Source organism: Haloferax massiliensis (genome assembly GCF_001368915.1).
Lineage (GTDB): Archaea > Halobacteriota > Halobacteria > Halobacteriales > Haloferacaceae > Haloferax > Haloferax massiliensis.
Genome location: NZ_CSTE01000002.1, coordinates 1470615 through 1528285 on the forward strand (window position 1 = coordinate 1470615; position 57671 = coordinate 1528285).

Below are 57671 nucleotides of genomic sequence, written 5' to 3' on the forward strand. Positions count from 1 at the left end.
GTAGACGACGGCCGCGCCGACCGCGAGCACGACGAGCGTCGCCGCCGCGTGGACGAGTTCGAGCCGGCGCGTGTCGGTCTCGCGGCCGAGGTGTTCGCCGACGGAGCGCGCGTTGTCGGCGAGGTCCCACGCGAGTATCGACCCGACCGCGGCGAGTAAGAGCGCCTCCGTCCCGGCCCCGCTCGCGCCCGCGAAGAGGAGCGAAAGGAAGAACAGCCCGCCCGCGGCGTCGACGATGCGCCGCGAGCCCCGAACTAGTCCGGCGGCGAGCGCGACCGTCGCGGTGAGGCCGCCGACCGCCGCCGTCGACGTGGTAAAGCCGAGCGCGAGGACGGTGAGTCCGGCCGCCGACAGCGCCATCGCGGTCCCGGTCCGCGTCGGCTTGCGGGTGATTTCGCTCACCGCGACCACCCCGCTTCGGCCCGCGCGAGCGCGACGCCGAGCGGTTCGTCACCCCAGTCGACGACGCGGACGCCGCTCCGCCGGAGTTCGCGGAGCCGCAGGTCGCGCTCGATGCGCGCGAGTCGCGCGCCGACGGTCGATGTCGCCGTCGGGTCGGGCGAGACGACCGTCACGGCGTGGCCGTAGGCCTCCAACCGGCGGGCGACCGAGACCGCGTAGTCGTCCACGAGCGGCGAGCAGAAGATGACCTGCGCGTCGCTGGCGAGGCGACGTCGGAGCCGTCGGACGACGACGGAGCCGAAAAAGGCCCCGTCCGGCGGCGTCGGCGCGAACGCCGGATGGGTGGCGAACAGTCGCCGGGCGCGGGCGCGGTGGTCGACGCCCGACGAGGGGGCGAGCCAGCACTCGTCGGGGCCGAACGCCGCGATGCCGACGCTGTCGCCGCTGTCGAGGAGCGCCGAAAATGCGACGCTCGCGGCGTCGACGGAGCGCTCGACCGCGGTCTCCGCCTCGTCGTCGGGGGCGACGTGCGCCTCCGCGCGGGTGTCGACGACGAGCACGACTGCCGCGGCCCGTTCCTCGCGGAACTCCACGGTGGCGAGTTCGCCCGTGCGGGCGCGGCGGTTCCAGTCGATGCGGCGAATCGGGTCGCCGTGGCGGTACTCGCGGATGGACGCGAACTCCAGTCCCGACCCCGGCACGTCGGTCTCGACGCGCCCGGCGTACTTCGAGGTGAGGCCCCGAAGCGGCAGGTCGGCGGTCGCGGCGAGTTCGGGCTCACACCGGAGCGTCGTCTCGGCGCCGAACGTCTCGCGGGACTCGACGGCCCCGCTCGGGTCGCGGACGACGACGACCGTCTCGCCCCACGCGTGCTCGCCGCGGACGGCCGTGACGGTGTACGTCGCGGTCGCGGTCGCTCCCGGTCTGAGCGCAGTCCCCAGTCGGGCGGGGCCGTCGGCCACGCCGAGCGCCGGCGGCACGCCGTCGACGACGCGGAGGTCGAACAGCGTCCGAGGCCCCTCGTTGGTGACGCGGAGCGTGACTTCGACCTCGTCGTCGGGGTCGGGCGTCGCGTCCGAGAGGTCGCGCTCGACGCGGAGCGACACCTCGGGGATCGCCGCGACCCGGACGTAGGCGAGGACGACGACGCCGAGGCCGGCCGCGAGGAGGAGCGACGGCTCGCGGGTGAACACGCCGGCGGCGGCCGCGACGAGGACGAGACCGTCGAGGCCGGTCCAGCGGTCGGTGTCGAAGCCGCGACTCATCGGCGCTCACCCGCGGGGTCGTCGGCGGTGCCGACTCGCTCTATCGCGGCGACGGTCCGTTCGGCGCGGTCGGAAAGCGACGACTGACCGGACAGCAGGAGTCGGACGCGCTGTCGAAGCGGAACCGAGACAGACGCGCCGAGAAATCGCGCGGCGACCGGGTCGTCGGTCCACCCGCCGGTTTTGAGGAGCGCGGCCGCTTCCTCGGGAGCGTGACCGCCGCGGGCGACGAGCGCCCCCTTGGCCCGGGTTTCGAGGCGGTCGACGACCCGCTCGCGGGCGGCCCAGCGGGTTCGCCGACCCGCCGCCGACACGAGGTCGTCGTCGAAGTCGGAACCGGGAACCGGGACCGAAATCCGCGCTTCCGGGTCGCCGGTGACCGTGGTGTTCGGGGTCGTGTCGCGGCGGTGTTGGACGTACCGAAGGCCCTGCAACGCCGCGAGCGCCGCGACGAGGCCGAGGAAGACGTCCGTCAGTTCGAGGCCGAGCGAGACGCCGGCGATGACCGCGAACCCGGCGACCGTGGCGACGACGCCGACGAACACGAACAGCCGGCGTGCGAGCGTCATCGGTCGCCCTCCGCCGACTCGGCGTAGGCGTCTTCGATGTTCCTGAGCGCGTCGACCGCCCGGCGTTCTCGCTCCGGCGTCGCCTCGAAGCCGCCGTAGCGAACTTCCTCGAACAACGTCGTCAGGGCGCTCACGTCGTCGCGGTCCATGCCGGCGTCGACGGCCGAGTCGGCGAACTCGGCGGGCGTCGCGGCGCGGCGGTTCGGCACGTCGAGGAGCGCGGTCATCTCGCCCCACGCGCGGAACACCTCGTTTTCCACGTCCGCGTCGCCGTCCTCGATGCGCTGGGCCGCGGCCCCGGCGGCCCGCCCGACCGCGGCGACGTCCGGCCCTTCGTCCTCGTCGACGGGGGCGGCTTCGCCGTCGGCCTCGGGCGAGTCGCCGGTCCCCGTCACGAGCATGAAAACCGCGACGACGAGTGCGACCGCGAGGAGGAGGCCGAACAGCACCGTCGGCGGTGAAACGCTCTGGGCCGCGCCACCGCCGCCGAGACTGCCACCGCCACCGGCGGGGAGAAACGAGACGTTCCGCGCGGCGGCCGCGGCGCGAGACGAAAACGAGGACTCGCGGCGACACGCCGTGAGGAGGGCGAAAAGCAGGACGACCGGCGGCCCGACCGCCGCGTAGATGGCGAGCGGCGGGAGCAGAGAACCGGTCTCGCGGTAGACGTACGCGCCGAGGAGGGCGAAGACGAGGGCGACGGCCGCGAGGATTCCGGGCGAGAGCAACCACGGGAGACACGGCGTCGGGATGCTGAGACTGCCGGACGAACCGCCGGTCGGTTGGACGCCGGTCCGGTCTGTGTCTCCGGTGACTGCGCCGCCGGTCTCGCCGCCACCGAAGCCTATCGGGCCGCCGCTGGTGACGACGGTCGAGTCGATGGTGGCGGCGACGACCGAGAGGGCGACGACCGCGAGGAGGGCGAGCGCGAGCGCGCGGAGGGCGGAACGGTCCACGGGAGTAGGTAACAGTAACCGAGGTAAAGACATTTCGAGGGACGGAGCGGTCGTCGGAGGGACGACTGTCATCCCGCCGACCAGCCGAGTCGAGCGGAGCGTCGGTCGCGCTGTGTCGGTGGTGCCACACGAAGGCCCGCAGACGACGCGGCCGGACAGACCACTCCGACAAGTGAACTACTCGTCCGTGCGGCGGACGAAAGTCGAGGCTCGACACCCACACACCACGTTTGCAAGTGAATTGGCGGTGGAGCGAGGTGTCGGGGCGCACCCACAGACACCACCGTTGCGCGTGAAGCGCGGCGACGCCGTGGGGGGGTGGCATCGGCGACTGCGCGGGGAGAGCACCGGTGCAAGTGAACCGCGAACGGGACCCGCCCCGCACCACCCACCACCGTTGCAGGTGATTCTTCCTGTTTCAGGTCGCCTACGCGCCGCTCGCCGCAGACTCGTCTGGCCGGGACTCGCATCGTGAGCGCCGATTCATGTCAACGCTTTAGTTGAACGCATGCTCTGTTGTTCTACTAGTCACTCTCACGTACTCTCGTTCACTTGCAATAGTGGTGTGTGTCTGTTCAAACGAGTTCACACGGACCACAACACTCGGTAGCAAGAGACATTCAGGAGACGACGATTCGAGACGAGAACACGCCGCCCATCACCCACCGATACCACCGCCGCAATTCACATGAATCAGATGAAATCGGGGTTTTAAATAAGGGGACGCTACAACGGACCGACGCTAATGCGCCGGTTCGAGCGAAAACAAAACGTCTTCACCAACAAGGACGCCCTCGGGGAGTCCTACAAGCCCGAGCGCATCGAGGAGCGCGACGACGAGATTTCGGAGTACATGGACGCGCTCCAACCGGTCGTCGACGGCTGGGAGCCGAACAACGTCTTCCTGTACGGCAACACCGGCGTGGGAAAGACCGCGGTCACCGAGTTCCTCCTCGAAATGCTCCTCGAAGACGTCTCGCAGTACGACGACGTGGACCTCAGCGTCATCTCCATCAACTGCAAGACGCTCAACTCCTCGTACCAGGTGGCGGTCGAACTCGTCAACGAGCTTCGACCGCCGGGCGCGGAGATTAGCTCGACCGGCTACCCCCAACAGACCGTCTTCAAGAAGCTGTTTCAGGAGCTGGACGACGTGGGCGGGACGGTGCTCATCGTCCTCGACGAAGTCGACTCCATCGGCGACCGCGACGAACTCCTCTACGAACTCCCGCGGGCGCGGTCGAACGGGAAACTCGAAGACGCCAAGGTCGGCCTCATCGGCATCTCGAACGACTTCAAGTTCCACGACCAGCTCGACCCGCGCGTGCAGGACACCCTCTGCGAGCGCGAACTCCACTTCCCGCCGTACCAAGCGCCCGAGCTCCAGAACATCCTCGAATCGCGCGCGGAGGTCGCCATCGCCGAGGACGCCTGCGAGGAGGGCGTGCTCAACCTCTGTGCGGCGCTCGCCGCCCGCGACAGCGGGAGCGCGCGACAGGCGCTGGACCTCCTGCGGCTGGCGGGCGAACACGCCGAGAACAAAGACGACGAGCGAATCACGCTCGACCACGTCGACATCGCCCGGCAGAAACTCGAACAGGAGCGCGTCGTCGAAGGGATGCGCGAACTCACCGAAAACGGCCACTTCGCGCTCCTCGCGGTCGTCTCGAAGGCCGCCCACGACGAGACGCCGTGTCGGATGCGCGACCTCTATCAGGAGTACCTCCGGCTGTGTAACTCCGCCGGCATCGACCCGCTCGCCCAGCGGTCGGTCCACAACCACCTCTCGGACCTCCGGATGCTCGGCATCCTCTCGGCCGAGGAGAACCGCACCGGTTCGCGCGGGAACTACTACAGCTACGCGCTCGACGTCCCCTTCTCCAGTGCGATGGAGGCGCTGTCCGACGTGCTCGCTCTCGACTCCGTCCTCGACGAGATTCGAAAGACCGCGACGCAGGCCGAGGCCGCCTGAGTTTCGTCGGACGTCACCACTCACCGGCCGAACACCACGGCTCCCCGAACGCACGCTCTCGTTCCGACGCCCCACTGAGGCGTGCTGTTCCGGGGCGTGGCAGTTCGAGACGGTGGTAGTTTCTTGGTCCGTCGGACAGATGTGTAGAGCATGACGAATCTCCCCCCGCGGCTCTCCACGGGAATATCCGGGCTCGACGCGGTACTGGACGGCGGGCTGGTGCCGAACCGGACGTACATGGTCCGCGGGGAATCGGGGGCGGGAAAGACCATCGTCGGCTACCACTTCCTGACCGCCGGACGCGAAAACGACGAGGACGTGCTTTTCATCTCCTTCGAGGAGTCGGACGCCGACCTCCGGGCGAACGCCGAGACGCTCGGATTCGACCTCTCGGAGGTTCCGATTCTCGACTTGGGGCCGTCGCCCGAGGCGTTCCTCGACGACGAGGCCTACACGATGCTGTCGCCGGGCGAGGTCGAAGGGAAGTCGACGGCGAACGAACTCCGGGAGGCAATCGAGGAACACGACCCCGACAGAGTCGTCATCGACCCGCTGAGCCAACTCGGTCGCCTCTCGTCGGACAGATACCAGTTCCGCCGGCTCGTCTCGTCGCTCCTGAGCTACCTCAAGCGGTCGGGTGCGACGACGCTGTTCACGAGCCAGCCGTCGAGCGGCGACACCGACGAGACGCTCGCGTACCTCTGTGACAGCTCGATATCGCTGTCTCGGTCCGATTCGGGGCGGTCGGTCCGCATCGAGAAGTTCCGCGGGTCGGACTCTCAGGCGGGGCCGCACGGCATGCGAATCGACGGCGGTCACGGGATGCGCGTCTTCCCGCGTCTCGTCCCCGACTCGCACCACCGCGAGTTCACTATCGAGCCGCTCTCGTCGGGCATCGACGACCTCGACGCCCTGCTCGGCGGCGGCATCGAGCGGGGGAGCATCACGCTCGTCAGCGGCCCGAGCGGCGTCGGCAAGTCCACCACCGGGGCCGCGTTCGCGCGGGCGACGGCCGAACGCGGCGAGCGCGCCGCAATCTACCTCTTCGAGGAAAGCAAACGGAGCTTCCGACACCGCTCTGAGTCCATCGGCATCCCGATAGACGACCTCGTCGAGGCGGGTGACCTCCGGGTCGACGCGGTCGAACCACTCTCGCTTTCGACCGACGAGTTCGCCCAGCGGGTTCGCGCCGAGGTCGAGGCCAACGACACGAAATTCGTGCTGATAGACGGCACCGCCGGCTACCAACTCAGCCTCACCGACGAGCGAAGCGACATCCGCCGCGAACTCCACGCGCTGGCGCGGTACCTCAAGAACATGGGCGTCACGGTCGTGTTGACCGAGGAGGTACAGCAGGTCACCGGCGCGTTCCACGCCTCGGACAACCACGTGAGCTACCTCGCGGACAACATCCTGTTCATTCGCTACATCGAGGTTCGCGGCGAGATTCGCAAGGCCGTCGGCGTCCTCAAAAAGCGGTTCGGGGGCTTCGAGCCGACGCTCCGGTCGTTCGAAATCGGGACGGACGGCATCACCGTCGGCGAACCGCTCGACGGGCTTCGAGGCATCCTCACGGGGACGCCGACGTGGAACGAGGCTGAGTGACCGTGAACGAAGACGCGTCCCGGAACGGAGCACGTTCCGCGCGTGACGCGTCCGGCGAGGAACGGATACTCCTCGCAGTTCGCGGCGCTCGCGACCGCGAGCTACTGGCGGACCTCCTCGACGCGTACGAGGTCGTCGTCTGGGAGCGCGGCCGCGAGGACGGACCCCCACTCCCGGAGTTCGACCTCTGTATCGTCGACATGGCGACCTACCCCGCCGTCACCGCCGACCTCGAAGCGCGCAAATCGGACGCGGGCGACCGCTTCGTGCCAGTCGTGTTGACGGTCGAACAAGACGAACAGCGCGTCGCCGCGCGACGCCTCAGCGACGTCCCAGACGACGTGCTTGCGGTGCCCGCGCCGAGCGCGGTCATCCGGTCGCGGGTCGAGTCGCTCCTCCAGACCCGACGGCAGTCGCTCCAACTCGCGCTGTACCGCCGCGCGATGGACGGCGCGACCGTCGGCATCACCATCACCGAGGCCGACGGCGACCAACCGCTCACGTACGTCAACGACGCCTTCGAGGAGATGACCGGCTACGACCGACAGGAGGCCATCGGCCGGAACTGCCGGTTCCTGCAGGGGGCCGAAACCGACTCCGAGCCGGTCGAGACGCTTCGCGAGGCGGTCGAAAACGGTGAGAGCGCCACGGTCAGCCTCACCAACTACCGGAAGGACGGGACGCCGTTCTGGAACGAACTGAAGATATCGCCGGTGTACGACGACGGCGAACTCACCCACTTCGTCGGGTTCCAGACCGACGCGACCGTCCGCCACGCGCTCAGGAACCAACTCGTCCACGAGACGCAGACGCTCAAACAGCTCTTCGAGACGAGCCCGGTCGGCATCGCGGTCCTCAACGAAGACGAGGTCGTCGTGCGCGCCAACGAGGCGGCCCAGGGGATTCTCGGTCTGCGGCGGTCGGTCGTACTCGGACAGCCGTACGACGCGCCCGAGTGGGACCTCGTCGACGAGCGGGGGGACCCGCTCGGCCGCGAGGACCTCCCCTTCGACCGGGTGAGAGAGACCGGCGAGATAGTCAGTGGCTACGAACACGGCATCGACGTCGCCGACGAGCGCCGATGGCTCGTCGTCAACGCCGCCCCCCTGACCGGAAGCGACGGGGAGCGAATCGGCGTGATCGCCGCCATCGAGGACGTGACAGCACAGAAGCGACAGGTGCGCGAGCGCGAGCGATTGCTCGACCTGTTCGACCAGAGCCAGAGAATCGCCTCGGTCGGTGCGTGGGAGGTCAACACACGGACCGGAGACGTCCTGTTCACGAGCGGGCTCGCCGAACTCGTCGGCGTCGACTCGGGCGAGACGTTCGACCTCGAAGAGGCGTTTTCGTTCTACCATTCCGAAGACGAACCCGAGGCTAGAGCGGCGTTCGAGCGCCTCGTTGCGACCGGCGAAGAGCAGTCGGTCGAGTGCCGGCTGGTGACGACGGACGGCGAGGTGCGTTGGGTGAACGTCCGCGGCGTCACGACGCCGGAAACCGACGGCCCCGTCTTCCGGGGAACCGTCCAAGACATCACCGAGCGAAAGGCCCGGTCGAGAGAACTCGAACGCTACGAGCGCATCGTCGAGACGACCGCGGACCCGATTTACACGCTGGACGACAACCTCCGGTTCGTCCTCGCGAACAGTGCGACCGCCGATCTGCTGGGCCGCGACCCCGACGACCTCGTCGGCGAACACGTCTCGACGGTGTTCGGCGAGCACCACTCGCAAGCGCTGTTGGAGTCCATCGCGTCGCTTCTCGCGGGCGACAGCGACAAAGAGACCATGGAGACGGTCGTCGTCGACCGAGACGGCGCGGAGCGACGGTTTCAGACGACTATCGCGGCGAAGTCTTCGGAGGACGAGTTCGAGGGCATCGTCTGCGTCGGCCGCGACGTGACCGAACTCCAAGAGCACGAACGCCGGCTCTCGGTCCTCGATCGCGTCATCAGACACAACCTCCGGAACAAGATGAACATCGCGCAGGCGCACGCGACGATGGTGCTGGAGCGGACCGACGACGGCGACGTGCGCGAGTCGGCGGCGGCGATCGAGCGGGCGACGAGCGAACTGCTCTCGCTCGCCGAGACGGCCCGGAAGTTCAGCTCCGCGCTCGACCCCGACGTGACAGAGCGAGTGCGACCGCAGAACGTCGCCGACTGCGTCCGCAACGTGGTCGAGGGCGCTCGGCTCAGCTACCCCGACGCGACCATCACCGTCGACTCGCCGGCGGACACGCGAGCGTGCGCCCACGAGACGTTCGAACTCGCGGTGAACGAACTCATCGACAACGCGGTCGTCTACGGCGGCGACGAGGTCCAAATCGAGCTCTCGGTCAGCGAGGACGACGGCCCGGAGCAGGTCGTCATCCGCGTCGCCGACGACGGACCGGGGATTCCGTCGCTCGAACGCGAATCGCTCAACTCCGGTCGGGAGTCGCCGCTTCGGCACACGAACGGGCTCGGGCTCTGGTTCGTCCGCTGGGCCGTGACGAACAGCAACGGCTCGATGGAAATCGTGGACAACGAGCCGCACGGGACGGTTATCGAGCTTCGACTGCCGAAGGCCTGACGCCGAGTCTTCGTTCGGCCGACTCAGGCGGCGGCGACGAACACAGCGACGGCGGAACCGACCGCCGTCGCCCCGAGCATCACGCCGAGTCCGAACCCGAGAATCCGGGCCATCGCCCGCCGAGCGTCCGCTTCCGTCCAGCCCGTTCCGGTGTCGAGGTGCGCCTGCATCGACTCGATGCCGCGGCCGAGTGCGACCGCCCCGGACCACCCGAGGAGGCCGAACCCGAACGCGAGCGAGCCGAGCGCGAACGTCGTCTCGACGCTCGCCGAGAAGTCACCGACGACCAGCCGAGCGGCCAGCCAGACGGCGGCGACGAGCGCGCCCGCGAGGGCCGCGGTGCCGACGAGGCGGAACCGAACCGCCGCCCGTTCGAGCGCGGGACGCGCGTCTGCGTCCCCCGGCTCCGGTGGCGCTGACACGGGCGGTCAGTCGACCGCTTCGCGCATTCGCGGGTCGAGCGCGTCGCGCATGCCGTCGCCGAGGAGGTTGAACCCCAGCACGGTGAGCGCGAGGAAGAACCCGGGGAAGAACGACCACCACCAGACGCCCGTGAGCAGGCCCTGACTCACGCCGTTCGAGAGCATGAGGCCCCACGAGGGCGTGCCGGCCTCGGCACCGAAGCCGAGGAACGACAGCGCCGCGAGGTCGATGATGGCCAGCCCGAAGTTGAGCGTGCTCTGGACCGTGATGGGCGCGAGGCAGTTCGGCAGGACGTGCCGAACCAGCACCCGCGGGTCGGCCGCGCCGAGCGCGACCGTCGCGTCGATGTACTCGTTTTCGAGCACGGTCAGCGCGGCCCCGCGGACGACGCGGGCGAACCGCGGCGTGTAGACGAGCGTCAGCGCGGCGACCGCCCGCCACAGCCCGAGGTCGTCGGGGAAGATGGCGACGAGCGCCAGCGCCAACAACAGCGACGGGAACGCGAGCAGCACGTCCATCGTCCGCATGATGACGTTGTCGGTCACGTCGCCGTAGTAGGCCGCGACGATGCCGAGACCGACGCCGAGGACGGTCGAGGCGGCGACCGTGACGGTTCCGAACAGCATCGCGTACCACGCGCCGTACGCCACTCGCGGCAGGAGGCTCCGGGCCTGTCCGTCGGTGCCGAACGGGAAGTCGAGACTCGGCGCGGCGCGGTTCGGGTTCGTTCCGAGCTGCGACTGCGTGATGACGTCGAGGTCCAAGAACAGCCGCGCGTACAGCGCGATGACCACCATCGCCACGATGATGGCGATGCCGGCGAGTGCGAGGCGGTTCGACAGCAGTCGAGAGACGAACTGCGACGCGGTCAGGCGGTCGATGAGCCCGCGCTGGTCGACGTCCGCCGCTGTCTCGTTCGTGGTCGTGGTTTCCGTGCTCATTGTTCGATCCTCGGGTCAAGGATGGAGTAGGTGATGTCGACGCCGAGGTTGACAAGCGTGAACAGGAACGCGAACGTCAGGACCGTCCCCTGCACGATGGGATAGTCGCCGACCTTGATGGCCTCGACCAGGAGCGTCCCGATGCCGCCGATGGCGAACACCGTCTCCGTCAGCACTGCGCCGCCGAGCAGGCCACCGAACTGGATACCGATGACCGTGATGACGGGAATCATCGCGTTGCGGAAGCCGTGTTTCAGGACCGTTATCTTCGAGCCTTGGCCCTTCGCGCGGGCGGTGCGCATGTAGTCCTGCCGGATGACCTCCAGCATCGACGAGCGCATCATCCGGGAGATGAGCGCCATCGAGTAGACGCCGATGACCGACGCCGGGAGAATCATGTGGCGGACCGCGGAGACGAACATGTCCCAGTTGCCCGCGATGAGGGTGTCGACCGTGACGAGCCCCGTCACCCGGATGGCCTCGACGTTGTACAGCACCGAGATACGGCCGCTCGTCGGGAGCCAGCCGAGCATCTGTGCGAACAGCAAGATGAGAAGCGGACCGCTCCAGAAGATGGGCACGCTGATGCCGGCGAGCGCGCCGATGCGGGTCAGGTGGTCCGTGATGCTGTCCTGCTTGACGGCGCTCAGGATACCGAGCGGGATGCCCAGCGAGATGCCGATAAGCTGGCCGTAGATGGCGAGTTCGAGCGTGACCGGCAGCTTGTTGGCGAGCACCTCGCGGACCGCGGTGTTCCGCTGGATGATGAAGGACTCGCCGAACTGGAACTGCGCGGCGTCGGCGAGGAACCGCCCGTACTGCACCCAGATGGGGTCGTTCAGGCCGAGGCTCTCTTCGATCTGCCGGACGAACTCCTCGCTGGCGCGCTCGCCCGCGATGGTGAGCGCCGGGTCGCCCGGGGAGAGATGCAGGATGGAGAAGACGAGCGACGCCACTCCCACCAGTACGGGGACGAGCAACAGCAGCCGCTTGAGTACGAATCGTGTGGAAATCATGAAAGTCGAAGCGCGGTCAGTGCCTCAGTTCAGGCTGACGAGGTTGAGGTACGGACCGCTGATGGCGGCGATCTGGAACCCGCTGACGCGGTTGGAGACACCGCGAAGCTCGTCCGCGTAGTCGAGGTAGACCCACGGGGCCTCGTCGTGTGCAATCTGGTTCGCCTCGTTGTACAGCGACTCGCGTTCGGCCTCGTCGTAGGTGCTCTGGCCCTGCTCGACGAGGTCCATGTACTCGCGGTTCGCCCACGCCGAGCGGTTACTGGTGTTGTAGCCTTCGGCTTCGAAGCTGACCCAGTCCTGTCCCTCCGTGAGTTCGCCCTCCTCTACCTGCGGGTGCAGGAGGACGTACATGAAGTTGTCCGGGTCGGCGTTGTCGGTGTACCAGCCGAGGAAACACGCGTCGTGGCGGCCCTGGGCGGTGTATTCGAGGAACGGCCCGAACGACTGCTGGTTGATGTCGACTTCGATGCCGACGTCGCCGAGGTTGGACGCGACGGTCTCGGCGGTCTGAATCGGCGACGGGTTGTAGCCGCGGGGGTTCTGGAACGTCGCCAGTTCGAAGGAGAAGCCGTCGCCGTAGCCGGCCTCTTCGAGGAGGCGCTGGGCCTCCTCGGGGTCGTACGGGTACGGGTCGATGTCGTCGTTGTGACCGAGGACGTTCGGCGGGAGCGGCTGGCTCGCCTGCGTCGCGAAGCCCGAGTAGATCTCGTTGACGATGGCCTCGGTGTTGATGGCGTGGCTGACGGCCTGCCGGACGCGGCGGTCGCGGAACTCCTCGCGGCTCGCCATGTTGAACGCCATGTAGCCGATGTTGATGCCCTCGGTCCGGACGAGGCTCGCGTTGCTGGCGTTTTCGACCTGGACGGACGACTGCGCGCCGAGCCCGTCGATGATGTCGAGTTCGCCCGACGCGAGCGACTGGGCGCGCGTCGAGTTCTGGCCGATGGTGACGAAGACGACCTCGTCCACCTTCGGCACCTCGCCCCAGTAGTCGGGGTTGGCTTCGAGGCGGATGAGTTCGTTCGCGTCGTCGAGGTTGCTCAGTTGGAACGGACCCGTGCCGACGGGGTTCGAACTGAGGTCAGTGCCGTACTCCTCGATCGCGGCGAGGGAGTGGACCGCCGCCGCGAACATCGCCAGGTTACGCAGGAACGGCGCGTACGACTGGGTCAGCTGAATCGTCATCGAGTAGTCGCCGTCGACCTGAATCTCGTCGATCCACGAGCCGAGGGTGAACGGCCCGTACGCCGAGACGTAGTCGTCGCCGGCGTAGTACTCGTAGTCGCTGTCGACGAAGCGGCGATAGGTCGCCACGAAGTCCTCCGCCGTGAACTCCTCGCCGTTGTGGAACGTCACGCCCTCGCGGAGCGTGATGGACGCCGACTGGCCCTCCAGCGAGTACTCGGTGGCGAGTCCCTGCGTCAGCGTGGACTGGCCCGGCTCGAAGTTGATGAGCGTGTCGTAGAGCTGCTCGGTCACCTTGGCGACCTCACCGCTCGTGCTGTTCTGGAAGTCGAGCGTCGGCGAGTGGCTGCCGCGGCCGTAGCGAAGGACCTGCGCCGAACCGTCGTCTTCGGTCTGCTCGGTCTGGTCCGTCTCGCCCTCTCCGGTCGTCTCGCCGGATTCGGTGGTGGTGTCCTCGCCGCCGCCGGAACAACCCGCGAGCGCGGCCGTCGCCGCGGCGGTCCCCGCGGCCGTCAGGAACCGACGCCGCGGGACGTTATTGCCATCTTGTGACATACGTGTACCTATCGATGTACCCCTATAAAAATAACGAAGGTCTATTCGCGGGAACGAGTGACACAACCGACCTGTTCCGGTAAAAATACGAGACAATCAAAAAACGTCTGACAGGTGACGAGACCCCGTATCGGGGCCTGATTGCCGTCTATTCGTCGATAAGGTGACACGCCGCGGGGTGCGTCTGTTCACCCAGCGTGGGCGCGTCCCGCTCGCAGACGCTCTCGAACCGCTCGCGGAGAATCTCGGCCGCTTCTTCCCAGTCGTCGGCGACGACGCGTTCGAGCGCGCGGTCGACGACGCCCCGGAGTTCGGGCGACAGCGAATGCGACAGATGCGACTCGCGGAGCTCGTCCACGACGGCGCCGGCGTCGGCGGTGCCGCCGTCGGCGCTCACCGTCGCCTCGGCGCTCGGATCGCCCGCATCGAGCGCCGCGTCGCGGGCGCTCTCGACGTCCAGCGCCTCGCGTTCGACGCGCTGGCGGAGGTCCATCACCTCGCGGTAGGCCGCCTGCTCGATGTCGAGGTCCGCCGGCGGGATGACCTGCGGACACCGCGTCCGGAAGTGACAGCCCGACGGCGGGTTGATGGGGCTCGGCACGTCGCCTTCGAGGATGATGCGGTCGCCGGTCTCGGCGGCCGGGTCGGGCTCCGGAATCGCCGACAGCAACGCCTGCGTGTAGGGGTGTCGCGGGTCGTCGAACAGCTCGTCGGTCTGCGCGACCTCGACGATTTCGCCGAGGTACATCACGGCCACGCGGTCGGAGATGTGCCGGACGACCGAGAGGTCGTGGGCGATAAACAGGTACGTCAGCCCGAAGCGCTCCTGGAGGTCTTCGAGCAGGTTGAGAATCTGCGCCTGCACGGACACGTCGAGCGCGGAGACGGGCTCGTCGGCGACGATGAAGTCCGGGTCGACCGCGAGCGCGCGGGCGATGCCGACGCGCTGGCGCTGGCCGCCGGAGAGTTCGTGGGGGTAGCGGTCGTACTGGCCGACTTCGAGTCCGACCGCGTCGAGCAGTTGGTGGACCCGGCGACGGCGGCGCTCGCTGGTCGAGTCACCCGGCGTGACGCGGACGGTGACGCCCGAGACGACGTCTCCCTCGCGCTCGACTTCGACCTCGGCGCGGAGGCGCTCTTCGACGGCCACGTCCACCTCGCCGTCGGCGACGGTCACGGTCACGGTGGCGGTGGCGACGCCGTTCGAGGAGCCGACGATGGCGTCGATTTCGTCGCTCGCGGTGACCGAGACGCGGTCGGCATCGATGCCGGTCACGGTGACGTCGACCTCGCCGCGCACGTCCGGGTCGGACACGGGGAGGTCGTGGACGTCGAGCGGCTCGCGGATGGTCTGGCCGACGGTCATCCGGGGGTCGAGCGACGACATCGGGTCCTGGAAGATCATCTGCATGTCGCGGCGCATCGCCCGGAGCTCGTCGCTGTCGAGGCCCGAGAGGTCGGTCCCCGAGAAGACGACGCGCCCGCCGGTCGGCGGCGTCAGATGCAGGAGGCTCCGCCCGGCGGTGGACTTCCCACAGCCCGACTCGCCGACCAGACCGAGCGTCTCGCCCTCGTAGACGGTGAAGTCGATGCCGTCGACCGCCTTCACGCTCCGGTCGTCCGCCCCGAGGAACCGGTCGAGGATGCCGTCGGCCTGCTCGTAGTACTTCTGCATGCCGTCGACTTCGAGAAGCGGCCTGTCGGTCGGCTCGGTGCCCGTCGACGACTCGATGGCGTCGCCGCCGTACTCGCTCGTGTCGAAGTCGTCGAGGACGCACTTCGAGCGGTGGTCGACCGCGTCGTCGCCGTGTTGCTTGTACGGTATCTCACCGGAGGTACACTCCGGCTGGGCCCACGGACACCGGGGCGCGAAGTGACAGCCCTCGGGCATGTCGATGAGGTCCGGCACGTTGCCCTCGATGGGCGTCAGGCGCTCTTTTTCCTCGCTCGGGAGCGATTCGAGGAGCGTGTACGTGTAGGGGTGCGAGGGGTTGTTGAAAATCTCCTCGACCGGTCCCTCCTCGACGATTTCGCCGGCGTACATGACCGCGACCCGGTCGCAGGTCTCGGCGACGACGCCGAGGTCGTGGGTAATCATGAGCACCGACATGCCGAGGTCCTCTTGGAGGCCGTCGATGAGGTCGAGAATCTGCGCCTGAATGGTCACGTCGAGCGCCGTCGTGGGTTCGTCGGCGACGAGCACGCGCGGCTGGCAGGCGAGCGCGATGGCGATGAGGACGCGCTGGCGCATCCCGCCGGAGAACTCGTGGGGGAACTCGTCGACCCGCGCGCCGGGTTCGGGGATGCCGACCGATTCGAGCACCTCGATGGTCCGCTCGACGATTTCGTCGTCGATGTCGCGGCTGATTCGGGGGAGCAGTTCGCGGACCGCGTTGAACCACGAGTCCTTTCGGCGGCCGCCGTACTGGTGGAGTCGGAGGCTCTCTGCGACCTGCTCGCCCACCGTCAGCGAGGGGTTCAGCGAGGTCATCGGGTCCTGGAAAATCATCCCGAGTTCGCGCCCGCGGACGGCCCGAAGCGCCTCCTCGGGCGCGTCGACGAGGTTGACCACGTCGCCGTCGACGAAGGCGGGGTTGTTGTACTCCTCGCGGAACTCGTCTGCGAGCCGGGCGCTTTCGAGTTCGACCGACCCCGAGACGATTTCTCCGGGGTCGTCGACGAGCCCCATCGCCGACAGCGCCGTCACACTCTTTCCGGACCCGGACTCGCCGACCAGTCCGACCGTCTCGCCCTCGCCGACCGTGAGGTCGAGGCCATCGACGGCCTTGACCTGACCCCGGCCGGTCGAGAACTGCGTGCGGAGGTCCGAAAGAGAGAGTAGATTCCTCATTGACTGGGAATGACCTGCATGGCGTGAAATACCTTTTCAATTTTTGCCAGTTGATGCGGGGGAGTTGACAGTTCGTTTTCGTTTCCCGCGACCGCCCGCGCGGCGTGCGAACGGGGGTGACGGCGGCGGGAGCGGGAGAAGCCAAAGTTTAGGTACCGGACTCCGACACCATGCCGCATGGAAGAACATCCGCTCTCGGACGAGTCGGGCACGTGGGAGACGGTGGTCGAAGAGTGCGAGGCGCTCGCCGACGACTATCGGGAGCGAGACTGGACCGTCGTCGTCGCCCTCCCGGGGGACGTGGTTCCGGTCCCCGGCACGGGCGACGAGGTGGTCGAACACGTCGGACTCGACGTGGTCGTCGGCGACGACGTCTACCCCGACCTCGAAGCCGCCGTCGAGGGCGCGACGTTCGACGAGTACGAGGCGTTCCGCGCGGTCTCCGGCGGCCTCGTCTACCTCGCGCTCGTCGTCCGCGCCACCGACGACGAAGTCGCCGTCTGTCTCCCCCTGTACTACCGCCTCGCGGAGTCCGAACGCATGTTCTCGCTCCTCGACGGAGGCGAGACGATGCGCACGAAGGTCCACCCGCTCGACCCCGACAAGGGCGTCGAGTTCGTCCACGAAGACCCCGACCCGCTGCTCCCGCCGGACTGGGACGTCGACCTCTCGGACGAGTTCGCGTAATCGTCGCCTCACCGAATCGAGTTCCACACGCGGCTAGCCGCCCCCGCATATACACCGATTATAGTGGAGGTCCGGTTTCTTTTGAATAGCGACGCGAGGCGTCACCGATGGAATTCGCAGAGGTGGACTCGGCTGTTTTGTTCGGCCTGGTTACGATGGTGACGTGGGGGATTTGGATAGTCGTTGGCAACGCCGCCTCCGAGTCCATGGACCCGCGGACCGCCGCCGCCATCTCGTATCTCGTCGCGGCGGTTCTGGCGTTCGGCTTCATCGTCGTTTCGGACGCGTCGCTCGCAGTCACCGCGAGAGGGGGACTGCTCGCCGGGGTGGCCGGACTGTTCACCGGAATCGGCCTCATCTCGATGTACATCGGGTTCACCCACGGCTCGACGACGGTCGTCTCGACCCTCGGAGCCATGTACTTCGTCGTCGCGGCCGTCATCGGAATCGTCGTTCTCGGAGAGAACCTCACACTGACGAAACTCACGGGTATCGCGTTCGCCGTGCTCGGTATCGTCTTGGTCACCCGCTGAGTGGCGCACTCGGCCCGTGGCCCTGTGGTCCTGGTCTACTCCTCGCGCTCGTCGTCCGCCGCCTCGTCGCCCTGCTCCTCGTCGACCGAAATCTCCGTCTCGCGGTCCCGCTCCGACTCCCGCCGTAACTCCTCGGCCCGGAGTTCGGCGCGCGTGTAGGCGTCGTACACCGCGTAGAGCCACACGGCGGGCGCGAGGAGGAAGCCGACGAAGACCATCACCGAGACGGAGGCGATGATAAAGCCGACCGCGAAGACGAGGCCGCGTTCGAGTTCGCGGTTGTACAGCTGTCCGAGGCCGGGGAAAATCGCCGACAGCACCGCCGCGACGAAGGGGTTGCCGCCTTCGAGGAGGTCGTCGAGCGCCGAGTCGACCGACGACTTCGGCGGGTCGCGCTGGCGGACCCCGCACTCGGGGCAGATTTCGGCGCGCGCGTCGATGACCGCGCCGCAGTCGCGGCAGAAGGCCTCGTCCGGGCCGCGGTCGCGAGTCGAGTCGTCCGTGGAGGGCGATTCCATACCGGCTATCTGTCGGCCGCGAACGTCAGTCCTGCGGCTGTCAAGCGTCGGGACGACTCGCGGCCGCGCCCGAGGGGACGCCTCCTCGGGTACCCCGCTCACAGGCAGAACAGAAACGGCTTCATCAGCGCGACGCGGTCGCCGTCTTCGAGTCGCGTGTCGAAGCCGTCGAGGTTCTCGTTGAACACGCCGTTGACGAGCACGCGGGCGTAGGGCCGCGTCTGTTCCCCTTCGGGGTTCTTCCGCCACGTCCCCGGCGGGCGGTCGACTCGCGCCCACCCCCGCGTCGTCGCGTCCGCCTCCCGCTCGGCGATGACGAGGTCGCGCACGTCGTACGCCGCGAAGAACGCGTCGAGGAACGCCCGGAGCGTCTCGCCCTCGAAGGTGAACTCCGTCCGGTGGGTGCCCGCGGCCGACCTGACGTGGCCGGTCAGTTTGACCTCGACAGTCGTCTCCGCCGGCTCGGTCGTCGCCGCCGCCTCTCCTGTCGCCGTCGTCTCCTCCCGCTCGGCTGTCGGCGTCTTCATGCGTCCACATACGCGCCGAGGGAGAATGAGCGGGGCCCCGAACACGTTCGACCGCGAGCGCGAAGCGAACAACCGGGAAGAACTGTTGCCTGCCGCACATCTAATTCGTCGGCGAACCGATTCGAAGGTGCAATGCGAATCGTTCCACCCCGCCTGTACGGTGCGGTCGTCCACAGTTCAGTGTTCCTCGGCGCGTCGACCATCGCCGAAGTGTTCGTCGCGTCCTCGCTCGCCGGCATCCCGCCGAACGCCGCCCTCGTCGTCGGCTTTCTCATCACCGTCGGCATCTACAACTTCGACAAGCTCGCGGACCTCGACGCCGACGAAGAGAACTACGCGGAGCGGACCGCGTTCGTCGCCGCCCACCCGCGGATGTACGCCGGCTTCTCCGCGCTCGCAATCGTCGGTGCACTCTGGCTCGCCGTCCGGCACGGCGGCGTCTACGGACTCGGGCTGACGCTGTTCCCGGGCGTCGTCGCGGTGTTCTACAGCGCCCCGCTCGTGCCGCTTCCCTCGGTCGACCGGCTCAAGGACGTCTTCCTCGTCAACACCGCCTCGGTGTCGCTCGCGTGGGCGGTCCTCGTCGGATTCGCCCCGCTCGCGGTCGCCGCGACGACCCCCGAGTACGCCGCCGGCGCGACCGTCGCGGCGGTCTGGTTCTTCCTCCGCTCGGCCATCTCCGTCGAGGTCCACAACGTCCGAGACGTGACGGGCGACGCGCGAAACGGCGTCGAGACCCTGCCGACGGTCCTCGGCGTCCGCCGCACGCAACTGAGCCTCTACGCGCTGGAGCTGGTGTCGCTCGGACTCGTGTGGGCCGCGGCCCGAGTCGGTGTGGTCCCCGCGTGGGCACCGTTCGCGCTCTTGCCCGCGGTCGCCTACTCGACGTTGATAACCCACGCGCTCACCGGGTCGGACCGCTCGGTCGAACGGCTCTGTACGCTCCGCGACGCCGAGGGCGCGTTGATGGCCGCCGGCATCGCGGTCGTCGCCGCGGTCGCCGGAACCGGCGGGACGCTCGGGTGACGCGTCGACCAGAGCCGAGACGCTGGACCGACGCGGCGCCGGTCCGCGTCGAGACAGCCACCGCAGATTCTCGAATACTCTTTTGTTACACCGTGTGAATTACCACTGTAGTGACTCCGAACCACGAGTGGGGAACCATCGGCCAGTTGGTGTTCGGGGGAACGGTGAGTTCCCAACTCCTCACACAGCCGACCCCCCTCGTGGTCGTCGTCGTCGGGTTGATGGTCACCACCGGGGTCGTAAGCGGCTACGTCGCCCTGTTCGCGTGGCGGCGGCGGTCGATGCCCGGTGCCAGCGGGCTGGCCGTACTCGCGTTCGCCAGCGGCTGGTGGTCGTCGGGCTATCTCCTCGAACTCGTCGTCGCGGACGTCGCACTCAAGCTCACGCTCGCCAAACTCCAGTGGGTCGGCGTCCTCGCGGCCCCCATCGCCTGGTTCTTCTTCGCGTTCTCCTACGCCGGCCGAGACCGCTTTACCTCGCCGCCGTCGCTTTGCGTCCTCTCGTTGCTCCCGGCGGTCGGCCTCCTCGCCGTCTGGACCAACTCCGCACACCACATGATGTGGACCTCGGTCACCGTCGTTCCCGCCGTGGGACGGACCATCACCGTCCTCCAGACGGAGTGGGGGCCGCTGTACTGGATCGTACTGGGATACAGCTACCTGCTGTGGCTCGCCGGCGCAATCGTCATCTTCCGGACGGCGCTCGACATGCCGAACATCTACCGCTTGCAGGCGACGACCCTCATCCTCGGGACGCTGATGCCCGTGCTCGGGAACTTCGCGACGACCCTCCTCGAACTCTACGGCGCGGCGATCGACATGACTCCCGCGGCGTTCGCGTTCGCGGGGCTCGCCTGCACCGTCGCCATCAGCCGCTACGAACTCCTCGAATCCCGGCCGGTCCCGCGGTGGGTCGCCCGCGACCGCGTCGTCGAGACGATGGCCGACGCGGTGGTCGTCACCGACACCAAATGGCGCGTCACCGACGTCAACCGGGCGGCCGCGCAGGTTCTGAACGATACCCCCGCCGAGCTCAAGGGCCGTCCCGTCGGGGACGTCGTCGAGGAGTTCTCGCCCGACCAGCGGGACACAGACCAGGTCACGGTCAGACTCGGGTCGAGCCAGCGGTACTTCGAACTCCGGACGAGCTCCTTCTGCGACCATCACGGCCGCGACATCGGCCACGCGCTCGTCTTCCGCGATGTGACCGACCGCCGGCTGAACCTCCAGCAACTCGAAGTGATGAACCGCGTCCTCCGCCACAACCTCCGGACCGAGGCGAACCTCCTCGAAGGCTACGCCAACCTCGTCTTGGACGACATCGACGGCGGCGAGTTCGACGACGCGCGGGACCACGCGCAGACGCTCCAAGACCACGCGCAGACGCTCGTCAACATCAGCCAGAAGGCGCGAAAGCTCGGCGCGACCCGCGGCAGTGACGGGAACGGCGACGCTCGACTCCACCCCGCCGCAGTCCAGATACGCGCCGCCACGGACGCCGTCCGCGCCGATTTCGCCTGCGCGAACGTCCGGCTCCTCGAACTCCCCGACAACGACGTGGTCTGTGCGCCCACGCTCGAACCCATCGTCCGGGAACTCGTCGAAAACGGCGTCGAGCACAACGGGTCGTCGACGCCGGTCGTCTCCGTGACGGCGAGCTGGGAGGACGACGAACTCGTGATTCGAATCGAGGACAACGGGCCCGGAATCGACGCGAGCGAACTCGCCGCCATCAACGCCCACGGCGAGACGCAGCTCAGACACGCGAGCGGCCTCGGCCTCTGGCTGGTGAAGTGGGGCGTCGACCAGCTCGGCGGCACAGTCGTGTACCACCGCCGCGAGGAGGGCGGGACCGAGGTGGTGCTTCGGATTCAGGCGGTGCGGGCCGAATAGCGTGTACCTGATTTATGCAGACATCGCCGAAGAGATGACTGCAGATACTGAGTGAACCGCCTCGGGGTCAAGCCCCGAGGCACTCGGCCTGCTCCGCCTGTAGAGTAACTCTGCACTCGGCCTGCCTAAACGTCCTGAGTTAGTCTGTAGATCTTCTCCCGGTACGTTGCTTCGATGTCTTCGTAATAGGCGTGAAGATACGCATCGATCCCACTACTATTCGTGAAACTACCAGTTCGGTCGCCGCGGAGATACTTCACGAGTTGCCGATTCAGATTTTGCTCAACACGCCAGTATGTGGTGAATCGATGTCGACCGAAGTGACTCGTAATCGGTCGGTATGAATCTGTTTCTGCGTACTCCGGATGGAAGTTTGACTTCCAGACCTTGTTCACACCCTTTACTGTCATCTGGGTGTGGCTCTTTTTCGAAAGAAACAGCCATGGCTCTCCGTTCTTCGGCCGTGCATAAAGATAGCGATCAAGAAGCGAACGTAGCTCTGTATCTAATGGGAGCAGTCGCGGTCTAACCGATTTGTTCCCGTTCCGCTCATCCCGAGACGGAATATACACCAGGTTTGACCGTGTGCCTAGTGCTTCGTGCGAGCCGAGGTTGGAATATGCTTCATTTGTACGTGACTCTGTTAGTCGACAGTCTTCGAGACGGAGGTTCGAAACTTCACCAGCGCGTAAGCCAAGCTTCAACTGAAGCATGATGAGTGTTCTCCCCCGGAGACTGGTTACGGAGGCAATCATATCTCGAAGCTCTGGAATTGTGACCTTTCGATGCTCCTTAGTCTTCTTGACACGCAACGGGACCCGTTTCTTGGCCAGCTCGAATGGGTTGTAGCCGTCTTCATGTGGGAACACAGGGTCTGCCTGCCAGTACTGATACGCCCGGTTGAGCTTGCGTAGTTTTTCTTTAATTGTTCGTGACGTGTTTCCGCGGCCACCCTCTTGTTTTGGTGCACGCTGTGTCTCGATGTAAGCCTCCACATGTTCGAGCGCAGGACAAGCTGGATGTCGTCCCATCTCGTACATATGTGAGCGCCACTCGTCGAAGACATACCCAAAGTGTCCCAGAGTTGCTGAAGAGAGATTCCGTGCGTTTAGTACTTCCTCTGAGAACACCTGGAATGGGTCGACGGTCGTCTCTTTGAACGTTGGTTCAAGCGCGGCAAGTGGGTCTATGGACTGACCGAATTCATCCGCTAATGTCTCACGAGAAGTTGATGAGTGTTCAGTCACGCAGAATCCTCTTCCTTGTGCCGTGGGCGAACGGTATCCCATTTCTCAATTTTCACATCCCAAATGGCACCAGTCGCACCACCGGCAATGACAGCAAGCATTACTGGAGAATACCGATGTGGGTGGTCAGTATGCCACAACAACCAATCGTAGAAACGCTTCACACGAACCCAGTAATTGTACGCAGTTGCAGGTGATTTAGTATCGAGAAGGCGTCGACACCAACGCTCAACGTGTGTTGGTGTCGCAAGGGCGTGATGACGCTGCAAATCGCCCATATGTTCGAGCCAATGTGATCCAGCCCGATCAACGGCCTCGTTGTACCGTCGACCAGAGCCACGTCCGTACTCGTATTCCTCACAAAATTCGGTCCAAACATCTCGGTCTTGGTACGTCGGCTGATACCGTGACAGTCGGTGAACCTCAGGAACGTCACCAATACGAGCGTATATTCCAACGCGATCTATCGCAACTCTTGATTTCGTTCGTCTCATACGTAATTGTCGACCGAATACAGCCGACACCCCTGTCGGCTGTAATAAAATCGCAGTACGATTGCTCGCCAACAGTAGCCACCAATATTAATTTCCCTGATGGGAATTGTGATGAAAACGCACGTGGCCCAGTATGATTGAACTTTATCAGTATCATAATTGAGTTCTGTGCAAGATATATCCCTCGCTATTGAGAAAGACAAGCAATAGTCACCAAACCAACCCAATCGATGATGAGTTGAACGCTGTCACCATTCGAGCGAGGCAAAAATCTGTCTCCCAAGGATAATTCACCCATTCGCTCGGCTCCGGAAAGCAGTAGTACACGCTTGCTCTTTTGCCCATACGGGCAGATTCGAGTCGTCCAAGACACTGTCCACGGCTCTGATTGACTGGGGGACTCACAGGCACTCACCTGACTCAACGGCGAATGGTGCGGGATTGAGGTGTGGGCGGTGCCTGACGAGACAGCGGTCGTCAACTTGGATTCGGTACATGACCGAGCGGAAAGCCCACTCGCCAACGGCTAAAACATAAACCACCTGCCGCCGATGTCGTCGTATGGTTCTCCAGGCTCGGACGGTTGCGGTCGTCCTCCTCGTCTTTATCGCCGGCTGTACTGGTGCCGGTGGCCCCACACCCGAGACAGGAACAACTGCATCGCCGGCAGCAACGTCCACGACGGCACCGACTGCGACGACACTGTCACCACAGACTGTTTCGTCAGTCAACGGGACACTCGAAGTCCATTTCATCAACGTCGGCCAGTCCGTCAGTACGCTCCTCATCGCCCCTAACGGAGAGACGATGCTTATCGACACCGGTGATTTCCGAGACGACGGCGAACATGTGCTTTCGTACCTCCAAGCACACAATATCGACCGCATTGACTACCTCGTAACCTCGCATGCTGATGCGGACCACATCGGTGGGAATGCCGCCATTATCGACTACTTCGAAACACAGGCAGACGGTATCGGTGCGGTGTACGACCCCGGAATCACCTCCACGTCGCAGACGTACGAGGCGTATCTCGACGCCGTCGAACAACACGACGTGCCGCTGTACCGGACACAGGCCGGCGACGAGATTCAGATGGGTGCCGTGACCTCGCAGGTGCTGTCGCCGCCCGAGGGCTACCTAGCAAACGAAGACCGCAACGAGAACAGTATCGTCCTCATGGCCCAGTTCGGAACGAGTCGGTTCCTGTTTACCGGTGATGCCGAACACGAAGCCGAAGAGTACCTCCTTGACACGTACGGCTCACAGTTGCACGCGACGGTGCTCAAAACGGGCCACCACGGTTCAGGTGGGAGTACAACCGCGCCGTTCTTGGCGGCGGCCCAGCCGAACGTTGCCGTCGTCTCGAGCGCATACGACTCCCAATATGGCCACCCGAACGAAGAGACGCTGTCCCGGCTGGCAGCACAGTCCGTGCCGACGTACTGGACGGCAACCCACGGCACGATTGTCTTCGAAAGCGACGGCCAGCGAATCACCGTGGGAACCCAACGGGATGCACCGACCGAGCCGACACGCCTCCGCGAGGGAATGCCAATTGAACCGGGGACGACTGGTGCGGTGACGGCCCGGACGACCATCACGACCAACGGAACGGTCACGACGCTCACGCCAGTCGCAACTGACGGCGGGACCGAAACCGAGACCCCAGCCGCGTCGCTCGCAGTCGCGGACGTCCACGCCGACGCCGCGGGAGACGACGCGGACAACCTGAACGACGAGTACATCATCTTCGAGAACACCGGGAGTGACGCCCTCGATATCTCCGGCTGGACAGTTACCGATGCCGCAGGCCGGGCCTATACGTTCCCGCCGGACACGACACTCGCCGCAGGCGAGACCCTCTCCCTCCATACCGGAACGGGGACCGATACGTCGACAGACTACTACTGGGGCTCCGGCTCGGCCATCTGGAACAACGGTGGCGATACCATCACCGTGACGGATAATACCGGTGCAGTCGTACTCGAAGAGACGTACGCATGATTCCAGACGGGACGTACACGGCGACAGTCGACCGATTCGAGGACGACCGCGCGGTGTTGCTCGTCGAAGCCGACGGTCGGGATATCGACCAACTCGTCGTCGACCGCGACGAACTGCCGTGGCGAGCGAGAAACCAAAACGCGGTCTTGACGATTACCGTCGCCGACGGCGCATACGACGGTGGCCAGTACGAACCCGACGAAACCGAGGCGCGAACCGAGGCCGCTCAGTCGCGCTTCGACCGACTCTCGCGCCGCCCGCCGGCCGCTTCCGATGCGGACGACGAAGACACCTGAGCCGAAAGCAGCCGACTGTCGCCGCCGTTTTTCTCAAGTTGCGCGCTCGAGGAGAGCTAGATACTACAGAACGACTGTCAGGGACAGCTAAACAGCAGTTCTACGTCCCAATCTTTGGAATTAAGTCCTGTTCTGGTAATGGTGAGTGTCTTCCGTTCATTCGGTGAAAGTACACCAAACTCCTTTTTCGTGATGGTTGATGGCTCAAACCCTCCTTTCTCTCTGTAGAAAAAGACTTGTGCGGCAACTTGTGTCGGGAAATCAACAACACTCGAGACTGTTAACTCTACACTCTCAATTTCTGTTGTGCCATTCGCATATCCTTCCCACCGAGCTTTGGTGAGCGATTCGTCCTCAATCTTTGACGTCTCACAGGTTGGCGCTAACTGGCCAGAATCGTCACTAGTCTGTGTAGTCTGTGTTGACCCAGAATTCGTATTCACTGCTTCTGCCTCACTTTCTCCCCCAGTACAGCCAGCAATCGCTCCCACCAACCCGGCAGTAGTTGCGGCGATAAATTTCCTCCTTGCAAAACTAGTTTCATTCATGGGTGGTCATCATAACCATCGGCTATAACACTATAGATTAAAATACCATCTTTGAGAATTTGACGGAGGCGCTCGCCTCTCTCACGTCAGTTCGGTGAGTTCGACGTAGCGCGCTCTGAGCGTTGGGACCGACACGTCCGCGAGTGTGGCGAGTTCGGTCTGTGTCGGGGCGACATCCAACTCCGTTCCCGCAAGATAGAGACACGCTGCGGCGACGCCAGCTGGATTCCGCCCGTTTGTAATCCCCTCCTCATCGGCACTCGTCGCGAGTTCGTACGCCCGCGACTGTACCTGTGAGGAGAGTCCGCTGTCCGACCCGAGCCGAGTAACGTACGTTCGAGCGGTGACGACCTGAGCATTGATTCCTAACTCGCTATTGAGCGCCCGGTAGCCCGTCTGGACCTGGTCACACGAACAGCGCGCGACGCTCGCGATTTCATCACGTGGACGTGGCAGGCCACGCCGCCGACACGTCGCATACAGGCTCCCCGCGGCAATCATCTCGACAGACCGCCCTCGGATGAGGTCTGCGTCCTGGGCATGCCGGTAGAGCTGACTCGCCTCTTCGATGAGACTCCACGAGAAGTCGAGTGCGCTCCCCATCCGGATAATCTCACCGAGCGCCGTCGCGAGGTTCCGCTCCCCTTTCGACTCGAAGCGTGCCCGCCGATGCTCGCGCCGAAGCCGGTGGAGTTGGCGTCGCTTCTTGGACGATACCGTCCGTCCGTTCGCATCACGGTTGTAGCCGATTTCCGCTGAAACGCCTCTGTCGTGCCGCGTCGGGGTGAGTTTTCCACCCGTTCGTGGAACTGAGTGTGGATCTTCGTCGAACACACGCGGACCATGCGTATGGTCGAAATAGTACTGGTCGACGATGAGTCCACACCCCTCGCAGGCTGTTTCACCGCCATCTGTCCTCAGTCGTCCGTCACATTCGGGACACTCGCTAGCGTCGATGGATTTCCCGCACGATTCGTCGAAGGTCCGGTCGTAGATTTCTCTCAGAGACATTGTTGTCGGTCGTGAGGTGGCCTGATTCACCACCCCGCACCCCTCAAGGGGGGAATAAAATTGGCAGGCGGTGCGCCGGGTGTCGTTGTCACGTCGACCGCGACCTACACCGGTTGGGATGGACAGCCCTGCTCGAACCCGGACGGCTCGTTCCGTTCGTCTCCGCACTGGACACAGCGCCAGACACGCCGCCGACCCTGGTCGAACTGCGTGAGTGTTTCGATCGACGGTGTTCCGTCGTCGTCCCACTCGGTGATGACCTGGATCTTGTGTCCGGTCGGTGTTCGCTCGGCGATGCCGCTGTCGTGTTTGGTATCGTTCGTTGTCATCGGAAGTACGAGGGAAGTTCCCACACCCCTCAGGGGGAGATAGAATTCATCGCGATTGCTCGAACGCACTCGTCTCTCGTCGCGACTCTGCTGCACACCGCGCGAAGCGACCGTCCGGCTGGGGCAGGATGCGCGTCCGGAGTTCGAACAATACCCGCCTGAGGTGCTTACACTCGACACCGCGTTTCTGGTGGTCTGGGCAAGAGCATATGCCCGCCGCGATATCGACCTCGTAGGTGTTCCCGCTCGACGACTCGACGTCGTACCGCGGGCCAACGGTCCCGAACCGGACAGTCATCGATTCGGTGAGTGCTTTCCACGTCCGTGAGTCTTCGACTGCGTAGCCGCCGTCGCTCACGAGTGGGCGACCGGCCGTCGCACGACACGGCTCGCGGAACTCGTCGCGCCGGTTCCGCTCGTGACCGCAGTTCCGACAGCGCCAAAACCGCGTTCGATAGCCGTCTCCGTCGGAGAGTTCGATATCATAGTCAGTTGGCTTGCTTCCTGGAAGCCACTCAGTCACACGGACGAGGTCGTGACCGCGGTGAGTCGCTGACGTTGCTGACTGTCTGCTAGGTGGTCGTTGCGTTGTCATTAGAACGACGAGCGCTCGTGGTGAGCCCCCGCACCCAACAGGGGGCGATAAAATCTCCCGGCGGTCGCTCACGCCCACCGGCCAAGCGACGTCTCGGTCGTCTCCGCGAGTGCTCGTTCGATTCGTGCTTGGGTCCAGCCACACGGAGCTAGCACGCTCGTCGCCGCCCGAATCAGCGCCGTCTCGTAGAACCCCGCATCGTACGTTGACGGCGCTTCTTCGCGGAGCGAAACGCGCTCACGGCCGCGCTTGTCGTCGTCAACGACGACGTACGCGACCGTCCCGCCAGCAGGCGGGTCGTCGTCGTACAGGCTATCGGCTCGCTGCAGCGCCGCAACCATCTGGGTCGCCTGGTCGTACTCAGAGAGTGGTTTCGACGTTCGCGTGCTGACCACGAGGTCCGCGACGTCGGCGCGACCCGCGTGCAGCGCTTCGAGATGCGCCGCCAGGTTGTCGATGACTGGGCCGGGGTCGCGGTACTGGTCGAACGTCCGAATGAGCTCCTTCTGGACGGACGCTACGAAGGCTGGTGTGCTCCGCTGACGACACTCGATGCCTCGGTATTTGTACGTCGACCCATCGGCTGTCGGGTCCGCGTACTTGCCGAAGTACTTCGTCAGCGCGCCCGCCGCTGAGTCACGCTTCGGGACGAACGCGACCCAGTCGAACGCGCCTTCGTACTCTAATCGAATGCCGACGTCATCGGTGATGTCCTGGCAGACCGCCGTAAGCGGCCGCTGGTCGCACTCGGGAGCAGGCGTCACCCAGAGACTATCGACGAGGCCGTGGACGACGTCCCAGCCGGCCTGCTCTAACTGGTCTTTGGCGTCGAGCAGAATCGACCGCGCGAACGCGTTGATTGCCTCGTGGCACTCGATACGCCCGAACTTCGCGTTCGAAAAGCCCTGATACCCAAAACACGAGACGAGAATCCATTTGAGCGCGGCCGACTTCCCCTCGAGGCGCTCACGCTCAGGCAAGTCGGTCGTCTCGGAGAGTTGGGCTTTGATCGCATCGCGGTCCGAGACGAGCGGGGCGAGGACGTCAGGCAGGTAGCCGGCACGATCACAGATTGAATACCCAAGCTCGGGAACGTCGCGCGTCGAACAGCAGTCACACCGAATCGTCTCCGGACTGATGTTCCGAGTGATGATGATGTTCGGGTACAGACTCGAAAAGTCGACTTCGTGAACGTCGGTGTGGACGCCAACGTTCGGGGAGAAGGTGAATCCACCCCGGTCGGCGGTGTACAACGACCCCATCGTCTTCCACGATTCGGGTCGCCACGCCCGCCATTGGACCAGCACGTCCCGACGCTGTGCTTCTCGAATCTGGATTGCGGTCAGCACGTTTCCGATCGAGGCCCACGCCTGTTCTTGGAGTGGTTTCCGCGACCGCTCGACGAGATCAAGACAGCCAGCCAGATTCGTCTCGTCGAGGAAAAAGGAGGCTGAGCGATTGATGACGACGCGACCGGGGACGTTGTAGCGCGCTGGCGAGTGACCGACCTGTCCGTAGGAGTGGTACGCCGACTCGCCAGCGAGTTGCTGAAACGTCGCTGCGTGCGGGCCACGACCGAGTTCGAGCGTGCGACCTTCGTCGCGTGCCGCCGCGAACAATCGCGGAATCACCGCGGCCGCGTTGACAAACAGGACGTCCGGGTCGCGCTCGGCGACGCGCGTCGCCACCGCATCGACCACGGTCGCTTGCGACCCGCGGACCGTCTCGCCATCGACCGTCACCCTCGACAGTTCTTCGTCAGTTGCACGCGCTCGCGGCAGGTGAATCTCGACTGTCGTGAGTCGCGTGTTCGGCGTCGGGTCGGTGTCGGTTTCGAGGCAGTATCGGAACTCCGGGGAGAAATCCACGTTGTAGCACCGAAGTTCGCCCGGGAGCGCGACCTGGTTGGCTTGGCGGGCGAGCGTCGGCACCGCATCGACTGCCGTTGCGGCAACCAGCGTCATCGACTCGTACGTCTCGCCGAACCCTGGCCGCCGTTCGACCGTCTCCACCGCGGCGACCGATGGGTGTGGTTCGAGTGCCTGTTCGTACGCTGCTCGTGTCTCGCGTGGCCCCCGGACGTAGAAGCGCGGGCGATACGTCGAATCGATGTCGTACGCTGCGGGCCCGTCATCGCCTGCGGGTGTCCAGCGATACACGTCGCCGTCGATGAAATCGAACGTGTAGCACATTCTCACTCTCGGTCGGTAAGGGGCGACCACGCCGCCTGGTCAGCCACATCCAGTTCGTCGTAGAGGTCTTCGAGCGCCCGCTGGTGCGCCAAGAGCATCGACAGAAACACCGCGTCCATCGGCTCCTGCGGATTCTGATAGCCCGCCGCGTCCGCGTATCGCGTTGCATTCCCCCACAATCGACTGTACGGACCCGTATCCTGGCGTCGAAGCGCGCGTTCGAAGTCGTCCCAGTCGTGTTCGAGTCGCCGCAGCAGGTCGCGATAGGTCGGACTACTGCGTCCCATCGACCATCACCCCACTCGGCGTCGCTGGTTCGACGGCCATGTCCGACGCGGTTGCTCGGTGCGCCAAGACGGTCCGCCAGAACGCGAGCGTCGTCTGCATCCCCGTCGCATCGGGATACACGAGCGTCTCGAAGTCGGTCCCACGGAACCGCGGGCCGAACTGCGTCTGCTCGCAGTAGAGCGTCGATGGCACGGCCCTGGCAACGATTTCTGCGTACGGATTCGTTTCAGGCCGGCCGAGGTGCGTCGCGAGCAGACTCGCGTCTACCTCCCGCGCGACTCGCTTAATCGCCGCGAGCGCTCGCGACAGGAGCTGTTTCCCGACCGAATTGGAAACCTCGTCCGTATCGTAGAGCGCGTCGAGTCCGGGACAGACGACGAGTGATGGGTTGATGTCTTCCTCGGCAACCGTCGACCGGAGCGTCGTCGCCAACTCCGCGTGCTGGTACGGCGTGAACGCCCGGGCGACGTGGATGCGGTCGAGGAGTCGGCGACTCGGTGAGAGTCGCGTCAGCGACGCGGCGTTCGCGTGGGTGGCGGCGTCGAGCCACAGTACGTCGCCTCCGGTGGTGAGAGCGTGGTCCAAGACGAGCGCCTGCAGAATCTGTACCGGTCGCGGCTCGTCTTCGACGACGAGTCGGTGGCAGCCGCCATCGAGTGTCGGTAGTTCGGGTGGGGATGCGTCGCGGGTTGCCTGCGCCGTCTCAGTCGCCGCATCGCGACGACGCTGTTGGAACTCTGGTCGCATACACACCTGTTCGCTCAGGAGTCCGATAAGCGAACTCGGGTCGGTACACGAGTTCACGAAATCGTAGTCCTCGGTGTGAAACCACGAGACGGCGTAGTGGTCAGATTCGTGCAACGCATGAAGTGCACGAAATGCCTGCGCCGTCGTGAGGCGTCGTGGAGGCGGGAGAGTGAGCGCGACCCCTCTCGGTCCTGGTGGGGGACGTCCCAGAGGAGTTTACCAAGCCCTCCGATGGCGCTTGAAGTGAGACCAGCCTGATTGAAGTCCTCGCTCTCCGAGGAGAGTCGCATTGAGATGACCCAGGCGCTGTCGCTTGAAGAACTAACACAAGCACTGGCAACAGTCATTCACGACGTTGATAGCAGTACTGAGGGGCAGTACGGCAACGGTATCGGGTCAGAAAACGAAGAGCGTCAGTTAGCGTTGCTCCTTGAACAGCTCCGCCGAGAGGACGCACGCTACACGGGCATCGAACGTGAGGTCGAGTATCCGAACGAGAACGGCAAGTGTGACATGGTGTTACCGGGCGGAACGCCGGTTGAAGCGAAGCTCATCCGCTACTGGAGAGCAAATGGCGACCCGGAGCCGCACATGTTCAAACACGTGTTTAGTCCGTTCCACAACAATACCCTCCTGACAGACTACACCGACTCTCCCAATCGGAGTTCAGCAATTCAGGTGGGCTGTTAGGGCTGTTCTACGCCCGTTCCGACGATGATCCACACACAGTCGAGTCGCTGTCCGAAAAATACACAGCAGCGAACATCGCTGACAAGGTCGTTCGAGACATCGAGTACTGGTACGACATCGAGGCGAGGGTCTGCCAACTATCGCATTTTGACGGACTCCAGCATTCGGTCCACAAGCAGGGTGCTGTGATTTCGTGGGTGGTTGAATAAGCTCATCACAGGAGACGACGTAGATACGCCAATGACGGAGGTCGGCCTGGTGAGTTGCACTAAGTCAAAGCGTGACGAGCCTGCTGTTCCACGATTACTGTACGACGAATCACCCTATTTCAGGAAAGCACGCGAGTACTGTGAACGACACCACGACGACTGGCTGGTCCTCTCTGCAAAACACCATGTCCTTGACCCAGACGGACCGCCAATCTCGCCATACGAGCAGACTCTGACGACCGCCAACGTCGAGACTCGTCGAGAGTGGGCGCGTGAGGTCACAGCCGACCTCGAAGAACGAGGGCTTCTCGATGAGGATGTGACGCTCGTCATCCACGCCGGGAAAGCCTATTACGAAGAACTGCTCCCCTTGCTCGACCCACATCCAGTCGAGATCCACATTCCGACAGCGGGCTTGATGTTTGGAGAGACATTGGCGTGGTACAACGAACAGACATGAGTGATCCCGTCGAACTGAGAGAGTGGCTCGGACTCGAGTGGTCCGAGTGGGGTCCGCTGGACAAGACACGAGGACACCTGCAGAGCGCCACGACCGACCCAGGACTCTATCGTGTTCGCCACCCAGATCACGACGGCTTGGTGTACGTGGGAGAAACCGGCAGAAGCACGAGTGGACTATCCACGCACTCGCGAGGGGTGCGTTCGCCAACCAGATGCCATACCGAGACCCACATACTGCCGCGCCGTGTCTGTGGGCGATCGTCGACCGAGATGGACCTGGGCTGGAAGTGTCGTGGACGACGCCCTCGTTGGCCGAAGACACACAGGACAGGAAGGGCCTTGAAGCAGCACTAATCGCGGTTCACCGCCGAAATATTGGTCGAAGCCCGACTGCCAACTTTGGACGGATGATACCCGGCTATCGGCAGTCGAGCTACAGTTGTGATGGGGACGTCGGGGGACCGCTTGCACCGGGTGAATCCGAGCCAAATTCCGAGCCTGGTGTTGGCCCGCTCGACTGGTCGAACGCCGACTCGCTCTTCGCCGACGACTGGATGGGGCTCAACTGGAAACCACCAAGACGACTCGCTGCTGTACCACCAACCGTCCCAGCATCTGACGGACTCTACCGCATCTGGAACAGCGATTCGGACGACTGCCTGCACTACATCGGCATGAGTTCGAATCTGAAGAGTCGCTTGCAGACCCATCGCCGCGAGCGCGACGGCAAGTCGTACTACAGCTACGCGCAACTCGACAATCACGATGCGCTCCACAAGCGACAGGAGGTCGAGACAGAACTCATCGGCGCTCACTGGCTCGAATGTGAACGCGCGCCAACAGACCAGTTCTGACGATTGCTCACTTCCCACTCCCGGCTTTGAGCTATCCCATCGTGTATCTCGCGTTCTGTGCGGTCACAGAACCAGTCAGTCAGACCACACACCAGTCACAAATTTGCGCTGTTACTTCGTGACTGTACTCCGCAGACGCGGTCGACACGCGGGCGAGAACGTGGAGCCGACATCAACTCGATTGTACTGGTCGATACACCCGGTCTCTGGTCGACCCTTCGGCTTCGATTAACCGATACTCGGTCAGCTTCGAGAGATATGATTTGACCGTGCGAAGCTGGTTCGGGTCGTCCATCTGCTGTTCGTAGTGGCTGTAGATCTCTTGGGGACTCAACGGCCCGTAGGCACGGATGGTATCCAAGACCGCTCGCTGGTGGTCGTTGAGCGCATCGACGTTTCGCTGTCGAATCTGCGCCCGCGCGTCCGGCATCGCTGCTTCGAGCACGTCGAACGTGATCTCGTCTCGTTGCTCACGGACAGCGTAGTTGGCCGCGCGACGCAACATCCCGAGGGCGACGCGGGCGTCCCCAGCGGCGGCATCAGCGATTCGCTCGAGAATCTCCTGTGAGACGGCTCCGGCGTCCAGCCCCCAGCGAACGCGAACAGAAAGAATCGACACGAGTTCGTCAGGCGCGTATCGCGACATCGTGACGTGTTCGCCGCTCTGCAGTCGACTCTGGAGTCGCGAATTCAGCCTCCCGAAGAGTTGGTCGCGGTCGTTCGCGACGATGAGTTGGGCGAACTTCGGCAGCGAATGGAGGTCGTAGAAGATGTCCGTCGAATCGAGTTGGTCTGCCTCATCGAGAACGACGACGACCGGATTGCCGTCGTACGCTTCGAGTCGCGAAATGAGTTCGTCGTGCGGTGTCGACCCGCGGTGGATGTCCGTCGCCAACCCGAGTTCGTCGAGAATCCGATAGAACGCCCGGAACTGCGTGTGACTCCGCCAGCAGTTCAAGTGAATCGCCTGCACCGCTGGCGCAGCCTCTGTGAGCTGGTTGCTGACGTATTTGGCTGTCACCGTCTTCCCGGCACCAGTCGGACCGGTGATGATGACCGACTGGCCAGACGCGCCGTCCGCAAACGGCCGCAGGACGGACTCAAGGTGCGTGAGTTCCGCATCCCGATGTTGGAGGTCGTTAGGCACAAAGCCCTCGTCGAGCACCTCAGCGTCCCGAATCATGTGGGTGTGGTTGGCTGGCGTGCGTATAGGCGTCAGGTACAGAGTGAAACTGGAACCGGTGTGGTTCTTCAGGCGATATTCCGTGACTCCACGCTATCGTACTCGTTGGTCCAGTCCTGTTGCATCGTCGACCGCCCCGAGTATCGACACCGTCACCGACCGAATCCGATTGAGCCGTTCGAGCACCGACTCGGCGTCCTCGCTCGCCCACGCAGCGAGATAGAACGCCGAATTACACACATCCAACCCGAACTGGCGACCGACGAGATACGCGACTGCTTCGGCTTCGACTTCGCGCAGTGACTGCTCTGGCAGGCTCGTCCGGTCTGCGTGCAGTAGTCCGTGAGCGAACTCGTGGACGAGCGTCGTCGCCATGTCCGCCTCGTTCGGTCGCTGTCTGACTGCGACGCTCGGTCGGTGTCCCTGCGGGAATTCACACACACCGCGCGCTGCGCCGTGAGTCCACTCACTCGGAGACACGAGTGACACGTCCACCCCGAGCGACTCCGCCGCGGCACAGAGTGCGGAGACGAGTCCGCTCGCGTCACCGTACGTGGCGGTCTCCAACGACGGAAGCGACTCGCCCGTCGTCTGCGATACGTCGAACACGGGGACCGGCTTGAACGACCGTAGTTGACTCGACCACTCGGAGTACGGCACACCGTCGCTCTCGCAGTCGTCGTCGTGGCCGGACTTCGGTTCGCCACAGGCCGGACAGACTTTGGCTGTGATTGGAGCCCAGATCCAAATCGCCGACTCACCTTCCGAGACCTGTCTGTCGAACTCCGTTTGCCACGTTCGGTAGCCCGCGACGTGCGTCGCATCCGGACATTGCAGCGAGATCAGGAGAGCGTTCCGCGCGGAGTAATCGTGAAACTGGCACTGGACGTCGAGCCACCGCTGGAATGCGTCGCTTGCGTGTGCGGTGGTCGTCTCATCGAGGAGGTCGGCAATCCAGTTGTCAAGTGCGTCGTGCATCTCGTCGGTACGGGTGGGTGCGTCGCTGAACGTCGCTGTCTGCGTGGCTGTGTCTGGCTGTGACATTTCGAATCAGCAGGGCGAGTTGCCGCCCCGCACCCGAAGGGGGCAGATAAAATTCGGAGCGCGAATGGCCGTGGTTAACGGCTGTCTGAGAGACGCGTCTGGAGTATCTTAATCACGATTTTACTAATCATGATTTTACTATCTGAGTTGATTAACTGGTGTTTGAGAGTTGAATCATTTGATGGCCATTCTGAGGCGAACCTTTCCCTAGTAGCGAGGTCACCAACTCTGGATTGGAAAAGTCGAATTAGTAGTTAGGCTGCCACGGCTGGTTACAATTCGGGCATCGATCCGGAGCCGTTGCAATGTTGTTGTATGACTGGACGTTTCCGCAAGAACTGCACATCATTTCCCGTGCCATGGCCGCTGCTACTGTCAGCAATTGACTAAGTTATAGGGTGGTTGATGAGTCGGTTCTGTACTGGTTGCCTCTCAATGAGCGGAGAGACCTATTCCTGTTTTTGAGGTCGTGGCTGCGCGCGCAGCACCGCAGGTGCGAGCACGGAGCGGTGGGTGGGGAGGTGGGGTCTGGGCTGGTGGATACGTAAAAAAAGAACACACCCGCCGGCGACGCCTACTCAGCCCACCACGCCTCGCGCTCTGGGAAGCTGATGTCGGACCACCCCGTCACAGCCACCGACACGCGTCCACCGTACCAGCTCTTTGCGACGTTCCGCAGCGTCACCCGCTCGCCTTCTCTCACAGCCGGTTGTCTCGATTTCTCCCAGACAGTCACCTTCGTTCGTCCCGTCTCGTCCTCGATGAGTCCCACTTGTTGAATCGCCGCGCTCGACGACTCCCACAACTGCGTAATCGTTCCTTCTATCGACACTTCACGACGACTGACCTCGCTGACCGCCGCAATCGGAATCACCGTCCCGGGTGCCTGTTGCAACTCCTCGAACACACCCACGACCGCGCTCATCATCGAGTTCCCGTCTGCGACTACCTCGGCCAGCCGCCGACTGATCGCCGCCCGTGACCACGCATCGAGTTTCGACTGCATCCGTGCCGCCTCCCTGTTCACAACGCCCAACTGTTCAGCCGTCAGTTGCTCACGCGGGTCTGCCTCCTCGGGGTCGGCCCACCGATTCACACACCCTGCACGCTTCTTGAACTCTCTCGTTGCTTCGATACTTGACTGTTCAACCGCCGTCGCCGTCCGCGCTTCCCGACTCGACGTCTGTCTCCGGTCCCACCGTGCACGCGTCTGTTCGATTTCCCACTCACGTGCAGCCAGCCGCTCTTCTTCCGCGAGGGTCAGTCCCCGACCAACCGCTTCAGGGTTATTCAGGTCAACCTTGGCTTGAATCTCGAGTTCAACCGTAGGATGGAGCGCTGGCGTCTCATCGACTACGTCGTCGTCGACTGTCGAGGGGTGATTGCTGTGCGAAACTTCATTACGGAACTGTTTCTTACTACTCATTGTAGTTCTCTGAAAGGCGCTCACTCGGCGTCTTCTTCCGACATCACGACTCTCCAGCCGCAGTGTTCTCACAGACTGACCGACACCAATCGTCTCACGGCGACGCCGCCGCGCCTTCGCCGGCTTGCCCGGCGCGGCGCGTCGCCAACAGGTGTCCCCCACAGACGAGTACGGGGGTGAACCTTGAGGTGAGCGCGCGGTCAGGGCAGTCAATCTACCGACCCGCGGGTCGTCGACCCCGTGCAGGCCGTCCGTCGTAGACGCAACGGCTGAACCGGGACGACGAGACGGCAAGCGGGAGGTTGACAGTCCTGAACGGCGTCGCATACGGCCACAGCGAGGCCGCAGAGAGCGAGGACCCGCCGGAACAGCACCGCGCCCGGACCCGCACGAGCCTGTCCCGTCCGTCGCAGACGCAACGGAAACGCCTCGTGCGGCAGCCCGGTGCGGGCTGGACGCCCGCGGACCCACAGTTCGTCGCGGCCGAGTTTGAGCGCACGCCCGGCAGGCCGCACAGCCGGCCCTGAGTGAGCCCCGGACCGTGGCATATGGGGGTGAGCACGGCGAGCCCCCAGTAGCCACCGCAGCCCGGGTGAACGAGGGGTGAGGGCAAGTGCCCGAACGGCGAGCAGTCCGCCCGGACCGCGCAAGCGGCCACGTCTGAACCAGCCGGCCGACGGCGCGACCGCATCGAGGGAGCGCCGACGCAACGGCTGGTGAAGATGCAGCCACCCCGGTCTCGGTCACGGCCCGGACGCGGGCCGAGCGCTCGCAGGCCCGCCCTCGGGGCTGACCGGTATCGGGTGGCTGCACCCGGCCCGACCCGGCCCCGTGACCGTGCCCCGTCCGTCGCAGACGCAACGGCAGCGCGAAACGCCCGGGCCCGGCAGGAACGGTCTGCCCGCCGGAGCGCGCACAACCCGAGCAGTCGCCCCCAAGCGTACGGACGCGCGTCGCTGTTCACTTTGGGAGCGACGCTTGGGAGACGCCCACTACTCGGTCACGTCGTCGATGAACTGCTTGGAGAGACCCGACGTGACAGCCAGCAATATCGTCACATAGCTTCGGTGTGAAGTGTTCGCATGGGACTCGAAATTGATGAGGAGCGATTGGGGGCCGTCCTCGAAGCGCTTCCGACCGCTGCACACGACGGCGTCGGCCGACACGTCCACTTCACTCGCCAGAAGTACGAGACCATCTACGAAATTACACCCGAGACGATTGCTGGCGACCTCGATACTGTTTTCAGCATCACCATTCGCCAACGGGCTGGACCCCAAAGCATCGAACAGGTTGAGACCGCTCGAGAGGCGTTCAGTGCCGATACGCTTCGGTCGCTGGACCCCCACGCAGACGCGTACGAATATCTCACCGACATCGAGGGTGTCGGCCCGAAAATCGCCAACGAGTATCTTCGCAAGGTCGTCCACGCGTTCGGCTTCAAGGAGACGTGGTGTGCCGACCTGTACGTCCCGCTCGACCAACACGTGGTCGCCGCCCTCGTCGAAACCGGCTGTCTTCTCGATGGCGAGGTGCGACCTGAGAAGACGAAACCGAGCGCGCTGTTGAACTTGAATCCCGAGAGCAATCCACGGACACGACTCTCTGCAAGCGCACTCCAAGCGGCGTTCAAACGAGTCGCCGAAGCACAGGGAACCGAGCGAATCGCCTTCGACGAACTCTGGTCGGAACACAAGTTCTTCCTCTCGATTTCGGAGTTTCGTGAAAGGAGCAGTGTGAGTGAGTTACTCGAATCGAGGTGAGAACGATGGGCCACGACGACTTTACTTCTGTATCACCTCTGAGAGAATCGATGAGTCTACTCACTGCAGTCGTCGTGTTCCTCGTCGGCTTCGTCTCGGGGGTTGTGGTTCGAACGGTTGCCGGACTCGCGGCCATCGTCGCGCTTCTGTTAGTCATCTTCGGTGTGGCCGCGCCAGATATCGGCCTCATCGACTATATTGTCACACAGTACTACCAGGGGAACGAACTCCTATTTCTCGCTGGTCTCCTGTTCGGGATCGACGCCAAACAGACTCGGCAAGTCGTTGTCGACCGCGGAACGAGTTCGAAGTGACCCAAGAGGACCCCGTCCCTGTGTTTACGTCACTGATATCCAACCGTTCGCGCACCTGTTCTGTCCGCGCCAGCAGTTGCGTGTACGCCGTCGTATCTCGCCCGGGGGGCCACGAAACTCCATCCAGTTCGTCGACGACGACAGCCGTCCGCAACAGTAACTGGACGAATTGCGCGGGGGCGACACCTTCGTCCGCGTAGAGGCGAAGCCACGCGTACAGTTCGAATGCCATCCGTTGTTCGGCGCTATCGACAGTCTGCTCCCTCTCGCAGTTTAGACACATTGTGAATCAACACAGGCCAGAACACGCGCCTGCACCTCTGCAGGCGCACCATGAAATACGAAAGCGCACACGAGTCGAACACAGACGTGACGGCTACCGACCAGTCACCGGGTGGGAGTGAACGGGGCCGCGGCGAGGACGAAGACGGCCGACTGTAGCACCGCAGGCCGAAGGCCGAGGCGCGCACGGAGGCCCTCGAATCGTCGCTGCGGGGGCGTTCAAAACGACTGTGCGTAGGTTACAAAAGGAATGAAAGCGCGATGAGCTAGGCACCGATTGCGTTCAGCAGTCGAGACAACCAGTAGTCAGTCACGCCAGTTGGTGCTGTTGGGTCCGTTCCAAGGTCAACCTCTTCGGCATCCTCATATCCATCTCCATCAGTATCGACTTGCAATGGGTTCGTGCCCGTATCGGAGACTTCTCGTGTGTCGACAAGCCCATCGCGGTCCGTATCTTCCTGTGTTGGGTCCGTGTTGTGAATTGTGACTTCCGCATGGTCCTCGAGGCCATCACCGTCAGTATCCACCGCCGTCGGGTCGGTACCGATATCATTCACTTCGTCCCCATCAGAGAGTCCATCCCCATCGGAGTCCATATTCGTCGGGTCGGTCCCGAGTGACACCTCACGCCCGTCAGTAAGCCCATCGGTGTCACTATCGGCCATCACAGGGTCACTCCCGTGTGACTGTTCGTCCCCATCAGAGAGTCCGTCTCCATCGGTGTCACTCATTGTTGGGTTCGTCGGTCCTGAAACCTCTGCACTATCAGTAAGCCCGTCACCATCAGAATCTGCAGACGTGGGATTTGTGCCGTGCGAATTCACTTCAGAACCATCTGAGAGCCCATCGCCATCGGAATCACTCATCGTCGGGTCCGTTGGGCCGCTTTGCTCCCGGTTGTCAGTGAGACCATCTCCGTCCGTATCTTCCGACCGCGGATCTGTGCCAAGCGACCGCTCATCGCTGTCAGTAATCCCATCGCCATCAGTATCTTGATACGTCGGCTCGGATTGCGTGCTTGACGACGATGAGTCGTCTTGCTCACGTGCGCCAGACTGCTGGTTCGTCGATTCTGACTGAGTTGCAGTATCCACACCCGGCTGGTCTTGGCTGCTGGGCTCGTACTTCACAGTATCGGACCACGAATCGATTTTGTCGTCTACCTCCGTCGTGAGAATGCCGGCATTCGGTGGTGGTGCATCGTCATCCCACAAGCTAATCTCGATGGCCAATTCACGTCGCGAAAACTGCTCATCCCACATGTCGTCTCTCGTAGGTAACTCAACGAGCACGTTGTCGTCGTTCATACCCACGTTCTTTCGACCGATTCGAGACCCCTCAATCGACATGAGAATAACTGGCTCCATCTGAGGGTCACTGATGATGCCTGTTTTGTCGTAACAACCCCAGCACTTGGTGTCGAGGAGGAGTTCAATAGTGAACGAAGAGTAATACCCGTCACCGTCACGGTCAACAGTATCATTGACATCCTCCCGCGCCTAAAGACGCGGGAATCCCGAGCGTTGGGATATTAAGATTCACAACCCACCTGTTCGCTCGGTGCGAAACGCCCCGAGGTTTGAGTGAACAGGTAGGCTACTGGCCGTGCCAAACGACCGTTACTCATATCCTCCGTCGGAGGATTCTGAGTTATCTTTCGTCGGATGTTCACCGCACCGTTCACGTCTGCATTCATCGTCGCACCACACGATTCACAGACGTACAAGCCACGTTCTACACGATTCGCATCACGCTTTCGCCCACAACACGAACAAGTCTTGCTTGTATCTCTCTCGCTCGTTCGGTCAACGAGGATACCGTGTTCTTCGGCCTTGTATTCGAGTAACGTGGTGAAGCGGTCGAACTCCCAGCCGTGGAGTTTCTTATTCCCGCCCCGCCCCCAATTCCGCGACTCGCCGTTCTCGTCCACTCGAATCTTGCTCAAGTCACCGACGGCGATACGACCGACCTCGTGGCCGATGCACTGCTCAACGATGTGCTTGGCGAGGGCGTGCAGGAAGTGGTCTTTCCGACGCGAGAGTTTCTGCCGGGCACGGAGTGCACGGCGTGACGGGCCGTTCTCACCTTCGGTGTCGTACTCGTCACGGGTGAAGTAGTGCTTGTCCTGTTTCAGTACGTTCCCCGGATACAACTCGGCGTCACCATCGTCGTAGGCGATAGTGAGGTAGTTACTGATACCGAGGTCGATTCCCGCCGTGTCGTCTCCGGGTGCTTCCTCAACAGGGATTTCGACTTTGCAAACAAGGTGAAGTTCCCAACGGTCGCCGTTCCACACGGCTCGAACCTGTTGGATATTCTCCACGGTCACGTCAGGTCGTGTTTCGTACCCTGCGAGGATGAAGTCTGAGCGGTGGTTCTTCAGGTTGAAACCCTTGCTCAGACGGAGTTGGTTGTGCTTGGAATCGTGCTTGATCCCGTTCTGCTTCCACGTCACGGTGGAACGCGGGTGCTTGTCGCCTCGCTTTCGGTAGCCGGGGGGATTCGCGTCTGTGTCACCGTTCTTGCGCTTTTTGAACCATCCGTTGAACGACTCAGCAAGTTCTTCTAGAACTCGCTGACTTGACTGAGAATGGAGGTCACTGTATCGTTCGTGGTCTTTTAATTCGCGCTTGAGGTCGGCTTCGGACGGAATCTCGCCGGTAGAATCCCATTCTTGTTGGATGTGGTAGCGGGCGACGTTCCACAGTTTCGAGGCTGAGTGCCCGCAGTTATCGAGGTCGTCACTTACCTGTTGGTGGTTGACGATTTTCGCTCGATATGTGCGGGTTGTTTTCAGCATCGGGCTGTGTTCATAAGTACTTATGAATATTATTGTATTAAACGTGGTGAATGTGGCGTGGAATATCCTGCCGTGCCACCGACCGGTTGATGGGTAGAATAGTGTCGGATTCATCCTGACCCTAAAGGGTCAGGTATTCTCCTTGATTTCGTATAATCCGCACGCGCTTGATGCCTGCAGATTCGTCTGCGTATACCGACCCGACAGGGACTAACAGCAATGAAATAACGACGAATAGTACGAGGGCTGACTGGCGCTGAAAGAACCGTTTACTAGTTGGCTTTGTGTGTGGCATGCTACCATGTATACTTGCTTGTGCGCAGTCGTTACGTCACGCGTCGGGTGTTCCGTCATGCTCTGCGAACTGATATAAGAAGTATACTCATGAATGGCAGATGATAAATATTATTCAGCAGATGTTCCGGGTTTTCGTCTGTTCAACCTCGGAGATGGCTGGCGATATTCGCCGACGTGTTGGAATCATTGACATTCTGTCTTCAGACATGATTTGTCAATTTATATATCATATCCAGACAAATATGTTAACCCAACGAGGAGACACCATGGTATCCATTGATGCTGACACTATCGAGATTTTGAACCGTCGTTCCGCACTCCTTGACTGTCTCTTGCAGGGGCCGAGAGATAAACATACACTTGTTGACGAATTAGACGTCTCCCGGTCCACGATTGACAGAGGGGTACGTGAGTTAGAATCTGCTGGAATTGTGGCGTATGAAGACGGAATGTATGTTCTCACCCCCGTTGGGGAATTTCTTGGCCAGGTGTTTGTCGAATTTCAGGAGACAATTGAGACGATAACACGGCTTGCGCCGTTTTTACAGTTGGTCGACCCTGACTGGTTCGATATCGATCTCAAGAATCTACGGGGTGCACGAATCTGGGTTGCTGAGGCAAACAATTCATTCGGGCCACTAGACAGTCATATTGAGACGGTTCAGGCGGCGCATCGATACCGGGGTCTATTGCCCTCCGTTGGTCGAGAATCGATGGAAGTCAAATACCGAAGTATCCTCGAAAACAAGTCTGAACATGAGGTGATTGTCGACCGTACTGTTGCTCAGTTGCTCCAGTCAGACTCGTTGGGTGAGCTCTTCGAAGACATGATTGCAACAGGCCGAGTGTCCGTCTACGTCTGTGACGACCCACTCCCACAGTATCTCGGATTGTTTGACCAGACCGTGATGCAGGTCGGGAGTTGTGGTAACAATGGCATCCCTTATGCGCTGCTTGAGACAGATGACGATGATTCGTTTGCGTGGGCAGAACGCAAATATGGATTATACAAGACCAACGCGACACTATTAGCTGGGCCATCGTAGTTGAAGGCAGCAATTTTCAGTGATCTGCCTGCGAAATAGGGTGCGACACTACGCAATAGAACGGACAGTGGTCATATTATCACAACTACACATAGCGCAGGAATTATGTCGAACCATCGTGACCGATGATCACTATGCAGTCCACATCCGCGCGGTCGTTCGTTCGGCTGCGGCCAACAACAGATTCCTTCGACTTCGCGACGGTCACCGCACATTCACGAGGCTCATAATCAGGTGCGATTCTACACCCGTGGTGACGAGGTAAAACCGGGATACACGCGCTACACCCCCAGTTTCCAGGGATGTACATGGACGGCCTGCTTCCGCAAGGGTGTACTCGGGTATGACCGGCGTCGGGGTGTAGCGAACCGGTGTCGAGACCACTCAGTTCACCCTCTCCGGCACCCCGGTGTTGCTCGGATACCTCATTTCGACCACGCTCGGGACGTGTGTGGCTTCGATACCAGTTCCGTTCGCTGGTGCTCACACTCGTCTGGGTGCTACTGTTCACGATTGGTGAGTTTCCTTTATCCCGGATACAATCCATCGTACGGGGGGTGTATCGCCTGTTTTCGAGAGTAGTTATTCGGACCTGTTGCGTCGCGTTCACCCGACTGACTCGTCGCGACATCTCCTTGTGTATCACTCGCAACAACCCCGTTCTCCCCGTGTTCGCTCGCCAGCACACGTCTCTCACGCGTTGCTCCACTCGAACTGGTGGCCGGCAATTGCCGACTTTGTGTGGTGGAGTGCAATAGCTGGATTTGTTGGGTCGACACGTTGGGGGGAGAAGTATTGTTGCGGGCGTCTGCAAGGGTGTACTCCGGTCGAAAGAGAGGTCGGCTCAACGTCCACGGCTTCGTCCAACTATTGATGCTCTCGACGGACGGGTCATCCGTCATCAACGCCGGCGCGACCGAGACGACGGAGGCACCGCCGCTGGACGACGTCGTCGAGACGACCGAGGACGCGGTCGAACTTGCGACCGCGGGCGTCGCGGGTCGGTACGACTGGGCAGAGAGAGACGCCGCAGTCGCCGACTTTCGCTCTCGGCTCGACCCCGCTCTGGCGAACGTCGAACGCGCGCGGCCCGGCGGCGTCGCGCTGACGACGAACGACTCGGCGGCCGGGACCTGGGCGTTCAGGAACTGCCCCAACGGTCCGTACCGGGAGTTCGGAACCTGCGTCGCCGACGGCGGCGTCGTCGTGCAAGAGCGCGCGGGCGAGACGGCCGTCGTCGCCGTCCTCGTGGACGTGCGCATCGCCACGCCGCGGTCGCGGACGGACCTGACGGTCGCCGTGCGTCCGAACTGAGGGCCGGGGCGGGCGTCGCGCGGCCGGAGAAACGGCCGGTCCGTCGGGGACTCTCGTTAACGACAACGATCAGACTAAACCCACGAATTACCTTCGAGAGATACGTTCCGGCGATTCGTACAGCGGAGAGAGACTGTAGGAGCGAACCACCCCATAGGATGGCTAAATCAGCGATTCGTGTAGATATTAGCAGTGATGAGTCATCGCCAAACTACGAGAACACTTGCGACCGAGTAATACGCGAAGTTAGCCATTTCGACCGTGTGTAGTGGGAACATTCCGTTTTCGAACCGTTAATCGGGCCAATTCCGCGATACGGAACTATCCATTTTCTAGTATATCTGCGATTATTATCTATCGGGTTCTCGGGGCACCGTCTAGTTAAGGGGTGAACAGTGGGAGAGCTGTCTTCCCACGTTCTCAGACGTTGTCTTCCGCGTCTGCCAAGAGCCTGTATTTGATATAGTTATCCAGCTCTGACTGGATGGGGCGAGAGATACCTGTCGTCACCCGTTCAAACGTCCGCCCGCTCACGAGCGTTACCAGAAAATTCGCGACTAACTCCGGATCCATCTCCCTGAAATCGCCAGATTCGATACCGTCCTGCAGTATCTCCCGTATCGTTTCGCGGAAAATGTCTTGAGACTGATTGAAGCACTCTTGGAACGCTTCGTCTTGTGCGGCCCGCATTCGCAACTCCGTCAGTACCGTTTCGTAATCTCGGATTTGTTGCTCGTCGGGCTCGGGGATAACTTGGTCAAAGAGGCTCCGAAGTCTGGTTTCCGGGTCTCCATCGTCAGAGACGGGCATCCCGACCTGTCTAAATCGAGAAAGTAAGTAGTTGAGAAGGTCCAAAAGAACGTCGTCTTTTCCATCGTAATGGTAGAAGACCAACCCCTCTGACTTGGAAAAGTGCTGACTGATTCGGTCGATCGTCAGATTGGCATATCCGTGCTCGGCAAGGGCGTCAAACGTCGCTTTCAATATCTCCGTCTTGGTATCGTCAGGCTCGTCGACAAAAAGAGGGGCCCGTTTGTCCATGCTGTCGAGTTGCCCCTCCACCTAATTAGCGGTTACCCTCTTCGAATGATGGTCGCTGAAGACTATCTATCTGCCATCTACGCGGGGTCTCCGCGTCAGAGTCACGCACGCTGTTGACCTGAACCGACACATTAATCTCCCCGCCACGGATTTGACTAAGTACTCAATAAGGGTCAGAATGATACAGGATACACTTCGTAGCTCGCGGCCGCTGGCCATCGCGCTCACCGCCGTTCTCGTCGTGGGGTTCATCGCTGGTGCGGTCCCCACTGTTGCGACCGCTCAGACATCACAGTCCGGAGACATCGTTGGGAACCCGGATATCACGTTTGCAACTTCGTCTGGGACGCTTTCAGCTGGCACGACTGACGAGCTCACAATCTCGGTTGTCAACCGCGGACTGATTATCGAACACGGTCCATCGCAGTACGAAGAGGAGGTGATGACTGCGAGGGGATTGACGTTCGAAGTAGACGACGAAGACGCACCAATCAACGTCCAAACCGGACAGGTTTCTATCGGGAACTTCCCGACTGGAAGCACGGAGAAGACAGTCTCGGTCACGGTTCCGGAAGACGCCGAGCCGGGGACCTATCAGATTCCCGTCACCTACGAGTACTCGTACACCCGCCAACTTCGGTACGGTCCCAGCGGAACCACCGAAGGAACCGATTCCACGCGAACGCAGACCGGCTCGATAACGATTCAGATCAAGGACGACGCTCGGTTCGAGGTCATCGAGACAAACGCGACGGCCCAAGTCGGCGACGATAACGATATCTCGGTCACGCTTAGGAACACCGGCTCGGAAGTTGCGAAAGCCGCGAGTGTGAACGCAGAGTCAAAGAGTAGCTCCCTGACGTTCGAGTCCGGCGACACGTCCTCGACGGCGTCCGTCGGCGACTGGGAGCCGGGCGAAAACCGGACGGTCACGTACAGTGCCGCGCTAGAGTCCAACTCGGCAGTGCGCGCATACGCGGTGGATCTGGTGGTCAATTACGACGACACCGACGGCATTAGTCGTACGTCCGACCCGATCACGACCACTGTCGAATCGCTCCCCGCACAGTCGTTCGCCTTCTCGGACGTGTCCTCGTCGCTCCGAGTGGGCGAAGACGGAGAGATCGTCGGCACAGTCGAGAACACCGGCCCCAACACGGTACGAAGCGTGACGATTCGGCCGGTGGACAATCCGGCATCCGTCGTCCCGAGCGAGGATTCCACCGCCGTCGGGTCGCTCGCTCCGGGCGAATCCAAGTCCTTCCGACTCCCGATGGAAGTTACGAGTGAGGCAGAGGTCGGCGACAAATTACTCAACGTCGAGGTTCGGTATCGTGACGGCGACGGAGATCGGCGGACCTACGACAAACTCGACCTCCTGGCGACTATCGGCCCGGACCGAGACGAATTCGGACTCGCGGTTTCCGACCGGACGATCACCGTGGGTAAATCGCGGGTCGTCACCGTCGAAGTGACGAACAACCTCAACGAGACGGTCACCGACGTCGAAGCGCGGCTGTTCGCCGACGACCCCCTCAGCGCCGGGGCCTCGGACACGAGTTATATCGAGACCTTAGAGCCCGGTGAGTCCACGACGCTGGCGTTCGAAGTGACTGCGGCGTCCGCTGCAACGGCGGGAAGCACGTATCCGATTTCGTTCGACTTCCGGTATACGGACAGCGACGGCAGCACCCATCTCACCGACACGTTCAGAAAGCCGCTGGACGCTGTCAAACCGCAGAACAGCGGCGTGTCGCCCATCACGCTCATCGTAGGATTGGGGGTGGTTGTCGCAGGCGGTGTCGCAGTCGTCTACTGGAGGCGTAAGTAATGCCACTGGCTGAGAGGATTGAAACGGCGACAGAACGACTCAACACGACAATCGTGGACCGCCCGCGCGTAGTTGTCATCGCCTTTTTGCTGCTCACGGGCGTGTTCATCGGCGGGTTAGGGTCTGTACAGATGAGCGCGGGCGGGCTTGACGCGTTCACGGATGACTTACCCGAACAGGCGACCCTCGAAGAGGTCGAGCAGAACTTCGAGGAGCCGTTCCAGACGGATGCCCAGACGACGACGCAACTCATTCGGACGAACAGCAACGTCCTGACGAAGGAGGCACTCGTCCGTGACGCTCGCCTGCTCGAACGCGTTGCCGAACGCGACGAGTTCCGGATGGAATCGGCTCGTGGCCCGGCTCCAATCATTGCGCAGCATCTCAACCCGTCGGCGACGACGCCGGCAGAACATCGGCGAACGCTCGAACGTGCGACTCCGTCCGAAATCAGACAGGCAGTTCGAGAACTCCGAGATGGACCCCGATTTGCCGGAGTAGTGTCGAACGATTTCAATCCGACCAGCGTCTCCGCGTCTGCGTCAATTACGACGATTTCGCATGACTTCCCCGGGAGCTTCGGTGATGACGACCTGACTGCCGTCCAGACGGACCTTCAAGCGGTCGCTGACGATACGCCGGGCGACGTTCGTGCGTTCGGGTCAGGGACGACCGAAACAGAGATCTCGCAGTCTGTGCAGGACTCGCTCCTGATTGTGATGCCCGTCGTGATTCTACTGTTACTGTTCTTCTTGGTGGTCGCATACCGTGACCCGATAGACGTCCTGTTGGGACTGGTCGCGCTCGTGATGACGATCATCTGGACGTTTGGGTTCCTCGGGTATTCGGGGATTCCGTTCAGCCAGCAGATGATTTCGGTCCCGGTGTTACTGCTTGCGGTCGGCGTCGACTTCGGGATCCACATCATCAACCGCTACCGAGAGGAGACGGAACGCGGGTTCGAAGCGGTCGAAGCGATGCGAGAAGCGAACGCCCAGCTCCTGATCGCGTTCGTCATCGTCACCGTGACTGCGGTGTTCGGATTCGGTGCAAACGTCATCTCTGACCTGACGCCGATTCGGAATTTGGGCATCGCGTCAGCGGTCGGTATCCTGTTTACGTTCTTCATCTTCGGGCTGTTTCTACCCGCAGCCAAGTTGGTGTGCGATAACGTGCGCACGCGTCTCGGCGTCCCGGAGTTCAACTCGTCCCCGATAGCGTCCGAGGACTCAGCCCTCGGACGGGTGTTAGCGTTCCCCGCACGGGTGAGCCAGCACGCACCGACGGTAATCGTCTTGGGACTAGTCCTGTCAAGTGTCGCCATGGGCGCGTACGGGGCCGGCGTCGGCACCTCGTTCGAAAACGAGGACTTCCTCCCGCCCGAGGAGCTCCCGGCCTACGTCACGGGCTTGCCTGAACCGTTCGCGCCAGGCGAGTACACGATCACGTCAACGATCAACTTGCTCGATGATAAGTTCGGGAGCAGTCAGGGGAGTACCGTGAAAATATATGCCGAAGGAAACTTCAAGGAAGATCACGCGCTCGAAACCCTCGTAGCTCCGAACGACAACCCCCCGGAGTCGTTCGCAGTTGGACCCGGTGGGCAAGCACAGGCACAGAGCATCGTGACCGTCATTCAATCCCACGCGGATCAAGACGAAGAGTTCGCCGCCTTAGTCGCTCGGAACGACCAGAACGATAACGGGATACCCGACCAGAATCTCGAACGAATTTACGACGAACTGTTCGCATCCTCGGCGAGCGGGCGGGCCGAACAGTACCTCACTGAAGACTACCGGTCCGGGCTGGTCGAATATCAGACCGACTCCGATGCCTCACAGACAGCGGTGACGACCGGTGGGGACGAGTTGGCAGACACGTTCCAGTTTAAAGCGACGTCCACGGGAGATATCGTCGTCCGTGCGGCGGTGATGGACCGCATCTTCCAGTCGGCGATTCAGGGACTCGTCCTCGCAGTCGTGCTGACCGCCGCATTCCTCGTGGCGATATACGGAATCCTGGAGCGCAAACCGCTCCTCGGCGTGGTTAACGTCTTCCCGATACTGATCGCCATCGCGTTCTTGCTCGGGACGATGCGGTATCTGGACATCACGCTGAACGCGCTGACCGCGACGATTCTCTCCATCTCGGTCGGGGTCGGTATCGCCTATTCGGTACACACGACCCATCGCTTCATCGACGAGTACGACGCGACGACGGGCGCGCACGAAGCGATGATGATCACGCTGACCGGAACGGGAGGCGCGCTGTTCGGCAGTATGCTGACGACCGCGCTGGGGACCGGCGCGCTCGCGCTCGCCATCACCCCGATTCTCGGCAACTTCGGCGTCCTAATCGGCCTGAGTGTCACCTATTCGTTCCTGGCGGCGGTGATCGCACTCCCGCCCGCAGTGTTGCTCTGGGAACGAACACAGCAATGGGATCTCGACCTGTTGGCGCGTCTCCGTCCAGCGATGTAAAGCGGACGAACGACGGTCACAATTTCGCGCCGCTGGTGGCGTGGTCGAGCGTCGGCGCGCTCGTCGGAGTCCCACTGTGGTTATGAAAGATTCGAGGCTAAAACCCCGTCCTTCAGGGCGGGGGGATGTCAATGAGAAACCTAACACGTTTCGCCCGCTGGCACTGTCTAGTTGTGACCTTCGACCGGTGTTCTTCCGTCGAGCGATTGATGCGGTCGTTGGACACACAGTATTGAATATATAAGACAAGAACACCGCAGGCGACCGCGCGACTGACCACCGAGGTATCACAGAAGCGTTCGACTCGGATTTAGCGGGTGTGAAACCACGTTCCGGCGAGGTTTCGCTCAACGTCGTCAAGCCGACCGCTCAATCCTAATCGAGAGATCACAGTCGGATAACCGTAGCCGTCAACGGAGAGTACAGCGCCTTAGAGGCCGTATTTCTCAGAGAACCGATGGAGAAACGCTGCAGTCGGATCAGCACTAGTTCGTCCGAACGATTCGACGTCAAAAATCGGGGTTGTCCCGATTTTTATTGTGTTAAATGAACAATACCACTCGCCACTGATTTTGACAGCGGCCTCGTCGACCGCAATCCGTTTCGGTTTCGTCTCAGGCGGGTTGTGACCACTAACAGCCAGCCGACATGTGAACTTCCAGACGACTTGGTGAGAGCGTTGAACGCCAAGTATCCGGAGAGTCTCTGTTGTTCTTTAAGCGGACAGTTAGTCGTCCGGAGCCGGGCGTCGAACGCCCTAACGGGCGCACGAGAGCTTTGCGCTCGTGAACGTCCGAAAGACGCAGTGCGTCTTTCGAGCCCACAAACCCGCTCTGCGAGTCTGGGACGTCCCCAGAAATCTTTGATTTCTGGTGGGCAAACGAGACGCTGCGCGTCTCGTCGCGTCGCCGTCAACTCACGCGCTCGGTTTCTTCAGAACCTGCCGCAAAGCGCTGGCTGAGCGGGTCTGCGGACTTCATCCCGAATTATCTCAACGACCGGCCCGTTTCTCAAACTGACTTAACCAGACAGTGCCGGCTCTCGAATCGCCGCTAGCTGTGCGTCTCCGCGGCGGCCCGTCGGGCGCGTCGCCAACCGACTCGAAACGGCTCAGTACGACAGCGTCCACTGGCGGTCGATGAGCCAGTCGTCCAACTTCCCGAGCGGGTCCTCCTCGACGTGCGTGCCGTGGCTCACGAGGACCGTCTCGATGTCGTAGTCGAACAGTTTGACGAGGTTTCGCTCGGCTTCCTCGTGGCTCAGGTCGTTGAACTGCGCCGCCGGCGGGACGAGGTACCCCGGCGGGAGGCCGCGGCGGTCCGACCCCTCGACCACGTCGCCGGCGATGAACACGCCGTCGTCCTCCAAGAGCAGGCCGCTGTTTGCGACCGTGTGCCCCGGGACCTGCACGATTCGAATCCCGCCGTCGAGCGCGTCGTCGTGGCGGAAGTGGCGGTCGGCCTCGACGTCGAGCGCGTCGTAGAATCCCTTCGCGCCGCCGGGGACGAGCAGTTCGGGGTCGAACGCGTCCAGCACGGCGGGGGTCCCGCCGAAGTGTCCCTCGTCGCCGTGGGTGACGACGAGTCGGTCGACGCCGCCGAACTCCGAGTCCAGCGCGGACACCAACTCCTCGGCGTCGTCGGGGAACGCCGCGTCGACCAGCGTGGTCGTGCCGGTCGGCCGGTCTTCGATGACGAACACGCGGACGTGGTCGAACTGTATCGTGTACACTCCGTCTGCGACTGCTGTCACGGTCATGTGCGGTCGACGCTACGACGAGCGGCGTTAAAAAGGGAAACGCGCGTTCTCAGCCGCGTGTAACGGGCGTCCGACAGTCGGCACCGAGCGGCGGCCGGTCGGCGAATCGCCCCGGAGCGACGCTACTCCTCGTCGGCGAGCGTCGAAACGACCGGACACGGCGCGTTCAGGAGAATCGACTGGGCGACGCTCCCGAACAGCATCTTTCCGGTGCGCGAGCGGCGTCGCGGGCTCACCACGATGTAGCTCGCGTCCTGGGCTTCGGCGTACTCGATGACTTCGTCGGCCGGGCTGCCGACCAGCCCCACCGTCTCGGACGGGACGTCCAGCCCCGATACCGAGTCTTCGGCCATCTCGGCGGCGGCCGACCGAATCTGTTCCATGTCCTTCGGCGCTTCGGCCTGCGCGCTCGTCAGCCCGAGGTCGACGAACTCCGAGCGGGTCAGCGCGTGGACGACGTGGACCGGTTCGTCGAACGCCGCCGCCAGCGATGCGGCTTCCGCGACAACGTGTGATGACCGACCTGAACGGTCGACCGCTGCAACAACGACCATACCCGTGTGTACCACGGTGGGATATAATATCGTTTCGCCGAATCCCACTCGAAGCGACCGCCGAGCGCCGCGTCGACGCGATTCGCCGTTTCGACGGCCGTCCCCCCCGCCAACACGCGGCGTCGACCGTCGGACGGGCACACCTTTCAATGATGTCGTAATTCGACCGAAATCGCCCCATTTTCGTTACATCTCTATGCCTGTAATTTCGCATCCCACTAGTAGAAAATTATCACTGTATTTCAACATCCTCGGAACACAGCCGCTCAGTTCGAGTGGCCCGCTCCGGTATCGACTCCGAGCGCTCGCGTTGCTAGCCGTCGAAGCGCCGTGAGCGTCGATAACGCCGGGCAGTCGGTTCCCAACTCGGGTGAGAACTACGAGAGGAAACCAGACGGCGGACCGAACGCGGCGTGAGAAAAGCGGCGGGGACGGAAGCGGCGTTACGCGTTAGCGCGAATCGAGCGCACGGCGGGCAGCGCAATCGCGCCCAGACCGAGCAGGATGATGACGAGGGCGATGGGGCTCGTGAGGAAGATGGTCGGCGAGCCGCCCGAGAGGACGAGTGACCGACGGAGATTCTCCTCCGCGATGGGTGCGAGGATGAGCCCGAGCACCATCGGGGCCAGCGGGTAGCCACGGAGCCGCATCGCGTAGCCCAACACGCCCGCGCCGAGCATAATCCACGCGTCGAACACGTTGCCGCGGAGGGCGATGGCTCCGATGACACACAGCACGAGGATGACGGGCCAGATGTGGGACTTCGGGATGTTGATGAGCCGCGCCCAGTAGTTCGCGCCGAGCATGCCGAAGATGAGGATGAACACGTAGATGAGGAGGAACCCGACGAAGATAGTGTACAGCAGGACCGGCTCCTCTTGGTACAGGCCCGGACCGGGGTTCACGTCGTGGACCAACAGCGCGCCGATGAGGATGGCGGAGACGGAGTCGCCCGGGATGCCGAGCGTCAGCGTCGGAATCAGCGCGCCGCCGGTGCTCGCGTTGTTCCCGGACTCGGCGGCCGCGACGCCGCGGATGTTCCCCTCGCCGAACGACGGGACGCTGTCTTTGAGCCAGCGGGTGGCCTCGTTGTACGTGATGAACGCCGCGATGTCGCCGCCCGCACCGGGAATCGCGCCGATGAACGAGCCGAGAATGCCCGACCCGACGCTGACCGGCGCGATGGACCGCAGGTCGGAAAGCGAGGGGAACACGCCGGTTATCTCCTGGTCGACGCGGTCGTTCCCGCTGTTGATGCCTTGGGAGTACTTGCGGAGCCCCTCGGCGATGCCGAACAGGCCGATCATGACCGCGATGAACTCGACGCCGGTGAGCAGTTCGGGGACGTCGAACGTGAAGCGGTGGAAGCCGGTCACGGGGTCGATACCGACCGTCGCGACGAGCATCCCGAGCAGCCCCGAGACCATGCCCTTCGTGAGCGAGTCGCCGCTCACGCTGGCGATGATGGTCAGTCCGAAGAAGGCGAGCGCGAAGAACTCCGGGGACCGGAACCGGAGGGCGGCGTCGGCGATGACCGGCGAGAAGAACATCAGCGCGAAGACGCTGATGACGCCGCCGACGAACGACGCGATGGTGCTCACGCGAATCGCACGACCCGCCTCGCCCTTCTGGGAGAGCGGGTGGCCGTCGAAGATGGTCGCCGCCGCGGACGGGGTGCCCGGCGTGCGGATGAGAATCGCCGGAATCGACCCCGCGTAGACCGCGCCGCCGTAGATGCCCAACAGGAGAATCATCCCCTGACTCGGCTCCATCGTGAAGGTGAACGACAGCAGGACCGCGATGGTCATCGTCGCGGTCATCCCCGGAATCGAGCCCATGAGGATGCCGAGGAGTATCCCGCCGACCATGAGCAGGAGGACGAACGGGTCGGCGAGGTTGACGAGCGCCTGGGTGATGTATTCGACGACCATCAGAAGGTCACCACCAGCGGAAGCTGCGGCAGCAGCCGTGACACCGGGATAACCCCTTCAGGCAGGCGCACGAGGAAAATCCGGGCGAAGATGTAGAACAGCGCGATCGGGAATCCAATCGATAGCGCCGCACCCAGCAGTTTCGACCGGATGTTCGAGTAGTAGAGGACGACCGGCATGAACAGCATGGTCGACACGAGGAACCCCAAAACCGGCATCAACAGGACGTATCCGACGAGGAACGCCGCGACGGCGGCCGCCGGCCTGAAGTCGAACTCCGAGATTTCGAGTTCCGTCTCGGAACCGGTCAGTACGTCGATACCCGCGAACAAGATGATGCCGACCGACACCGCTATCGGGAAGAACGACGGCCCGACGCCGTCCCCCGACGGGAACCGGCTCGCGAAGAAAATGACGACGACCGAAAACAGGATGAAGAAGACTGACAGCGGACTTGAACGAACGCTCTCCAAGCCGATTCTATCAAGGGCGGCCCCGACTTTCTGAATCACCATTATTTGTTCTGCCTCGTGGTATGATACCAAGCAATCGTGTGTAATAAACATATTGGTCTTTCCGCGCCCGTTCGGCGCTGAAAGTCACGATTTCGACACGAACGACGAGCTGTGGTCGAAGTGACCATCCCGTTACGCTCGGGACCGGCTCCCACCGACGGAAAGCCGCCAACGGACGGGTCGCGGCCGCCGGCCGGAACAGTCACGAATCAGATACGTTCGTCGACGGCGACGCCGCGTTTCGCGTCCATCGATAGAATTAACCAGCGCTGCGAACTACTGTTCCACCGGAATGAGTGTTAGCAGCGTCACCGAGGGTATCGACCAGATTCAGTTCGAACACGTCCGGGTCCTCGTCCTGAAGGACACGCCGGCGGGGAAGACGACGCTCGTCGACACGGGCTTCGACGAGGACGGCGACGAGTTAGTCGAGGTTCTGGAGCGGGAGTACGGCGGCGTCGACCGCGTCATCATCACCCACGGCGACCACGGCCACCACGGCGGCCTCCCGTCGGTGATGGAGGCGTTCGACCCCGAACTCGTCGCGTCGGCCAACGAGTCGAAGCTCCACGAGGCCATCGACTACGAACCGGACGTGACGTTCACCGACGGCGACGTGCTCGACGGGAACATCCGCGTCATCGAGGTGCCGGGCCACACGAAGGCGACGTCGGCGCTCCTGCTCGAAGACCGCGGCATCCTCATCTCCGGGGACGCCCTCGACGGGGCCGACCGCGCGGGCCTCCCCGCGGGGTATCTCCTCCCGCCGCCGGCGCTGTTCAACGACGACCACGAGGCCGCCGAAATCAACCTCTACGACCTCCTGCAGTACGACTTCGAGACGCTTCTCGTCTTCCACGGCTCGCACGTCTTCGAGGACCCCAAGGGCAAACTCGACGACTTCCTCGTCGAGCGCGAGTGGGACCCCCGGCCGGAGTGACCACGCCCCGTCGAACCGAGCGACGCCGGCGGCGTCACCCACCTCGATAGCCCACCAACGGCATGCTTTTCCGACGACCGACCGCGGAGCGGCCGCGCTGAATCCGGACCGGCGGAGAGTCAGGCGAGCGGTGGAGGAACTGCGGCCGCGATGCTCCGGCTGTGAAACGAGCCGTGGCTGAGAGTCGAACTGTCGCAGAAAGTCGAACCGTCGCTGAGGGTGACTGCGAGCGAGACGAAAGCGGTCGCGTCAGTCCCGAAGGACCGAAACGTCGAACACCGGCTTGCAGGTCTCGCCGGAGAGGAACGCCTCGAAGGCGTCTTCGGACTCGGTGAGCCGGAACCGGTCGTCGAGGAACGTGGCGTGGTCCACGTCGCCCGAGCCGATGAGTCGGAACGCCCGCTCGAAGTCCTCGAAGGTCGCGCCGTAGGTACACTGGAGGTCGACCTCCGCGCGGACGAGCGGCGTGTACTCCATCGTGGTCTCGCCGGTCTGACCGACGAGGACGATCTGGCCGCCCTTGCGGACCTGCTCGACCGCCATCGGCAGTCCCGACGGGTGGCCGGTCGTGTCGAACACCACGTCGAAGCCGACGCCGCCGGTCAGGTCGCGCTGGGTGGCGGTCAGGCCGTCTTCTTCGATGTTGACCGCGGGGTAGCCGAGCTCCTCCGCGAGCGGCAGTCGGTAGTTCGTGTCCCGACCCACGCCCGCGACGACGACTTCCGCGCCCTGCGAGGCAGCCACCTGCGCGCAGAGCAATCCGATGGGCCCCGGGCCGGCGACGAGCACTCGGTCGCCGGCCTTGACGCGAGAGTTCCGGATGACCGCGCGCGTGCAGATCGCCGTCGGCTCGACGAGCGCCGCGTGTCTCGGTTCGACGTTCGACGGGACCGTCTGGAGCGCCGACTCGGGGACGGCGATGTAGCCGGCGTACGCCCCGTCGAGGTCGATGCCGGTCAGTACCGCGTCCTGACAGATGCTCTCCTCGCCGAGTTGGCACTGGAAACACTCGCCGCAGCCGCGAATCGGCCGCTCGACCACGCGCTCACCGACGGAAAACCGGGTGGCGTCGTCGCCGCGTTCGACCACGCGGCCGGTGTACTCGTGGCCGATGATGGTCGGCATCTCCATCCGCTCGAAGGCGGACTTGAACTTGTAGATTCCCGCGTCGCTCCCGCAGAGCCCGGCGTAGTCGACCTCGATGAGGACCTCGTTCGACGCCGGCTCGGGCGTCTCGACGTCGACGAGTTCCATAGCTCCGGGCTCTCGGCTCGTTTTGGCTAACCCGCGCATACATCTCCTTGAAAACCGCCGGGGTATAAATCTACGTTCTTGGGGGAGAAGCTTGCGGGGTCGGTCGACGGGGACCCGCGGCTCGCGGAGTCTGCTCGCGCGCCGTCGAGCGCGACTCTCTATGCAGACCCAGCGCTCGCGGCGGCGCGAACCGTCCGACCGCACGCGATATCGACCGCCGCGCCATATTCGGAGCGACCACAATGCTTATTGTATGGATTGTTCAAACATTCGGGTACAATGGGAGACGACACCATTAGCAATCGGAGTGGACGCAGCGCGCTGAACAGACGGAACTTCATCAAGGCCGCCGGCGTCGGTGGGGTTGCGCTCTCGGCCGGCTGTCTCGGCAGCCTCTCGGGAGAGCAAGAGTGGCCCTCCCGCCCGGTCG

At 63.0% G+C, this 57671-nt stretch carries 50 protein-coding genes and 1 pseudogene (1 of these 51 only partly in view); 20 read left to right on the plus strand and 31 right to left on the minus strand.

Going from position 1 to position 57671, the window contains the following annotated elements:
- The 4 genes from BN996_RS11605 to BN996_RS11620 all read right to left on the minus strand — a co-directional run.
- Positions 1-411 (minus strand): DUF7519 family protein (locus BN996_RS11605; RefSeq protein ID WP_089779176.1); only part of this gene is annotated, 411 nt, incomplete at its 3' end.
- Positions 399-1667: a DUF58 domain-containing protein gene (locus BN996_RS11610; RefSeq protein ID WP_089779179.1), complete on the minus strand. Its 1269-nt coding sequence runs from the start codon at positions 1665-1667 to the stop codon at positions 399-401. The genes BN996_RS11610 and BN996_RS11605, both read right to left, overlap by 13 nt.
- On the minus strand, positions 1664-2236 hold the full coding sequence (locus BN996_RS11615; RefSeq protein ID WP_007275760.1) for a DUF7269 family protein: 573 nt from the start codon (positions 2234-2236) through the stop codon (positions 1664-1666). Before BN996_RS11615 ends, BN996_RS11610 begins: the two co-directional genes overlap by 4 nt.
- Positions 2233-3192, minus strand: a complete 960-nt coding sequence (locus tag BN996_RS11620; protein ID WP_089779181.1) for a DUF4129 domain-containing protein — start codon at positions 3190-3192, stop codon at positions 2233-2235. The genes BN996_RS11615 and BN996_RS11620 overlap by 4 nt, the downstream gene beginning before the upstream one ends.
- A 745-nt stretch (positions 3193-3937) precedes the next feature.
- Between BN996_RS11620 and BN996_RS11625 the strand changes: the two genes are divergently transcribed.
- The 3 genes from BN996_RS11625 (at position 3938) to BN996_RS11635 (ending at position 9342) form a co-directional block, all read left to right on the plus strand.
- Entirely contained in the window at positions 3938-5164 is a 1227-nt protein-coding gene (locus BN996_RS11625; protein ID WP_004065096.1) for an orc1/cdc6 family replication initiation protein, read from the plus strand.
- 150 nt (positions 5165-5314) lie between these two features.
- Positions 5315-6769 (plus strand): ATPase domain-containing protein, encoded by a 1455-nt coding sequence (locus BN996_RS11630; protein WP_089779183.1) that lies wholly within the window; start codon positions 5315-5317, stop codon positions 6767-6769.
- Positions 6766-9342 (plus strand): PAS domain S-box protein, encoded by a 2577-nt coding sequence (locus BN996_RS11635; RefSeq protein ID WP_089779186.1) that lies wholly within the window; start codon positions 6766-6768, stop codon positions 9340-9342. The genes BN996_RS11630 and BN996_RS11635 overlap by 4 nt, the downstream gene beginning before the upstream one ends.
- A 23-nt stretch (positions 9343-9365) precedes the next feature.
- On the opposite strand, the gene BN996_RS11640 is transcribed toward BN996_RS11635, so the two are convergent.
- From BN996_RS11640 to BN996_RS11660, 5 genes are all read right to left on the minus strand, one after another.
- The gene (locus BN996_RS11640; RefSeq protein ID WP_007275765.1) at positions 9366-9764 is read right to left on the minus strand and encodes a DUF7268 family protein; all 399 of its coding nucleotides are present in this window, start codon (positions 9762-9764) and stop codon (positions 9366-9368) included.
- Between the two features lie 6 nt (positions 9765-9770).
- Positions 9771-10706, minus strand: a complete 936-nt coding sequence (locus BN996_RS11645; RefSeq protein ID WP_089779187.1) for an ABC transporter permease — start codon at positions 10704-10706, stop codon at positions 9771-9773.
- Positions 10703-11722 (minus strand): ABC transporter permease, encoded by a 1020-nt coding sequence (locus BN996_RS11650; RefSeq protein WP_089779189.1) that lies wholly within the window; start codon positions 11720-11722, stop codon positions 10703-10705. Before BN996_RS11650 ends, BN996_RS11645 begins: the two co-directional genes overlap by 4 nt.
- Before the next feature lie 24 nt (positions 11723-11746).
- Positions 11747-13465 (minus strand): ABC transporter substrate-binding protein, encoded by a 1719-nt coding sequence (locus tag BN996_RS11655; protein WP_089779191.1) that lies wholly within the window; start codon positions 13463-13465, stop codon positions 11747-11749.
- A gap of 148 nt (positions 13466-13613) precedes the next feature.
- Positions 13614-16316 (minus strand): ABC transporter ATP-binding protein, encoded by a 2703-nt coding sequence (locus BN996_RS11660; RefSeq protein WP_089779193.1) that lies wholly within the window; start codon positions 16314-16316, stop codon positions 13614-13616.
- A gap of 177 nt (positions 16317-16493) precedes the next feature.
- On the opposite strand from BN996_RS11660, the gene BN996_RS11665 reads away from it, so the two are divergent.
- Positions 16494-17003 (plus strand): DUF7529 family protein, encoded by a 510-nt coding sequence (locus BN996_RS11665; RefSeq protein WP_089779195.1) that lies wholly within the window; start codon positions 16494-16496, stop codon positions 17001-17003.
- 107 nt (positions 17004-17110) lie between these two features.
- Positions 17111-17536: an EamA family transporter gene (locus BN996_RS11670; RefSeq protein WP_042664268.1), complete on the plus strand. Its 426-nt coding sequence runs from the start codon at positions 17111-17113 to the stop codon at positions 17534-17536.
- A gap of 35 nt (positions 17537-17571) precedes the next feature.
- On the opposite strand, the gene BN996_RS11675 is transcribed toward BN996_RS11670, so the two are convergent.
- Complete coding sequence (locus BN996_RS11675) at positions 17572-18054, minus strand: maltose:maltodextrin transporter permease (protein ID WP_042664266.1); 483 nt, start codon at positions 18052-18054, stop codon at positions 17572-17574.
- Positions 18055-18152: 98 nt separating this feature from the next.
- Complete coding sequence (locus tag BN996_RS11680; protein WP_089779197.1) at positions 18153-18581, minus strand: MoaD/ThiS family protein; 429 nt, start codon at positions 18579-18581, stop codon at positions 18153-18155.
- Positions 18582-18713: 132 nt separating this feature from the next.
- Between BN996_RS11680 and BN996_RS11685 the strand changes: the two genes are divergently transcribed.
- Positions 18714-19607, plus strand: coding sequence for a UbiA family prenyltransferase (locus BN996_RS11685; RefSeq protein ID WP_089779199.1), 894 nt, complete (start codon positions 18714-18716; stop codon positions 19605-19607).
- A gap of 110 nt (positions 19608-19717) precedes the next feature.
- Positions 19718-21499: a histidine kinase N-terminal 7TM domain-containing protein gene (locus BN996_RS11690; protein WP_089779201.1), complete on the plus strand. Its 1782-nt coding sequence runs from the start codon at positions 19718-19720 to the stop codon at positions 21497-21499.
- 125 nt (positions 21500-21624) lie between these two features.
- Here the strand turns inward: BN996_RS11690 and BN996_RS11695 are convergent, their stop codons facing one another.
- Positions 21625-22746, minus strand: a complete 1122-nt coding sequence (locus BN996_RS11695) for a tyrosine-type recombinase/integrase (protein WP_089779203.1) — start codon at positions 22744-22746, stop codon at positions 21625-21627.
- 1055 nt (positions 22747-23801) lie between these two features.
- Here BN996_RS11695 and BN996_RS11705 point away from each other — a divergent pair.
- Together BN996_RS11705 and BN996_RS11710 are read left to right on the plus strand one after the other, a co-directional pair.
- Positions 23802-25247, plus strand: a complete 1446-nt coding sequence (locus BN996_RS11705) for a lamin tail domain-containing protein (RefSeq protein WP_089779206.1) — start codon at positions 23802-23804, stop codon at positions 25245-25247.
- Positions 25244-25543: a DUF3006 domain-containing protein gene (locus BN996_RS11710; protein WP_089779208.1), complete on the plus strand. Its 300-nt coding sequence runs from the start codon at positions 25244-25246 to the stop codon at positions 25541-25543. The genes BN996_RS11705 and BN996_RS11710 overlap by 4 nt, the downstream gene beginning before the upstream one ends.
- A gap of 77 nt (positions 25544-25620) precedes the next feature.
- Here BN996_RS11710 and BN996_RS19780 read toward each other — a convergent pair whose 3' ends face one another.
- From BN996_RS19780 to BN996_RS11740, 7 genes are all read right to left on the minus strand, one after another.
- Positions 25621-26091 (minus strand): hypothetical protein, encoded by a 471-nt coding sequence (locus BN996_RS19780; RefSeq protein ID WP_139043118.1) that lies wholly within the window; start codon positions 26089-26091, stop codon positions 25621-25623.
- 81 nt (positions 26092-26172) lie between these two features.
- A complete protein-coding gene (locus tag BN996_RS11715) occupies positions 26173-27132 on the minus strand; it encodes a transcription initiation factor IIB (RefSeq protein WP_226908735.1) in 960 nt (319 codons plus the stop codon).
- Between the two features lie 74 nt (positions 27133-27206).
- Positions 27207-27455, minus strand: a complete 249-nt coding sequence (locus tag BN996_RS11720; RefSeq protein WP_226908736.1) for a hypothetical protein — start codon at positions 27453-27455, stop codon at positions 27207-27209.
- A gap of 22 nt (positions 27456-27477) precedes the next feature.
- Positions 27478-27954: a hypothetical protein gene (locus tag BN996_RS11725; RefSeq protein WP_089779214.1), complete on the minus strand. Its 477-nt coding sequence runs from the start codon at positions 27952-27954 to the stop codon at positions 27478-27480.
- Between the two features lie 140 nt (positions 27955-28094).
- Positions 28095-30218, minus strand: a complete 2124-nt coding sequence (locus BN996_RS11730) for a type B DNA-directed DNA polymerase (protein ID WP_089779217.1) — start codon at positions 30216-30218, stop codon at positions 28095-28097.
- A gap of 2 nt (positions 30219-30220) precedes the next feature.
- Positions 30221-30505 (minus strand): DUF8156 family protein, encoded by a 285-nt coding sequence (locus BN996_RS11735; protein ID WP_089779218.1) that lies wholly within the window; start codon positions 30503-30505, stop codon positions 30221-30223.
- Positions 30492-31253, minus strand: a complete 762-nt coding sequence (locus tag BN996_RS11740; RefSeq protein ID WP_139043119.1) for a P-loop NTPase family protein — start codon at positions 31251-31253, stop codon at positions 30492-30494. The genes BN996_RS11735 and BN996_RS11740 overlap by 14 nt, the downstream gene beginning before the upstream one ends.
- Before the next feature lie 294 nt (positions 31254-31547).
- Here BN996_RS11740 and BN996_RS11745 point away from each other — a divergent pair, with 294 nt between their 5' ends.
- The 3 genes from BN996_RS11745 to BN996_RS11755 all read left to right on the plus strand — a co-directional run bounded on the left by BN996_RS11745 (position 31548) and on the right by BN996_RS11755 (position 33468).
- On the plus strand, positions 31548-31943 hold the full coding sequence (locus tag BN996_RS11745) for a hypothetical protein (RefSeq protein ID WP_226908737.1): 396 nt from the start codon (positions 31548-31550) through the stop codon (positions 31941-31943).
- Positions 31944-32183: 240 nt separating this feature from the next.
- On the plus strand, positions 32184-32612 hold the full coding sequence (locus BN996_RS11750) for a DUF6884 domain-containing protein (protein ID WP_089779222.1): 429 nt from the start codon (positions 32184-32186) through the stop codon (positions 32610-32612).
- Positions 32613-32922: 310 nt separating this feature from the next.
- Entirely contained in the window at positions 32923-33468 is a 546-nt protein-coding gene (locus tag BN996_RS11755; protein ID WP_226908738.1) for a GIY-YIG nuclease family protein, read from the plus strand.
- Positions 33469-33640: 172 nt separating this feature from the next.
- On the opposite strand, the gene BN996_RS11760 is transcribed toward BN996_RS11755, so the two are convergent.
- The 3 genes from BN996_RS11760 to BN996_RS11770 all read right to left on the minus strand — a co-directional run bounded on the left by BN996_RS11760 (position 33641) and on the right by BN996_RS11770 (position 37121).
- A complete protein-coding gene (locus BN996_RS11760; protein WP_089779224.1) occupies positions 33641-34651 on the minus strand; it encodes a Cdc6/Cdc18 family protein in 1011 nt (336 codons plus the stop codon).
- A 93-nt stretch (positions 34652-34744) separates the two neighbouring features.
- Positions 34745-35629, minus strand: coding sequence for an ImmA/IrrE family metallo-endopeptidase (locus BN996_RS11765; protein ID WP_089779226.1), 885 nt, complete (start codon positions 35627-35629; stop codon positions 34745-34747).
- Positions 35630-36269: 640 nt separating this feature from the next.
- Complete coding sequence (locus BN996_RS11770) at positions 36270-37121, minus strand: DNA-binding protein (protein ID WP_089779227.1); 852 nt, start codon at positions 37119-37121, stop codon at positions 36270-36272.
- 1082 nt (positions 37122-38203) lie between these two features.
- Between BN996_RS11770 and BN996_RS11780 the strand changes: the two genes are divergently transcribed.
- Positions 38204-38884: a hypothetical protein gene (locus tag BN996_RS11780; RefSeq protein ID WP_089779232.1), complete on the plus strand. Its 681-nt coding sequence runs from the start codon at positions 38204-38206 to the stop codon at positions 38882-38884.
- A gap of 50 nt (positions 38885-38934) precedes the next feature.
- Positions 38935-39198: a hypothetical protein gene (locus BN996_RS11785; RefSeq protein WP_089779234.1), complete on the plus strand. Its 264-nt coding sequence runs from the start codon at positions 38935-38937 to the stop codon at positions 39196-39198.
- A 548-nt stretch (positions 39199-39746) separates the two neighbouring features.
- Here the strand turns inward: BN996_RS11785 and BN996_RS11795 are convergent.
- Positions 39747-40787, minus strand: coding sequence for a hypothetical protein (locus BN996_RS11795; protein WP_139043120.1), 1041 nt, complete (start codon positions 40785-40787; stop codon positions 39747-39749).
- A 224-nt stretch (positions 40788-41011) separates the two neighbouring features.
- Positions 41012-42280 (minus strand): RNA-guided endonuclease InsQ/TnpB family protein, encoded by a 1269-nt coding sequence (locus BN996_RS11800; RefSeq protein ID WP_089779239.1) that lies wholly within the window; start codon positions 42278-42280, stop codon positions 41012-41014.
- A 395-nt stretch (positions 42281-42675) separates the two neighbouring features.
- Here BN996_RS11800 and BN996_RS11805 point away from each other — a divergent pair, with 395 nt between their 5' ends.
- Positions 42676-43623 carry a helix-turn-helix transcriptional regulator gene (locus BN996_RS11805; protein WP_089779240.1) on the plus strand — a complete coding sequence of 316 codons (948 nt, stop codon included), beginning with the start codon at positions 42676-42678 and terminating at the stop codon, positions 43621-43623.
- A gap of 873 nt (positions 43624-44496) precedes the next feature.
- Positions 44497-44937 carry a DUF7261 family protein gene (locus BN996_RS11810; RefSeq protein WP_226908740.1) on the plus strand — a complete coding sequence of 147 codons (441 nt, stop codon included), beginning with the start codon at positions 44497-44499 and terminating at the stop codon, positions 44935-44937.
- 420 nt (positions 44938-45357) lie between these two features.
- Here BN996_RS11810 and BN996_RS11815 read toward each other — a convergent pair whose 3' ends face one another.
- Positions 45358-45999: a TetR/AcrR family transcriptional regulator gene (locus BN996_RS11815; protein WP_226908741.1), complete on the minus strand. Its 642-nt coding sequence runs from the start codon at positions 45997-45999 to the stop codon at positions 45358-45360.
- Positions 46000-46420: 421 nt separating this feature from the next.
- Between BN996_RS11815 and BN996_RS11820 the strand changes: the two genes are divergently transcribed.
- Together BN996_RS11820 and BN996_RS11825 are read left to right on the plus strand one after the other, a co-directional pair.
- Positions 46421-47809 (plus strand): COG1361 S-layer family protein, encoded by a 1389-nt coding sequence (locus BN996_RS11820; RefSeq protein WP_089779246.1) that lies wholly within the window; start codon positions 46421-46423, stop codon positions 47807-47809.
- Positions 47809-50289: an efflux RND transporter permease subunit gene (locus BN996_RS11825; RefSeq protein WP_089779248.1), complete on the plus strand. Its 2481-nt coding sequence runs from the start codon at positions 47809-47811 to the stop codon at positions 50287-50289. The genes BN996_RS11820 and BN996_RS11825 overlap by 1 nt, the downstream gene beginning before the upstream one ends.
- A gap of 167 nt (positions 50290-50456) precedes the next feature.
- Here the strand turns inward: BN996_RS11825 and BN996_RS20835 are convergent.
- From BN996_RS20835 to BN996_RS11845, 5 genes and pseudogenes are all read right to left on the minus strand, one after another.
- Positions 50457-51069: pseudogene (locus tag BN996_RS20835) on the minus strand (IS6 family transposase); the annotation flags it as partial.
- Positions 51070-51399: 330 nt separating this feature from the next.
- On the minus strand, positions 51400-52047 hold the full coding sequence (locus BN996_RS11830; protein WP_042662955.1) for an MBL fold metallo-hydrolase: 648 nt from the start codon (positions 52045-52047) through the stop codon (positions 51400-51402).
- 122 nt (positions 52048-52169) lie between these two features.
- Positions 52170-52601: a universal stress protein gene (locus BN996_RS11835; RefSeq protein WP_089779250.1), complete on the minus strand. Its 432-nt coding sequence runs from the start codon at positions 52599-52601 to the stop codon at positions 52170-52172.
- A 443-nt stretch (positions 52602-53044) separates the two neighbouring features.
- Entirely contained in the window at positions 53045-54532 is a 1488-nt protein-coding gene (locus BN996_RS11840) for a tripartite tricarboxylate transporter permease (RefSeq protein WP_042662953.1), read from the minus strand.
- Positions 54532-55047, minus strand: coding sequence for a tripartite tricarboxylate transporter TctB family protein (locus BN996_RS11845; protein WP_089779933.1), 516 nt, complete (start codon positions 55045-55047; stop codon positions 54532-54534). Before BN996_RS11845 ends, BN996_RS11840 begins: the two co-directional genes overlap by 1 nt.
- A gap of 292 nt (positions 55048-55339) precedes the next feature.
- Between BN996_RS11845 and BN996_RS11850 the strand changes: the two genes are divergently transcribed.
- A complete protein-coding gene (locus BN996_RS11850; protein WP_089779251.1) occupies positions 55340-55987 on the plus strand; it encodes an MBL fold metallo-hydrolase in 648 nt (215 codons plus the stop codon).
- Positions 55988-56236: 249 nt separating this feature from the next.
- Here BN996_RS11850 and BN996_RS11855 read toward each other — a convergent pair whose 3' ends face one another.
- A complete protein-coding gene (locus tag BN996_RS11855; RefSeq protein ID WP_089779253.1) occupies positions 56237-57280 on the minus strand; it encodes a zinc-dependent alcohol dehydrogenase in 1044 nt (347 codons plus the stop codon).
- A 240-nt stretch (positions 57281-57520) separates the two neighbouring features.
- Here BN996_RS11855 and BN996_RS11860 point away from each other — a divergent pair, with 240 nt between their 5' ends.
- Positions 57521-57671 carry the start of a Bug family tripartite tricarboxylate transporter substrate binding protein gene (locus BN996_RS11860; protein WP_089779255.1) on the plus strand. The gene runs 860 nt beyond the window's last position, so 151 of the gene's 1011 nt are visible here — the first part of the coding sequence; the start codon lies at positions 57521-57523; its stop codon lies beyond the right edge, outside the window.

Excerpts from the sequence above, each read along its gene's own strand:
- BN996_RS11660 (WP_089779193.1), bottom strand. The coding sequence starts at position 16,316 with ATGAGGAATCTACTCTCTCTTTCGGACCTCCGCACGCAGTTCTCGACC.
- BN996_RS11630 (WP_089779183.1), top strand. The coding sequence starts at position 5,315 with ATGACGAATCTCCCCCCGCGGCTCTCCACGGGAATATCCGGGCTCGAC.
- BN996_RS11680 (WP_089779197.1), bottom strand. The coding sequence starts at position 18,581 with ATGAAGACGCCGACAGCCGAGCGGGAGGAGACGACGGCGACAGGAGAG.
- BN996_RS19780 (WP_139043118.1), bottom strand. The coding sequence starts at position 26,091 with ATGAATGAAACTAGTTTTGCAAGGAGGAAATTTATCGCCGCAACTACT.
- BN996_RS11765 (WP_089779226.1), bottom strand. The coding sequence starts at position 35,629 with ATGCACGACGCACTTGACAACTGGATTGCCGACCTCCTCGATGAGACG.
- BN996_RS11760 (WP_089779224.1), bottom strand. The coding sequence starts at position 34,651 with ATGATTCGGGACGCTGAGGTGCTCGACGAGGGCTTTGTGCCTAACGAC.
- BN996_RS11780 (WP_089779232.1), top strand. The coding sequence starts at position 38,204 with ATGGGACTCGAAATTGATGAGGAGCGATTGGGGGCCGTCCTCGAAGCG.
- BN996_RS11685 (WP_089779199.1), top strand. The coding sequence starts at position 18,714 with ATGCGAATCGTTCCACCCCGCCTGTACGGTGCGGTCGTCCACAGTTCA.
- BN996_RS11785 (WP_089779234.1), top strand. The coding sequence starts at position 38,935 with ATGAGTCTACTCACTGCAGTCGTCGTGTTCCTCGTCGGCTTCGTCTCG.
- BN996_RS11800 (WP_089779239.1), bottom strand. The coding sequence starts at position 42,280 with ATGCTGAAAACAACCCGCACATATCGAGCGAAAATCGTCAACCACCAA.
- BN996_RS11855 (WP_089779253.1), bottom strand. The coding sequence starts at position 57,280 with ATGCGCGGGTTAGCCAAAACGAGCCGAGAGCCCGGAGCTATGGAACTC.
- BN996_RS11735 (WP_089779218.1), bottom strand. The coding sequence starts at position 30,505 with ATGGGACGCAGTAGTCCGACCTATCGCGACCTGCTGCGGCGACTCGAA.
- BN996_RS11615 (WP_007275760.1), bottom strand. The coding sequence starts at position 2,236 with ATGACGCTCGCACGCCGGCTGTTCGTGTTCGTCGGCGTCGTCGCCACG.
- BN996_RS11750 (WP_089779222.1), top strand. The coding sequence starts at position 32,184 with ATGACGGAGGTCGGCCTGGTGAGTTGCACTAAGTCAAAGCGTGACGAG.
- BN996_RS11795 (WP_139043120.1), bottom strand. The coding sequence starts at position 40,787 with ATGAACGACGACAACGTGCTCGTTGAGTTACCTACGAGAGACGACATG.
- BN996_RS11830 (WP_042662955.1), bottom strand. The coding sequence starts at position 52,047 with ATGACCGTGACAGCAGTCGCAGACGGAGTGTACACGATACAGTTCGAC.
- BN996_RS11670 (WP_042664268.1), top strand. The coding sequence starts at position 17,111 with ATGGAATTCGCAGAGGTGGACTCGGCTGTTTTGTTCGGCCTGGTTACG.
- BN996_RS11730 (WP_089779217.1), bottom strand. The coding sequence starts at position 30,218 with ATGTGCTACACGTTCGATTTCATCGACGGCGACGTGTATCGCTGGACA.
- BN996_RS11845 (WP_089779933.1), bottom strand. The coding sequence starts at position 55,047 with ATGGTGATTCAGAAAGTCGGGGCCGCCCTTGATAGAATCGGCTTGGAG.
- BN996_RS11835 (WP_089779250.1), bottom strand. The coding sequence starts at position 52,601 with ATGGTCGTTGTTGCAGCGGTCGACCGTTCAGGTCGGTCATCACACGTT.
- BN996_RS11825 (WP_089779248.1), top strand. The coding sequence starts at position 47,809 with ATGCCACTGGCTGAGAGGATTGAAACGGCGACAGAACGACTCAACACG.
- BN996_RS11650 (WP_089779189.1), bottom strand. The coding sequence starts at position 11,722 with ATGATTTCCACACGATTCGTACTCAAGCGGCTGCTGTTGCTCGTCCCC.
- BN996_RS11850 (WP_089779251.1), top strand. The coding sequence starts at position 55,340 with ATGAGTGTTAGCAGCGTCACCGAGGGTATCGACCAGATTCAGTTCGAA.
- BN996_RS11675 (WP_042664266.1), bottom strand. The coding sequence starts at position 18,054 with ATGGAATCGCCCTCCACGGACGACTCGACTCGCGACCGCGGCCCGGAC.
- BN996_RS11645 (WP_089779187.1), bottom strand. The coding sequence starts at position 10,706 with ATGAGCACGGAAACCACGACCACGAACGAGACAGCGGCGGACGTCGAC.
- BN996_RS11840 (WP_042662953.1), bottom strand. The coding sequence starts at position 54,532 with ATGGTCGTCGAATACATCACCCAGGCGCTCGTCAACCTCGCCGACCCG.
- BN996_RS11770 (WP_089779227.1), bottom strand. The coding sequence starts at position 37,121 with ATGAGTAGTAAGAAACAGTTCCGTAATGAAGTTTCGCACAGCAATCAC.
- BN996_RS11810 (WP_226908740.1), top strand. The coding sequence starts at position 44,497 with ATGCTCTCGACGGACGGGTCATCCGTCATCAACGCCGGCGCGACCGAG.
- BN996_RS11820 (WP_089779246.1), top strand. The coding sequence starts at position 46,421 with ATGACTGCGAGGGGATTGACGTTCGAAGTAGACGACGAAGACGCACCA.
- BN996_RS11805 (WP_089779240.1), top strand. The coding sequence starts at position 42,676 with ATGATAAATATTATTCAGCAGATGTTCCGGGTTTTCGTCTGTTCAACC.
- BN996_RS11705 (WP_089779206.1), top strand. The coding sequence starts at position 23,802 with ATGGTTCTCCAGGCTCGGACGGTTGCGGTCGTCCTCCTCGTCTTTATC.
- BN996_RS11665 (WP_089779195.1), top strand. The coding sequence starts at position 16,494 with ATGGAAGAACATCCGCTCTCGGACGAGTCGGGCACGTGGGAGACGGTG.
- BN996_RS11740 (WP_139043119.1), bottom strand. The coding sequence starts at position 31,253 with ATGCGACCAGAGTTCCAACAGCGTCGTCGCGATGCGGCGACTGAGACG.
- BN996_RS11610 (WP_089779179.1), bottom strand. The coding sequence starts at position 1,667 with ATGAGTCGCGGCTTCGACACCGACCGCTGGACCGGCCTCGACGGTCTC.
- BN996_RS11710 (WP_089779208.1), top strand. The coding sequence starts at position 25,244 with ATGATTCCAGACGGGACGTACACGGCGACAGTCGACCGATTCGAGGAC.
- BN996_RS11625 (WP_004065096.1), top strand. The coding sequence starts at position 3,938 with ATGCGCCGGTTCGAGCGAAAACAAAACGTCTTCACCAACAAGGACGCC.
- BN996_RS11745 (WP_226908737.1), top strand. The coding sequence starts at position 31,548 with ATGACCCAGGCGCTGTCGCTTGAAGAACTAACACAAGCACTGGCAACA.
- BN996_RS11655 (WP_089779191.1), bottom strand. The coding sequence starts at position 13,465 with ATGTCACAAGATGGCAATAACGTCCCGCGGCGTCGGTTCCTGACGGCC.